At 52.2% G+C, this 57,671-nt stretch carries 52 protein-coding genes, 4 tRNA genes and 1 pseudogene (1 of these 57 running past the window's edge); 11 read left to right on the top strand and 46 right to left on the bottom strand.

Annotated elements, in window-relative coordinates; translation table 11 throughout:
* The 23 genes and pseudogenes from Q3O12_RS06140 to Q3O12_RS06030 all read right to left on the bottom strand — a co-directional run.
* A protein-coding gene (locus Q3O12_RS06140) for a GTPase (RefSeq protein ID WP_238137534.1) crosses the window boundary here: on the bottom strand, positions 1–167 show its 5' portion. The gene continues 13 nt to the left of window position 1, outside the view; 167 of the gene's 180 nt are visible here — the first part of the coding sequence; the start codon lies at positions 165–167; its stop codon lies beyond the left edge, outside the window.
* Between the two features lie 20 nt (positions 168–187).
* The gene (locus Q3O12_RS06135) at positions 188–1,228 is read right to left on the bottom strand and encodes a GTPase family protein (protein ID WP_301669770.1); all 1,041 of its coding nucleotides are present in this window, start codon (positions 1,226–1,228) and stop codon (positions 188–190) included.
* 287 nt (positions 1,229–1,515) lie between these two features.
* Complete coding sequence (rpsJ, locus tag Q3O12_RS06130) at positions 1,516–1,827, bottom strand: 30S ribosomal protein S10 (RefSeq protein WP_002215394.1); 312 nt, start codon at positions 1,825–1,827, stop codon at positions 1,516–1,518.
* A 17-nt stretch (positions 1,828–1,844) separates the two neighbouring features.
* On the bottom strand, positions 1,845–3,029 hold the full coding sequence (gene tuf / locus Q3O12_RS06125) for an elongation factor Tu (protein ID WP_003713286.1): 1,185 nt from the start codon (positions 3,027–3,029) through the stop codon (positions 1,845–1,847).
* A gap of 88 nt (positions 3,030–3,117) precedes the next feature.
* A complete protein-coding gene (gene fusA / locus Q3O12_RS06120) occupies positions 3,118–5,223 on the bottom strand; it encodes an elongation factor G (RefSeq protein WP_301669751.1) in 2,106 nt (701 codons plus the stop codon).
* Between the two features lie 18 nt (positions 5,224–5,241).
* A complete protein-coding gene (gene rpsG, locus Q3O12_RS06115) occupies positions 5,242–5,712 on the bottom strand; it encodes a 30S ribosomal protein S7 (RefSeq protein ID WP_003745196.1) in 471 nt (156 codons plus the stop codon).
* Between the two features lie 117 nt (positions 5,713–5,829).
* The gene (rpsL, locus tag Q3O12_RS06110; protein ID WP_002218431.1) at positions 5,830–6,201 is read right to left on the bottom strand and encodes a 30S ribosomal protein S12; all 372 of its coding nucleotides are present in this window, start codon (positions 6,199–6,201) and stop codon (positions 5,830–5,832) included.
* 351 nt (positions 6,202–6,552) lie between these two features.
* Positions 6,553–10,728, bottom strand: a complete 4,176-nt coding sequence (gene rpoC, locus Q3O12_RS06105) for a DNA-directed RNA polymerase subunit beta' (protein ID WP_301669750.1) — start codon at positions 10,726–10,728, stop codon at positions 6,553–6,555.
* Between the two features lie 162 nt (positions 10,729–10,890).
* Positions 10,891–15,069: a DNA-directed RNA polymerase subunit beta gene (gene rpoB / locus Q3O12_RS06100; protein ID WP_301669749.1), complete on the bottom strand. Its 4,179-nt coding sequence runs from the start codon at positions 15,067–15,069 to the stop codon at positions 10,891–10,893.
* Between the two features lie 190 nt (positions 15,070–15,259).
* On the bottom strand, positions 15,260–15,628 hold the full coding sequence (rplL, locus tag Q3O12_RS06095) for a 50S ribosomal protein L7/L12 (RefSeq protein WP_003711144.1): 369 nt from the start codon (positions 15,626–15,628) through the stop codon (positions 15,260–15,262).
* A gap of 58 nt (positions 15,629–15,686) precedes the next feature.
* Positions 15,687–16,187, bottom strand: a complete 501-nt coding sequence (gene rplJ / locus Q3O12_RS06090) for a 50S ribosomal protein L10 (RefSeq protein WP_003711143.1) — start codon at positions 16,185–16,187, stop codon at positions 15,687–15,689.
* Positions 16,188–16,410: 223 nt separating this feature from the next.
* On the bottom strand, positions 16,411–17,106 hold the full coding sequence (rplA, locus tag Q3O12_RS06085) for a 50S ribosomal protein L1 (RefSeq protein WP_003677918.1): 696 nt from the start codon (positions 17,104–17,106) through the stop codon (positions 16,411–16,413).
* Complete coding sequence (gene rplK / locus Q3O12_RS06080) at positions 17,106–17,540, bottom strand: 50S ribosomal protein L11 (protein WP_002220151.1); 435 nt, start codon at positions 17,538–17,540, stop codon at positions 17,106–17,108. Before rplK ends, rplA begins: the two co-directional genes overlap by 1 nt.
* 101 nt (positions 17,541–17,641) lie before the next feature.
* Positions 17,642–18,178 (bottom strand): transcription termination/antitermination protein NusG, encoded by a 537-nt coding sequence (gene nusG, locus Q3O12_RS06075; RefSeq protein WP_003711142.1) that lies wholly within the window; start codon positions 18,176–18,178, stop codon positions 17,642–17,644.
* Position 18,179: 1 nt separating this feature from the next.
* On the bottom strand, positions 18,180–18,458 hold the full coding sequence (secE, locus tag Q3O12_RS06070) for a preprotein translocase subunit SecE (RefSeq protein WP_003711141.1): 279 nt from the start codon (positions 18,456–18,458) through the stop codon (positions 18,180–18,182).
* Positions 18,459–18,572: 114 nt separating this feature from the next.
* Positions 18,573–18,648: transfer RNA gene (locus tag Q3O12_RS06065), tRNA-Trp, on the bottom strand.
* Positions 18,649–18,654: 6 nt separating this feature from the next.
* Positions 18,655–19,839, bottom strand: a complete 1,185-nt coding sequence (gene tuf / locus Q3O12_RS06060; RefSeq protein ID WP_013448204.1) for an elongation factor Tu — start codon at positions 19,837–19,839, stop codon at positions 18,655–18,657.
* A 43-nt stretch (positions 19,840–19,882) separates the two neighbouring features.
* Positions 19,883–19,957, bottom strand: a tRNA-Thr gene (locus Q3O12_RS06055).
* 9 nt (positions 19,958–19,966) lie between these two features.
* Positions 19,967–20,040 (bottom strand) — tRNA-Gly (locus Q3O12_RS06050).
* A 30-nt stretch (positions 20,041–20,070) separates the two neighbouring features.
* Positions 20,071–20,154: transfer RNA gene (locus Q3O12_RS06045), tRNA-Tyr, on the bottom strand.
* A 97-nt stretch (positions 20,155–20,251) separates the two neighbouring features.
* Entirely contained in the window at positions 20,252–20,503 is a 252-nt protein-coding gene (locus Q3O12_RS06040) for a YfhL family 4Fe-4S dicluster ferredoxin (protein ID WP_002215364.1), read from the bottom strand.
* A gap of 122 nt (positions 20,504–20,625) precedes the next feature.
* Entirely contained in the window at positions 20,626–21,195 is a 570-nt protein-coding gene (gene rsmD, locus Q3O12_RS06035; protein WP_301669748.1) for a 16S rRNA (guanine(966)-N(2))-methyltransferase RsmD, read from the bottom strand.
* 88 nt (positions 21,196–21,283) lie between these two features.
* Positions 21,284–21,664: pseudogene (locus tag Q3O12_RS06030) on the bottom strand (helix-turn-helix domain-containing protein).
* Positions 21,665–21,782: 118 nt separating this feature from the next.
* Between Q3O12_RS06030 and Q3O12_RS06025 the strand changes: the two are divergent.
* Both Q3O12_RS06025 and Q3O12_RS06020 read left to right on the top strand, forming a co-directional pair.
* The gene (locus tag Q3O12_RS06025; RefSeq protein ID WP_002215355.1) at positions 21,783–22,334 is read left to right on the top strand and encodes a hypothetical protein; all 552 of its coding nucleotides are present in this window, start codon (positions 21,783–21,785) and stop codon (positions 22,332–22,334) included.
* Between the two features lie 19 nt (positions 22,335–22,353).
* A complete protein-coding gene (locus tag Q3O12_RS06020; protein ID WP_002216227.1) occupies positions 22,354–23,049 on the top strand; it encodes a hypothetical protein in 696 nt (231 codons plus the stop codon).
* A 72-nt stretch (positions 23,050–23,121) separates the two neighbouring features.
* On the opposite strand, the gene topA is transcribed toward Q3O12_RS06020, so the two are convergent.
* The 9 genes from topA to def form a co-directional block, all read right to left on the bottom strand.
* Positions 23,122–25,428 carry a type I DNA topoisomerase gene (topA, locus tag Q3O12_RS06015; protein WP_301669747.1) on the bottom strand — a complete coding sequence of 769 codons (2,307 nt, stop codon included), beginning with the start codon at positions 25,426–25,428 and terminating at the stop codon, positions 23,122–23,124.
* Positions 25,429–25,498: 70 nt separating this feature from the next.
* Positions 25,499–25,960 (bottom strand): Smg family protein, encoded by a 462-nt coding sequence (locus Q3O12_RS06010; RefSeq protein ID WP_002215351.1) that lies wholly within the window; start codon positions 25,958–25,960, stop codon positions 25,499–25,501.
* Positions 25,961–25,985: 25 nt separating this feature from the next.
* Positions 25,986–27,161 carry a DNA-processing protein DprA gene (gene dprA / locus Q3O12_RS06005; RefSeq protein ID WP_301669746.1) on the bottom strand — a complete coding sequence of 392 codons (1,176 nt, stop codon included), beginning with the start codon at positions 27,159–27,161 and terminating at the stop codon, positions 25,986–25,988.
* A gap of 90 nt (positions 27,162–27,251) precedes the next feature.
* The gene (locus Q3O12_RS06000; RefSeq protein ID WP_301669745.1) at positions 27,252–28,529 is read right to left on the bottom strand and encodes a sigma-54-dependent transcriptional regulator; all 1,278 of its coding nucleotides are present in this window, start codon (positions 28,527–28,529) and stop codon (positions 27,252–27,254) included.
* Positions 28,522–30,639, bottom strand: coding sequence for a sensor histidine kinase (locus tag Q3O12_RS05995; protein ID WP_301669744.1), 2,118 nt, complete (start codon positions 30,637–30,639; stop codon positions 28,522–28,524). The genes Q3O12_RS06000 and Q3O12_RS05995 overlap by 8 nt, the downstream gene beginning before the upstream one ends.
* The gene (locus Q3O12_RS05990; protein WP_003707105.1) at positions 30,639–31,238 is read right to left on the bottom strand and encodes a DUF4390 domain-containing protein; all 600 of its coding nucleotides are present in this window, start codon (positions 31,236–31,238) and stop codon (positions 30,639–30,641) included. The genes Q3O12_RS05995 and Q3O12_RS05990 overlap by 1 nt, the downstream gene beginning before the upstream one ends.
* Positions 31,204–32,463, bottom strand: coding sequence for a 16S rRNA (cytosine(967)-C(5))-methyltransferase RsmB (gene rsmB, locus Q3O12_RS05985; RefSeq protein ID WP_301669769.1), 1,260 nt, complete (start codon positions 32,461–32,463; stop codon positions 31,204–31,206). The genes Q3O12_RS05990 and rsmB overlap by 35 nt, the downstream gene beginning before the upstream one ends.
* 78 nt (positions 32,464–32,541) lie before the next feature.
* Positions 32,542–33,468, bottom strand: a complete 927-nt coding sequence (fmt, locus tag Q3O12_RS05980; RefSeq protein ID WP_301669768.1) for a methionyl-tRNA formyltransferase — start codon at positions 33,466–33,468, stop codon at positions 32,542–32,544.
* Positions 33,469–33,554: 86 nt separating this feature from the next.
* Positions 33,555–34,058 carry a peptide deformylase gene (gene def, locus Q3O12_RS05975; RefSeq protein WP_301669743.1) on the bottom strand — a complete coding sequence of 168 codons (504 nt, stop codon included), beginning with the start codon at positions 34,056–34,058 and terminating at the stop codon, positions 33,555–33,557.
* Positions 34,059–34,242: 184 nt separating this feature from the next.
* On the opposite strand from def, the gene Q3O12_RS05970 reads away from it, so the two are divergent.
* On the top strand, positions 34,243–35,472 hold the full coding sequence (locus tag Q3O12_RS05970) for a LysM peptidoglycan-binding domain-containing protein (protein ID WP_301669742.1): 1,230 nt from the start codon (positions 34,243–34,245) through the stop codon (positions 35,470–35,472).
* A gap of 330 nt (positions 35,473–35,802) precedes the next feature.
* Here Q3O12_RS05970 and Q3O12_RS05965 read toward each other — a convergent pair whose 3' ends face one another.
* The 3 genes from Q3O12_RS05965 to pyrB form a co-directional block, all read right to left on the bottom strand.
* The gene (locus tag Q3O12_RS05965; RefSeq protein WP_301669767.1) at positions 35,803–36,462 is read right to left on the bottom strand and encodes a DUF8453 domain-containing protein; all 660 of its coding nucleotides are present in this window, start codon (positions 36,460–36,462) and stop codon (positions 35,803–35,805) included.
* A 67-nt stretch (positions 36,463–36,529) separates the two neighbouring features.
* Positions 36,530–36,988 carry an aspartate carbamoyltransferase regulatory subunit gene (pyrI, locus tag Q3O12_RS05960; protein WP_301669741.1) on the bottom strand — a complete coding sequence of 153 codons (459 nt, stop codon included), beginning with the start codon at positions 36,986–36,988 and terminating at the stop codon, positions 36,530–36,532.
* Between the two features lie 9 nt (positions 36,989–36,997).
* On the bottom strand, positions 36,998–37,918 hold the full coding sequence (gene pyrB / locus Q3O12_RS05955) for an aspartate carbamoyltransferase (RefSeq protein ID WP_301669740.1): 921 nt from the start codon (positions 37,916–37,918) through the stop codon (positions 36,998–37,000).
* A gap of 234 nt (positions 37,919–38,152) precedes the next feature.
* On the opposite strand from pyrB, the gene Q3O12_RS05950 reads away from it, so the two are divergent.
* The gene (locus Q3O12_RS05950) at positions 38,153–38,995 is read left to right on the top strand and encodes a GNAT family N-acetyltransferase (protein ID WP_301669739.1); all 843 of its coding nucleotides are present in this window, start codon (positions 38,153–38,155) and stop codon (positions 38,993–38,995) included.
* Positions 38,992–39,117 carry a hypothetical protein gene (locus Q3O12_RS05945; protein ID WP_301669738.1) on the top strand — a complete coding sequence of 42 codons (126 nt, stop codon included), beginning with the start codon at positions 38,992–38,994 and terminating at the stop codon, positions 39,115–39,117. Before Q3O12_RS05950 ends, Q3O12_RS05945 begins: the two co-directional genes overlap by 4 nt.
* 48 nt (positions 39,118–39,165) lie before the next feature.
* Here Q3O12_RS05945 and Q3O12_RS05940 read toward each other — a convergent pair whose 3' ends face one another.
* Positions 39,166–39,717, bottom strand: coding sequence for a hypothetical protein (locus Q3O12_RS05940; protein ID WP_301669737.1), 552 nt, complete (start codon positions 39,715–39,717; stop codon positions 39,166–39,168).
* Between the two features lie 341 nt (positions 39,718–40,058).
* On the opposite strand from Q3O12_RS05940, the gene pyk reads away from it, so the two are divergent.
* Positions 40,059–41,531 (top strand): pyruvate kinase, encoded by a 1,473-nt coding sequence (pyk, locus tag Q3O12_RS05930; RefSeq protein WP_301669736.1) that lies wholly within the window; start codon positions 40,059–40,061, stop codon positions 41,529–41,531.
* 209 nt (positions 41,532–41,740) lie between these two features.
* A complete protein-coding gene (locus tag Q3O12_RS05925) occupies positions 41,741–43,132 on the top strand; it encodes an OmpP1/FadL family transporter (protein WP_301669735.1) in 1,392 nt (463 codons plus the stop codon).
* Between the two features lie 157 nt (positions 43,133–43,289).
* On the opposite strand, the gene Q3O12_RS05920 is transcribed toward Q3O12_RS05925, so the two are convergent.
* The 7 genes from Q3O12_RS05920 to Q3O12_RS05885 all read right to left on the bottom strand — a co-directional run bounded on the left by Q3O12_RS05920 (position 43,290) and on the right by Q3O12_RS05885 (position 49,847).
* Positions 43,290–43,712 carry a hypothetical protein gene (locus Q3O12_RS05920; RefSeq protein WP_081462477.1) on the bottom strand — a complete coding sequence of 141 codons (423 nt, stop codon included), beginning with the start codon at positions 43,710–43,712 and terminating at the stop codon, positions 43,290–43,292.
* A gap of 226 nt (positions 43,713–43,938) precedes the next feature.
* Positions 43,939–44,088, bottom strand: coding sequence for a hypothetical protein (locus tag Q3O12_RS05915; protein WP_301669734.1), 150 nt, complete (start codon positions 44,086–44,088; stop codon positions 43,939–43,941).
* Between the two features lie 17 nt (positions 44,089–44,105).
* Positions 44,106–44,303, bottom strand: a complete 198-nt coding sequence (locus tag Q3O12_RS05910) for a hypothetical protein (RefSeq protein WP_301669733.1) — start codon at positions 44,301–44,303, stop codon at positions 44,106–44,108.
* Between the two features lie 10 nt (positions 44,304–44,313).
* The gene (locus tag Q3O12_RS05905) at positions 44,314–45,330 is read right to left on the bottom strand and encodes a lysozyme inhibitor LprI family protein (RefSeq protein ID WP_301669732.1); all 1,017 of its coding nucleotides are present in this window, start codon (positions 45,328–45,330) and stop codon (positions 44,314–44,316) included.
* Positions 45,331–45,428: 98 nt separating this feature from the next.
* Positions 45,429–46,643 (bottom strand): sodium/glutamate symporter, encoded by a 1,215-nt coding sequence (gene gltS, locus Q3O12_RS05900; protein ID WP_003714171.1) that lies wholly within the window; start codon positions 46,641–46,643, stop codon positions 45,429–45,431.
* 402 nt (positions 46,644–47,045) lie between these two features.
* Positions 47,046–47,387 (bottom strand): hypothetical protein, encoded by a 342-nt coding sequence (locus Q3O12_RS05890; RefSeq protein ID WP_118787398.1) that lies wholly within the window; start codon positions 47,385–47,387, stop codon positions 47,046–47,048.
* A 186-nt stretch (positions 47,388–47,573) separates the two neighbouring features.
* Complete coding sequence (locus tag Q3O12_RS05885) at positions 47,574–49,847, bottom strand: Tex family protein (RefSeq protein ID WP_301669731.1); 2,274 nt, start codon at positions 49,845–49,847, stop codon at positions 47,574–47,576.
* Positions 49,848–50,096: 249 nt separating this feature from the next.
* Here Q3O12_RS05885 and galE point away from each other — a divergent pair, with 249 nt between their 5' ends.
* From galE to rfbC, 4 genes are all read left to right on the top strand, one after another.
* Complete coding sequence (galE, locus tag Q3O12_RS05880; protein WP_301669730.1) at positions 50,097–51,113, top strand: UDP-glucose 4-epimerase GalE; 1,017 nt, start codon at positions 50,097–50,099, stop codon at positions 51,111–51,113.
* Positions 51,114–52,154: a dTDP-glucose 4,6-dehydratase gene (gene rfbB, locus Q3O12_RS05875; RefSeq protein WP_301669729.1), complete on the top strand. Its 1,041-nt coding sequence runs from the start codon at positions 51,114–51,116 to the stop codon at positions 52,152–52,154. It abuts the gene before it with no gap.
* 390 nt (positions 52,155–52,544) lie between these two features.
* On the top strand, positions 52,545–53,411 hold the full coding sequence (gene rfbA, locus Q3O12_RS05870) for a glucose-1-phosphate thymidylyltransferase RfbA (protein WP_301669728.1): 867 nt from the start codon (positions 52,545–52,547) through the stop codon (positions 53,409–53,411).
* A gap of 44 nt (positions 53,412–53,455) precedes the next feature.
* Positions 53,456–54,013 carry a dTDP-4-dehydrorhamnose 3,5-epimerase gene (gene rfbC / locus Q3O12_RS05865; RefSeq protein WP_301669727.1) on the top strand — a complete coding sequence of 186 codons (558 nt, stop codon included), beginning with the start codon at positions 53,456–53,458 and terminating at the stop codon, positions 54,011–54,013.
* Positions 54,014–54,056: 43 nt separating this feature from the next.
* Here the strand turns inward: rfbC and Q3O12_RS05860 are convergent, their stop codons facing one another.
* The 3 genes from Q3O12_RS05860 to Q3O12_RS05850 form a co-directional block, all read right to left on the bottom strand.
* On the bottom strand, positions 54,057–56,075 hold the full coding sequence (locus Q3O12_RS05860; protein ID WP_301669726.1) for an OPT family oligopeptide transporter: 2,019 nt from the start codon (positions 56,073–56,075) through the stop codon (positions 54,057–54,059).
* 195 nt (positions 56,076–56,270) lie between these two features.
* Positions 56,271–57,392, bottom strand: a complete 1,122-nt coding sequence (gene dnaJ / locus Q3O12_RS05855) for a molecular chaperone DnaJ (protein WP_101088183.1) — start codon at positions 57,390–57,392, stop codon at positions 56,271–56,273.
* A gap of 81 nt (positions 57,393–57,473) precedes the next feature.
* A complete protein-coding gene (locus Q3O12_RS05850; RefSeq protein ID WP_199904216.1) occupies positions 57,474–57,632 on the bottom strand; it encodes a hypothetical protein in 159 nt (52 codons plus the stop codon).
* Positions 57,633–57,671 lie beyond the last annotated feature (39 nt).

Raw genomic sequence — 57,671 nt, 5'->3', positions numbered from 1 at the left:
GTTTCGGGATCCACGCCTGTACCTACCTTGGCTTTTTGTTCGCCAAACAAGGCATTTAAGGTTGGGGACTTGCCGACACCTGTCGCACCGACAAGCAAGACATCCAAAGGACGGAAATCGGCTGCTGTGACCTTTTGCCCGATTTCGGAAATACGGTAACGATGCATATGTGCTCCTACCAGCCAAACTAAGAGGCAAACGTGCTAATCATCCCTCCAATCGCTTTTGCAGCACCACCGATCAGCGTCCCGACGCCGCTCGCTATCGTTGAAACAACTTCTTTAACCGCGCCTCCCGCAGCCCCCAATATTTTCTCCAGCGCACTGCCGATACTGCTGTCGATTTCTTGCCGCTCCTCCTGTTTGCGGCGGCTGGTATCTCGTTCGATTTCTTCTACATTAATCTTCTCTGCCACAATTACCCGTTTTTCAGACGGCATAGCCGTAATGATGTAACGCAACAGGCGGGTTATGTTATAGGGACGCTGCTCCTCATCCTCACTCTTAAAGCCTGCTGAAAAATAAATCGGATTGACCGTAACGCCGGTAGCTTCCTGAATGCGCTTGCGTGTCGAACACACTTTCTCCTCCAAAAAGTTTTCCAAAGCGGCGTTCGGACGGCCGGCTTCCGCATCCCAATTCCGCCCTTTCATCGCCATATCGCACTGATTAATCGCAACCAGCAACCGGTCTGTACGGCCTTCCCCGCTCTTCTTCAATGTATTGATGATTACATTGTTAATCAGTTCGTACGATGTCCCCAAGTCCCTGGAACCGCCGTCAAGCAGCACCAAAACCAAGTCGATGACGGCTTTGCCGTTACTGTCTTTCTCCAGCAGCTTATTGATGATATTGCGCCGGTGCCGTTGGTCTGCCTTCTCTCCGTCACCCAAGCTCGGACTATCCCAAATCGTCATATTTTCCAATTCATATTTGGCAATATCCATAGTTTCAGGATCTACACCCACGCCTACTTTTGCGACTTCCTTTACCGCCCCATCACTCTTTCCCGTTGCCTGATCTATGCTGAACAAGGCATTGATGGTGGATGATTTGCCGCAACCGGTGGCTCCGGTAATCAAAATATTGACGTGCGTGTCCTGCAAGATCTTAACCGCCCGCTCCAAATCATGCCGTTCTTCCGAATTCAATTCTTTGTTGTTTAAAATATCTTTAAAGACATTAAGTAAGCTCATCATCTTTCCTTTATTTACTTGAGAATAAAACATCATCCATCCTTAGAATCAGATGGATGCTTCTGCCCAAACCAAGCCCGATTCTACCTTTCTTCGGGGGGCAAGCCTTCGGAAGGCTATGGATAAAAAATATCCTGTTTTGTTCACTAAAAAATGCCGTCTGAAGATTCTTGAGGCACAAAATAAGCCGATTTCACCGACCGCACTGTTTTTTGATTTTGTTGTTTTATCTTGAATCTGTTTGCCGCCGCATATTTTCAGACGGCATAACATAAAAAATCCCCAAGCATTGATTGCTTGGGGATTTTCAATAGTCCGAATTATTGGACTTTGATTTCTACATCAACACCGGCCGGCAAATCCAGCTTCATCAGCGCATCGGTAGTTTTATCGGTCCAATCCACGATGTCCATCAGGCGCAAGTGGGTACGGATTTCCAATTGTTCACGGGAAGTTTTGTTCACGTGCGGAGAACGCAAAATATTGAAACGCTCGATTTTGGTCGGCAAAGGAATCGGGCCTTTTACAACGGCACCGGTACGTTTTGCAGTTTCAACGATTTCTTGTGCAGAACGGTCAATCAGGGCGTAATCATAAGCTTTCAGGCGGATACGGATTTTTTGGTTTGCCATTTATCAATATCCTTCAATTAAGCGATAACAGAAGAAACCACGCCGGCACCCACGGTACGGCCGCCTTCGCGAATCGCAAAGCGCAGGCCTTCTTCCATAGCGATAGGCGCAATCAGTTCTACGGTGATGGTTACGTTCTCACCCGGCATTACCATTTCCACACCTTCTTCCAAAGTAACCGCGCCGGTTACGTCGGTGGTACGGAAGTAGAATTGGGGACGGTAGTTGGCGAAGAACGGGGTATGGCGGCCGCCCTCTTCTTTGCTCAATACGTACACTTCTGCTTTGAACTTGGTGTGCGGAGTGATGGTGCCGGGTTTGGCCAATACCTGACCGCGTTCCACATCTTCACGTTTGGTACCGCGCAGCAATACGCCTACGTTGTCGCCAGCCTGACCTTCATCCAGCAGTTTGCGGAACATTTCAACGCCGGTACAAGTGGTTTTTTGGGTTTCTTTCAGACCGACGATTTCAATCTCGTCGCCAACGTGGATGACACCGCGCTCTACACGGCCGGTTACTACGGTACCGCGGCCGGAGATAGAGAACACGTCTTCGATAGGCAGCAGGAACGGTTTGTCCACGGCACGCTCGGGAGTCGGGATGTAGCTGTCCAATGCGGCAGCCAGTTCGAAGATTTTTTCTTCGTAAGCGGCATCGCCTTCCAAGGCTTTCAGTGCGGAACCTTGTACGATCGGGCAGTCGTCGCCCGGGAAATCGTAGCTGGACAGCAGGTCGCGGATTTCCATTTCAACCAGTTCCAACAGTTCGGCATCGTCAACCATGTCGCATTTGTTCATGAACACGATGATGTAAGGTACGCCTACTTGGCGGGCCAGCAGGATGTGTTCGCGGGTTTGCGGCATAGGGCCGTCGGCAGCGGAACATACCAGGATTGCGCCGTCCATTTGTGCGGCACCGGTAATCATGTTTTTAACGTAGTCGGCGTGGCCCGGGCAGTCTACGTGTGCGTAGTGGCGGGTTTCGGTTTCGTATTCTACGTGTGAGGTATTGATGGTAATACCGCGGGCTTTTTCTTCGGGGGCGTTGTCGATTTGGTCGTAAGCTTTTGCAGCACCGCCGAATTTTTTAGCCAAAATAGTAGTCAAAGCAGCAGTCAGAGTGGTTTTACCATGGTCAACGTGACCGATGGTGCCAACGTTTACGTGCGGTTTGCTACGTTCAAATTTTTCCTTAGCCATGAGCTAATTCCTTTACATTAAAGATCGATTAAAGAACAGAGGTCGTCTGAAAAATCATTTCAGCCTTTCAGACGGCCTATTTGCCTGATTAGCCTTTACGGGCTTCAGTTACAGCAGCAGCTATGTGGGCAGGAGCTTCAGAATATTTCTTGAACTCCATAGAGTAAGTAGCGCGGCCTTGGGTTGCAGAACGCAGGTCGGTCGAGTAACCGAACATTTCTGCCAGAGGTACTTCGGCACGGACTTTCTTACCGCCGATACCGTCATCATCCATACCCAATACAACACCGCGACGGCGGTTCAAGTCGCCCATTACGTCGCCCATGTATTCTTCCGGGGTTTCCACTTCAACTGCCATAATCGGCTCAAGCAGGGCAGGATTGGCTTTACGCATACCTTCTTTGAAGGCTTGGGAAGCAGCCAATTCGAAGGCCAGTTGAGAAGAGTCGACATCGTGTGAAGAACCGAAAATCAAACGTACGCGCACGTCAACAACTGGGTAACCGGCAACGATACCATTAGGCAAAGTATCGCGGATACCTTTATCGACAGATGGAATGAATTCGCGAGGAATCACACCACCTTTAATTTCATCGATAAATTCGTAGCCTGCACCACCCGGTTCCATAGGTTCCATTTTAATCACAACGTGACCGTATTGACCTTTACCACCGGATTGTTTGGCGTGTTTGTATTCAGCTTCAACTTCTTTACGGATGGTTTCGCGGTAAGCCACTTGAGGCGCACCGATATTCGCTTCCACACCGAATTCACGTTTCATACGGTCTACAATAATTTCCAAGTGCAGCTCACCCATACCGGAAATAATGGTTTGACCGGACTCTTCGTCTGTACGGACACGGAAAGAAGGGTCTTCTTTAGCCAGACGGTTCAGGGCAATACCCATTTTCTCTTGGTCGGCTTTGGTTTTCGGCTCAACGGCAATATGGATTACCGGCTCAGGGAATTCCATGCGTTCCAAGATGATTGGTGCGCTTTCAGCACACAGGGTTTCACCGGTAGTAACGTCTTTCAGACCGATAGCAGCGGCGATGTCGCCAGCGCGTACTTCTTCGATTTCAGTACGGTCTGCAGCAGTCATTTGTACCAAACGGCCGATACGTTCACGAGTACCTTTTACTGGGTTCAATACGGTATCACCGGATTTCACAACGCCAGAGTAAACGCGGATAAAGGTCAATTGACCAACGTATTTGTCGTTCAACATTTTGAACGCCAATGCAGAGAATTTCTCTTCATCGCTGGCTTGACGGCTGTCGGCTTCTTCAGTGTTAGGATTAACACCTTGAACCGGAGGAATATCGGTAGGAGCAGGCAGCAATTCTACAACTGCGTCCAACATACGTTGAACACCTTTGTTTTTAAATGCAGAACCACACAACATCGGTTGGATTTCACCTGCCAGAGTACGTTGACGCAATGCACCTACGATTTCTTCCTCGGTCAGCTCATCGCCACCCAAGTATTTGTCCATCAATTCTTCGCTGGCTTCTGCTGCGGCTTCAATCATGTTTTGACGCCATTCCTCGGCAGTTTCAACCAATTCGGCGGGAATGTCGCCATAAGTAAAGGTCGTACCTTTATCGGCCTCATTCCAAATGATGGATTTCATTTTCAGCAGATCAACAACACCGGTGAAACTGTCTTCTGCACCAACTGGGATTACGATAGGTACAGGGTTTGCGCGCAAACGGGTTTTCATTTGCTCGACAACGCGGAAGAAGTTGGCACCTTGACGGTCCATCTTATTTACAAACGCCAAGCGCGGCACTTGGTATTTGTTGGCTTGCCGCCATACGGTTTCGGATTGAGGTTGAACACCACCCACCGCGCAGTAAACCATTACCGCACCATCCAATACACGCATAGAACGCTCTACCTCTACGGTAAAGTCAACGTGTCCCGGGGTGTCGATGATGTTGAAGCGGTGTTCAGGGAATTGTTTCGCCATACCAGACCAGTAGGAAGTTACGGCAGCAGAGGTAATGGTAATACCGCGCTCTTGCTCTTGTTCCATGTAGTCGGTAGTAGCCGCACCGTCATGCACTTCGCCTAATTTGTGGGTCAAACCGGTATAGAACAAAATACGTTCTGTGGTAGTGGTTTTACCCGCATCGATATGGGCGGAAATACCGATGTTGCGGTACAGGCTGATCGGGGTCTTACGAGCCATTTTATTAGCCTTTCAAAATTAGAAACGGAAGTGAGAGAATGCTTTGTTGGCTTCAGCCATGCGGTGTACTTCTTCACGTTTTTTCAACGCACCGCCGCGACCTTCGGACGCATCAATCAACTCGCCTGCCAAACGCAGGTCCATTGATTTCTCACCACGTTTACGGGCCGCATCGCGAACCCAGCGCATTGCAAGAGCCAGACGGCGTGAAGGACGAACCTCAACAGGAACTTGGTAGTTTGCACCACCTACACGGCGGCTTTTCACTTCCACGATAGGTTTGGCGTTTGCAATGGCTTCGTTGAATACTTCGATTGCTGCTTTGCCGGTTTTTTTCTCGATTTGCTCCAACGCACCGTAAACGATACGCTCGGCAACAGATTTTTTACCGTCAATCATCAATACGTTCATGAATTTAGTCAGCTCGACGCTGCCGAATTTAGGATCAGGCAACACATCGCGCTTGGGGACTTCTCTACGTCTTGGCATTTTAATTTCCTTTAATCTATTCAGTCGGGTCAATTCCCATGAATACCTAATAGAGTATTCACTTACTCGGCCGTTGTTCAGCTTAGGCGGCCGACGTGCCTATTTAAGTCCCTGTAATTATTTAGGACGCTTAGCACCGTATTTAGAACGGGCTTGTTTACGGTCTTTAACACCTGCAGTATCCAAGGAACCGCGTACAGTGTGGTAACGTACACCCGGCAAGTCTTTTACACGACCGCCGCGAATCAGTACGACGCTGTGCTCTTGCAGGTTGTGACCTTCACCGCCGATGTATGAAATCACTTCAAAACCGTTGGTCAGGCGAACTTTACATACTTTACGCAATGCAGAGTTAGGTTTTTTAGGGGTAGTCGTGTATACACGGGTGCATACGCCGCGTTTTTGCGGGCAGGCTTCCAGTGCAGGCACTTTGTTTACGTACACGGGCTTTTGACGGCCTTTGCGTACCAATTGGTTGATAGTTGGCATATTTTCTCGTCCTGTTGAGTTAAATACTTGCCGACACCATGTCGGCAAGAGTGGAATTATATTTTTATTGCAAGAGTTTAGTCAAGCAAACGGTAGAGAAAAGTTGGTATTTTGTATTTACTAAGAACTATTTAGCAACTAAGGTCGTCTGAAATGGATAAAGAGTTCTCAAACTCTGCGCTCCCTATTTCAAACGACCTTTATCAAAAATGAGTCGGTTCGCAACTCTTTGGAGCCACCCTTCCTACCGCACTTTTCACAACAACCCTGACAAGCCACACAGGTCGTCTGAAAAAGAAAACCGCAAGCTGTGTTGGCTTGCGGTTTTCTTTCAAACAAATATCCTACGGATTATTCATCTGCTGCTTCGATTTCGGAAGTTTCTTGCTCCGCTTCTTGCCATTGCTGGCGGCGGCTGCGGTGGTAGGTCAAACCGGTACCGGCAGGAATCAGACGACCTACAATTACGTTCTCTTTCAGGCCGCGCAACTCGTCTTGTTTGCCCATGATGGCGGCTTCAGTCAGAACGCGGGTCGTCTCTTGGAACGATGCGGCAGAAATGAAGCTGTCGGTTGACAAGGAGGCTTTGGTAATACCCAACAATACGTTTTCGTAACGTGCCGGTTCTTTGCCTTCTTCCAAAGCTTTTTCATTGGCTGTCATGACATCACCGCGTTCGACTTGCTCACCGGTAATGAATTCGGTTTCACCTGAATCGACAATATTCACACGACGCAGCATCTGACGGATGATGACTTCGATGTGTTTATCGGAAATCTTCACACCTTGCAGACGGTAAACCTCTTGCACTTCTTGAACGATATAACGCGCCAGTGCTTCGATACCTTGCAAACGCAGAATATCATGCGGATCAACAGCTCCGTCCACGATGGTTTCACCGCGGTTTACCACTTGACCGTCATGCACCAGAATTTGTTTCTCTTTAGAAATCAAAGTCTCGTATGCTACGCCGTCTACATCAGTGATAATCAGACGCTGTTTGCCTTTAGTCTCTTTACCGAATGAAACGGTACCGGTGATTTCTGCCAACATACCTGCATCTTTCGGCACGCGTGCTTCAAACAACTCGGCAACGCGTGGCAGACCACCGGTAATGTCGCGGGTTTTGGAAGAGGCTTGCGGGATACGCGCCAATACGTCGCCTTTACCGATTTCCTGACCTTCGCGTACGGTAATCACCGCACCAACGGGGAATGCCATCGAAACCGGAGTGGACGTACCGGGAATACAGATTTCCACGCCGTTTTCATCCAACAATTTTACAGTCGGACGCAGCAGTTTGGATGCGCTGCCGGAGCGGCGTTTACCGTCAATCACCACCAAAGTGGACAAACCGGTTACATCGTCAGTTTGTTTGGCAACGGTTACGCCCTCTTCCACGTTCTCGAATTTCACCATACCTGCGTGTTCGGTAATCATCGGACGGGTATGCGGATCCCAGGTTGCCAACGTTTGACCGGCTTTGATGGCTTCACCGTCTTGAACCATCAAGATAGCACCGTAAGGCACTTTGTGGCGCTCACGTTCACGGCCGATGTCATCATGGATAACGACTTCGCAAGAGCGACCGATGACAACCAATTCGCCTTTATTGTTGGCAACATAACGCATTTGGCTGCTGAATCGTGCCGTACCGTTGGATTTGGCTTCAACTTGGCTGGCTGCTGCCGCACGGGATGCCGCACCACCGATGTGGAACGTACGCATGGTCAACTGAGTACCCGGCTCACCGATAGACTGAGCGGCAATTACGCCGACTGCCTCACCGGCATTGACCAGTTTGCCGCGTGCCAAGTCGCGACCATAACAGTGCGCACACAAGCCATGGCGGGTTTTACAAGTAATCGGTGTACGGACTTTGACTTCATCGACACCGGATTGGTCAATCATATCCACCAGTTTTTCAGTCAACAACGTGCCTGCTTCAACCAATGTTTCGCCACTTGACGGATCAACAACGTCAGACGCGGTAACACGACCCAAAATACGATCGCGCAATGCTTCAATCACATCACCGCCTTGTACCACTGCCTTCATGACAAAGCCGTCTGAAGTACCGCAATCGTCTTCAACAACGACCAAATCTTGAGTTACGTCTACCAGACGACGGGTCAGGTAACCGGAGTTCGCGGTTTTCAATGCGGTATCCGCCAAACCCTTACGCGCACCGTGAGTCGCAATAAAGTATTGCAATACGGTCAAACCTTCGCGGAAGTTTGAGGTAATCGGCGTTTCAATAATCGAGCCGTCAGGTTTGGCCATCAAACCACGCATACCGGACAACTGTTTAATCTGAGCCGCAGAACCACGAGCACCAGAGTCAGCCATCATGTAAATAGAGTTGAAGGATTCTTGGTCAACTTCGTTGCCGTCACGGTCGACGACTTTTTGTTTGGACAAGTTATCCATCATCGCTTTAGCGATTTTATCGCCGGCACGACCCCAAATATCGACCACTTTGTTGTAACGTTCGCCGTTGGTTACCAAACCTTGACGGTATTGGTCTTCGATTTCTTTAACTTCGGCATTAGCTTCAGCCAGCAAGGCTGCTTTTTCTTTCGGAATTTCCATATCGTCAACCGCAATGGAAATACCGCCTTTTGCCGCAAAACCGAAACCGGTGTACATCAGGTGGTCAGCAAAGATAACCGTATCGCGCAAGCCGCACAGACGGAATGATGCGTTAATCAGTTTAGAAATTTCTTTTTTCTTCAGCGCTTTGTTGATGTACTCGAACGGCAGGCCTTTAGGCAAGATTTCGCTCAACAATGCACGGCCGACGGTTGTTTCATAACGGTTAACGACAGGCTCAAACTCACCTGCTTCGTTTTTCACCCATTCACGCAGACGTACGGTAATTTTCGTACCCAGTTCAACCTGTTTGGTATGGTATGCACGATGCACTTCTTTCACATCAGCAAACAGGCTGCCTTCGCCTTTGGCATTGATACGGTCGCGGGTCATGTAGTACAGACCCAATACGATATCTTGAGAAGGTACGATAATTGGTTCGCCGTTGGCTGGAGACAATACGTTGTTTGAAGCCAGCATCAGGGTGCGCGCTTCCATTTGCGCTTCCAAGCTCAATGGAACGTGTACCGCCATTTGGTCACCGTCAAAGTCGGCGTTAAATGCGGCACACACCAATGGGTGCAACTGAATGGCTTTACCTTCAATCAGGATAGGTTCAAACGCTTGAATACCCAAACGGTGCAGGGTCGGCGCACGGTTCAGCATAATCGGATGTTCGCGAATGACTTCTTCCAAGATGTCCCATACTTCAGGTACTTCTTGTTCTACCAATTTTTTCGCTGCTTTAACGGTGGAAGCCAGACCTTGTTTTTCCAGTTTATGGAAAATGAACGGTTTGAACAGTTCCAACGCCATTTTTTTCGGCAGACCGCATTGGTGCAGGCGCAGGTATGGGCCTACGGTAATCACGGAACGACCTGAATAGTCCACACGTTTACCCAGCAGGTTTTGACGGAAACGGCCGCCTTTACCTTTAATCATATCTGCCAATGATTTCAACGGACGTTTGTTGGCACCGGTCATGGCTTTACCGCGACGGCCGTTATCCAACAGAGAGTCAACTGCTTCTTGCAACATACGTTTTTCGTTGCGGACGATAATGTCGGGCGCATGCAGTTCCAACAGACGTTTCAGACGGTTGTTGCGGTTGATGACGCGGCGGTACAAATCGTTCAAATCGGAAGTGGCAAAACGACCGCCATCCAACGGAACCAACGGACGCAGATCAGGTGGCAATACTGGCAGCACATCCATAATCATCCATTCCAGTTTCATACCGGAACGGTGGAAGGCTTCCAATACTTTCAAACGTTTGGCGATTTTTTTAATTTTGGTATCAGAACCGGTCGACTCAAGCTCTTGGCGCAGGATTTCGATTTCGCCTGCCACATCCAAGGTGCGCAACAATTCGCGGATACCTTCCGCACCCATTTTGGCATCGAAATCGTCGCCGTATTCGTCCAGTTTGTTGTAGTAATCGTCTTCAGTCAGCAATTGACGACGTTGCAACGGAGTCATACCGGGATCGGTTACCACAAATGCTTCAAAGTACAATACGCGTTCGATGTCGCGCAAAGTCATGTCCAGTACCATACCCAAGCGGGAAGGCAAGGATTTTAAGAACCAAATGTGTGCGACGGGTGCTGCCAATTCAATGTGGCCCATGCGTTCGCGGCGCACTTTGGACAGAGTCACTTCTACGCCACATTTTTCACAGGTTACGCCTTTAAATTTCAAGCGTTTGTATTTACCGCACAAACATTCATAGTCTTTGACTGGGCCAAAGATTTTAGCGCAGAACAAACCGTCGCGCTCAGGTTTGAACGTACGGTAGTTGATGGTTTCAGGTTTTTTAACTTCGCCGTAAGACCATGAGCGGATGGTTTCGGGAGAGGCAATACCGATTTTGATGGCATCAAACTCTTCTTCCATGCCGGCAGTTTGCAACGGATTAAATAAGTTCAACAAATTCATTTTTGCTCCTTAAAGGAAGTATTTTTACCGCGTGGCGGATTTTCGATATTTGGAAACAGTACGTTGCGGTTTCAGACGACCTGATATGTTCAGATTCCGATTCATTCTTATTCTGCAACCGCTTTTTCAGACGACCTAAAGAGGTCGTCTGAAAACTTCTGTTTAGTAACGTTCCAAATCGATATCCAAGCCCAATGAGCGAATCTCTTTAACCAATACGTTGAAGGACTCAGGCATACCGGCATCGATTTTGTGTTCGCCTTTAACGATATTTTCGTACATTTTGGTACGGCCGTTCACATCGTCAGACTTCACAGTCAACATCTCTTGCAGCGTGTAGGCTGCGCCGTATGCTTCCAGTGCCCAAACCTCCATCTCGCCGAAACGTTGACCGCCGAATTGGGCTTTACCGCCCAGAGGCTGCTGGGTAACCAGACTGTATGGACCGGTAGAACGGGCATGCATTTTTTCGTCAACCAAGTGGTGCAGTTTCAGATAGTGCATCACACCGACTGTAACCTTGCGGTCAAATGCTTCGCCTGAACGGCCGTCATACAGCGTAATTTGGGTCTTGCTGTCGTTAAAGCCCAGTTTTTCAACCTCAGGATCGTCGCTCGGATAAGCCAAGTTCAACATTTCGCGGATTTCAGACTCTTTCGCACCGTCGAATACAGGAGAGGCGAAAGATGCACCTTTACGCAGATTGGAAGCCAATTCGATGATTTCTTCATCTGTCAGGCTGTCCAAATCTTCTTTCTTACCGCTGCCGTTGTAGAGTTTGTTCAAGAACTCGCGCAACTCGCCTGCTTTGCGTTGCTCTTTCAGCATACGGTCGATGCGTTCGCCGATACCTTTTGCCGCCCAACCCAAGTGAACTTCCAAAATCTGACCGATGTTCATACGGGAAGGTACGCCCAATGGGTTCAGTACGATGTCCACAGGACGACCGTCCGCCATGTACGGCATGTCTTCCACAGGCAGAATGCGCGATACCACACCTTTGTTACCGTGGCGACCCGCCATTTTGTCACCGGCTTGCAGACGGCGTTTGATGGCGATAAAGACTTTCACCATTTTTTGTACGCCAGGCTGCAATTCGTCGCCTTGGGTCAGTTTTTTCTTCTTAATTTCGTACAACTCGTCCGCTTCTTCGCGTTTTTGTTGCAGGCTCACTTTAATCAGTTCCAACTGCTTGGCCAAATCTTCATCGGTCAGACGGATATCGAACCAATCGTGTCTGCTCGGCAGACCCGCCAGATATTCGGTCGTGATTTCGCTGCCTTTGGCCAGCTTCATCGGACCGCCGTTGGCTTTCTGACCGACAATCATACGCTCGATACGGTCGAATGCGTCGTTGTCAAAAATACGCAATTGGTCGTTCAAATCCAAACGGTAGCGTTTCAATTCGGAATCGATAATGGATTGGGCGCGTTTGTCGCGTTGGATGCCTTCGCGGGTAAAGACTTGAACGTCGATAACCGTACCGCTCATACCGGTAGGCATACGCAGCGAAGTGTCTTTCACGTCGGATGCTTTTTCGCCGAAGATGGCGCGCAGCAGTTTTTCTTCCGGCGTCAGCTGGGTTTCGCCTTTAGGCGTTACTTTGCCTACCAACACATCGCCGGCTTCTACTTCCGCACCGATGTAAACGATACCGGATTCGTCCAAACGGTTTTGCATACGCTCGGACAAGTTCGGAATATCGCGGGTAATGTCTTCCGCACCCAGCTTGGTATCGCGGGCAACGACATTCAATTCCTCAATGTGAATCGAAGTATAGCGGTCGTCCGCAGCCACTTTTTCGGAAATCAGAATCGAGTCTTCGTAGTTGTAACCGTTCCACGGCATGAAGGCGATGGTCATATTCTGACCCAAAGCCAATTCACCCAAATCGGTGGACGCGCCGTCGGCCACCAAATCGCCGCGCTGCAACACATCTCCGGCTTTGACGGCCGGACGTTGGTTGATGTTGGTAGATTGGTTGGAACGGGTGAATTTGACCAAGTTGTAAATATCGACACCCACTTCGCCGGCAGTCGCTTCGTCGTCATGGACACGGATCACAACGCGGTTGGCATCGACATACTCGACCACGCCGCCTCGGCGGGCAACGATTGCAGTAGCAGAGTCAACGGCAACGGAACGCTCGATACCGGTACCGACCATCGGTTTTTCAGGACGCAGGCAAGGCACTGCCTGACGTTGCATATTCGCACCCATCAATGCGCGGTTCGCGTCATCGTGTTCCAAGAACGGAATCAGGGATGCCGCAACGGATACCACCTGGCCGGTTGCCACGTCCATATATTGAACGCGGTCAGGCGTTGCCATAATGGTTTCGCCTTTTTCACGACAAGTAACCAAGTCGCCAATCAGATTGCCGTCTTTGTCCAAATCGGCATTCGCCTGTGCAATCACATAGCGGCCTTCTTCGATGGCAGACAAGTAATCGATTTCCTCGGTTACTTTGCCGTCGATAACGCGACGGTAAGGCGTTTCCAAGAAACCGTAATCATTGGTACGCGCGTAAACGGACAATGAGTTGATCAAACCGATGTTCGGACCTTCAGGCGTTTCAATCGGACATACGCGGCCGTAGTGGGTCGGATGCACGTCCCGCACCTCGAAGCCTGCACGTTCGCGGGTCAAACCGCCCGGACCCAATGCGGATACACGGCGTTTATGGGTTACTTCAGACAAGGGATTGGTCTGATCCATAAACTGACTCAATTGGCTGGAGCCGAAGAATTCTTTGATGGCGGCAGAAACAGGTTTCGCATTAATCAAGTCGTGCGGCATCAAGTTTTCGGATTCCGCCTGATTCAAACGCTCTTTAACGGCACGTTCCACACGGGCCAAACCGCTGCGGAATTGGTTTTCAGTCAACTCACCCACAGAACGAACACGACGATTACCCAAGTGGTCAATATCGTCTACTTCGCCATGACCGTTACGCAGCTCGACCAAAGTCGCAATCGAGGCGACAATATCTTCGACGCTCAGGACATAGCCGCCTTTTTCGGCAGCACCGGCAAACGTTTCGTTCAACAGGCGGCCGTACCAAGAGTTTTGTTGCGCTTCGGACAGTTTTTGTTCGTATGTGCGCGTATTAAATTTCATACGGCCTACGCGGGACAAATCGTAGCTGTCTTCACTGAAGAACAAGCGGTTAAACAATTGCTCGACCGCCTCTTCGGTAGGCGGTTCGCCCGGACGCATCATACGGTAAATCGCGACACGCGCCGCCTGCCGGCCGGCAGTCTCATCCGTGCGCAAAGTGTTGGAGATATAAGCACCCTGATCCAGCTCATTGATATAAAGGGTCGTAATTTCTTTTACGCCGTTGATATCAAATTTGGCCAACAACTCTTCTGTAATTTCATCATTGGCAGAAGCCAATACCTCGCCGGTTTCCGAATCAATCAAATCGGCAGCCAATGCTTTGCCCAGCAGGCTTTCCGGTTCTACATCCAAACGGGTCAGGCCTGCATTGGCAATATCACGGATATTTTTCGCAGTAATGCGCTTACCTTTGGCAACCAATACGTTGCCTTCTTTATCCAAGATATCGACTTTGGCAGTTTCGCCTTTCAGACGGCCTGCGACCAAATCGGTTTGAACACCGTTTGAAGACAAATAGAACGTTTCTTTGTCGTAGAAAATATCCAAGATTTGCTCATTGCCGTAGCCCAAAGCCTTCAACAAAATCGTTACCGGCATTTTACGGCGGCGGTCGATACGGAAATACAGCAAATCTTTCGGGTCAAATTCAAAATCCAACCATGAACCGCGGTAGGGAATGATACGGGCTGAGAATAACAACTTGCCGGAAGAGTGCGTCTTACCTTTGTCATGCTCGAAAAACACGCCGGGCGAACGGTGCAACTGGGAAACAATCACACGCTCTGTGCCGTTAATCACAAAAGAACCGCTCGGGGTCATCAACGGAATTTCACCCATATACACTTCGTTTTCACGAACTTCTTTTACCGTCGGTTTAGATGCTTCCTTATCCAAAATCACCAAACGGATACGCGCGCGCAAGGGGGCTGCATAAGTGATTCCGCGCAACTGACATTCAGGAATATCGAACAAAGGCTCGCCCAATGTGTAATGCACAAACTCCAATCGCGCATAACCGTTATGGCTCACAATCGGGAAAATAGAATTAAATGCCGCCTGCAGACCGTCATCGGTACGTTTGTCAAAAGCATTTTCCAGTTGCAAAAATTTCGCATAAGAATCAATTTGGGTTGCCAGCAGGAAAGGAACTTCCAAAACATTTTCCCGCTTTGCAAAACTCTTACGGATACGTTTTTTCTCGGTAAACGAATAGCTCATATACACTCCGAAAAGCAATTTTCAATAATAGGCCGTCTGAAAACAACGGTACGCATCAATCTGATATTTACATTTATTTGCAATGATTTGATAAAGACTATGCAAATAAATGTAAACAATACTTAATGCTTATTTTAAGAAGCAAAATAAGGCTGGCAGAAAACTGCCAGCCTTCATAAGAAGCATCAAATTATTTGATTTCGACTTTAGCGCCAGCTTCTTCCAGTTGTTTTTGGATGTCTTCAGCTTCAGCTTTAGAAACACCCTCTTTAATGGTTTTAGGTGCGCCGTCAACGATGTCTTTAGCTTCTTTCAGACCCAAACCGGTAATTGCGCGGACTACTTTAATCACGCCGACTTTTTGATCGCCGGCAGAAGCCAATACTACGTCAAACTCAGTTTTTTCTTCAGCGGCAGCAGCAGGACCAGCAGAACTTGCAACAGCAACAGCAGCAGCAGAAACGCCGAATTTTTCTTCAAAAGCTTTAACCAAGTCGTTTAATTCCATTACGGTCAAAGAACCAACGGCTTCCAAAATGTCTTCTTTAGTAATAGCCATGCTATTTATACTCCAAATATTGTATTAAAAAATAATTGATTAAATGAAACAAAATCGATTAAGCGGCTTCTTCGCCGGCTTTTTTCTCTGCCAAAGCAGCCAAACCGCGCGCAAAGCCAGATACAGGGGCTTGCATAACGAACAACAGTTTGGACAACAGCTCTTCGCGACTTGGAATAGAAGCCAACTCAGCAACCTGAGCAGCGTTCATTACTTCGCCATTGTAAGAACCGGCTTTAACGACAATTTTGTCATCTTTTTTCGCGAATTGGTGCAGCACTTTAGCGGCAGCAACAGCATCTTCAGAAGCAGCGTAAACCAACGGACCGACCATTTGATCGGCCAATTCTGCGAATGAAGTACCTTTCACCGCGCGACGAGCCAGAGTATTTTTCAGAACGCGCAAGTAAACGCCTTCTTTACGCGCATTCGCACGAAGCTCAGTCATACTGGAAACACTGATACCGCGATATTCAGCGACTACGAGGGTTTGAGCGTTAGCAATTGCCGCGCTAATTTCCTCGACTGCCACTTTCTTGGTTTCAATATTGAGACTCAAGGTCTACCTCCCACTGTTTATAAACAGGATACCGAAACGATATCCCACCAGCGCGGTAACCTAAAAAGACATCTTACAAGCAATCTTGCAATGTGTTTCAGGACTACCGTCTGCGTAGGGCAGTTACGATTAAATCTTACGATCCCTACGGTCTTGGACATCTACTTAATTTTAAGTAGCCCAAATTCAGGTAATCCAAAAGACCGGATTACCTGAAAATTTCTTAGTTGTTCACGCTTGCAGTATCAACGCGAACACCCAAACCCATAGTGCTGGATACAGCAACTTTTTTCAGGTACTGACCTTTAGCAGCAGCAGGTTTGGCTTTAACGATAGCATCCAGCAACGCATTGAAGTTTTCTTTCAAGTCAGCTTCAGCGAAAGAAGCACGACCGATGGTTGCATGAACAATACCGGCTTTATCTGTACGGTATTGTACTTGACCTGCTTTTGCATTTTTAACTGCTTCAGCAACGTTAGGAGTAACCGTACCTACTTTAGGGTTCGGCATCAGACCACGAGGACCCAAAATAGTACCCAACTGACCAACAATACGCATTGCATCAGGAGAAGCAATAACAACGTCAAAGTTCAAGTTACCGGCTTTAATTTCAGCTGCCAGATCTTCAAAACCGACAATATCCGCACCAGCTTCTTTAGCAGCATCTGCATTTGCACCTTGAGTAAATACAGCCACACGGGTTGTTTTACCGGTACCTTTGGGCAGAACAACTGAACCACGGATAACTTGGTCAGATTTACGAGGATCAACACCCAAGTTGAAAGATACATCGACAGATTCGTCAAATTTAGCAGTAGCAGCTTTTTTAACCAAAGCAATTGCTTCGTCGATTGCGTACAGTTTGTTAGCTTCAACAGAAGAGCGCAGAGCTTTCAAGCGTTTAGATACTTTAGCCATTATACAACACCCTCCACATCCAAACCCATTGAGCGAGCAGAGCCGGCAATAGTACGGACAGCCGCATCCAAATCAGCAGCAGTCAAATCAGGCTCTTTAGTTTTAGCAATTTCTTCCAACTGGGCGCGGGTCAGTTTGCCCACTTTGTTAGTCAGAGGATTAGAACTACCTTTTTGCAAACCGGCAGCTTTTTTCAACAAAATAGAAGCCGGCGGGGTTTTCATCACAAAAGTGAATGATTTATCTGCAAATGCAGTAATAACAACCGGAATCGGCAAACCAGGTTCCATACCTTGGGTTGCAGCATTAAATGCCTTACAAAATTCCATAATATTCAGACCACGTTGACCCAAGGCAGGACCAACTGGGGGAGATGGATTGGCTTTACCTGCAGGAATTTGCAGTTTGATGTAGCCGATAATTTTCTTTGCCACTTTTATAGGACTCCTAGAAACGGGTATAACGCGGAACCATTTCCGCTCCCCAAATTAATTTTTAATTTTATCGTTTTAATACTTATTTTTCAAGTATAAAATTAGTTAATCTTCTCAACCTGCCCAAACTCCAGCTCGACAGGCGTTTCACGACCAAATATCTGAACAGATACACGCAACTTGTTCCGCTCATAATTAACTTCATCTACAACACCATTAAAATCAGCAAACGGCCCCTCATTCACACGTATCTGCTGACCGACTTCAAACTCAACTTTTGGTTTGGGTTTCTCAGATCCCGTTTGAACCTGTTGCAAAATAATTTCAGCTTCTCTTTGACTGATAGGCATGGGTTTATTGGCCGTTCCTCCGATAAACCCGGAAACACGGGGCGTACTCTTTACAAGATACCAAGAGTCATCTGTCATTTCCATTTCCACCAATACATACCCCGGATATGACTTCCTTTCACTAATAGTCTTACGACCATTGCGAATATCAACAACTTTCTCTACAGGTACCAAGATTTGTCCGAAATAATCTCCCATCTCTTCACGGGCAATTCGCTCTTCCAATGTTCGTTGGACATTCTTCTCAAACCCCGAATACGCCTGTACAACATACCATTTTTTCGACATCTCAACCTTCCCTTCTCAGCAATACATCAAAAAATAACCATGAAATTGCTGTATCTGCCGCATAGATGAATATGGAAAGCACAGCAACAAACACTATAACAAATACAGTCATTCTGACAGCATCTTCACGCTTAGGCCAAACCACCTTTTTGAATTCGGACCAAGAGTTTGAGAAATATGCAAAAAAACCCTCCTTACCGGGATTAGATGCAGATTCTTTACCTTGAACAACCGGCTGATCCACTTTAACGTTCTTTTTTTCAGGCGTATGCTCTGTCATATTATTTATCCATCATAGCATCTGTCTATTCTCAATCCATGCAAATGGCAAGAGAGTTTACTAAATAACAAATACAAAAAAATTAACCGACACAAGGCCGGTTAATTTTTTATTTGGCAGGCCAAGAGGGTCTCGAACCCCCAACCCTCGGTTTTGGAGACCGATACTCTACCAATTGAGCTATTGGCCTCTAAACTTAAGCAATTACAGAAGAAACCACGCCGGCACCCACGGTACGGCCGCCTTCGCGAATCGCAAAGCGCAAACCCTCTTCCATAGCGATAGGCGCAATCAGTTCTACGGTAATGGTTACGTTCTCACCGGGCATTACCATTTCCACGCCTTCTTCCAAAGTAACCGCACCGGTTACGTCGGTGGTACGGAAGTAGAATTGCGGACGGTAGTTGGCGAAGAACGGGGTATGGCGGCCGCCCTCTTCTTTGCTCAATACGTACACTTCTGCTTTGAACTTGGTGTGCGGAGTGATGGTACCCGGTTTGGCCAATACCTGACCGCGTTCCACTTCTTCACGTTTGGTACCGCGCAGCAATACGCCTACGTTGTCGCCTGCCTGACCTTCGTCCAGCAGTTTGCGGAACATCTCGACACCGGTACAGGTGGTTTTTTGGGTTTCTTTCAGACCGACGATTTCGATCTCGTCGCCAACGTGGATGACACCGCGCTCTACACGGCCGGTTACTACGGTACCGCGGCCGGAGATGGAGAATACGTCTTCGATAGGCAGCAGGAACGGTTTGTCCACGGCACGCTCGGGAGTCGGGATGTAGCTGTCCAATGCGGCAGCCAGTTCGAAGATTTTTTCTTCATAACCAGCGTCACCTTCCAAAGCTTTCAGTGCGGAACCTTGTACGATTGGGCAGTCGTCGCCTGGGAAGTCGTAGCTGGACAGCAGGTCGCGGATTTCCATTTCAACCAGTTCCAACAGCTCGGCATCGTCGACCATATCGCATTTGTTCATGAATACGATGATGTAAGGTACGCCTACTTGGCGGGCCAACAGGATGTGTTCGCGGGTTTGCGGCATAGGGCCGTCGGCGGCGGAACATACCAAAATCGCGCCGTCCATTTGTGCGGCACCGGTAATCATGTTTTTAACGTAGTCGGCGTGACCCGGGCAGTCTACGTGTGCGTAGTGGCGGGTTTCGGTTTCGTATTCTACGTGTGAGGTATTGATGGTAATACCGCGGGCTTTTTCTTCGGGGGCGTTGTCGATTTGGTCGTAAGCTTTTGCAGCACCGCCGAATTTTTTAGCCAAAATAGTAGTCAAAGCAGCAGTCAGGGTGGTTTTACCATGGTCAACGTGACCGATGGTGCCAACGTTTACGTGCGGTTTGCTACGTTCGAATTTTTCCTTAGCCATGGCAATTTCCTATAAGCTTTTAAAAAAGGATGGTTGAATCAGATGGTGCCCATGGGCAGATTTGAACTGCCGACCTCTCCCTTACCAAGGGAGTGCTCTACCCCTGAGCTACATGGGCCTAATTGTTTGGAGCGGGTGAAGGGAATCGAACCCTCACCGTAAGCTTGGAAGGCTTCTGCTCTACCATTGAGCTACACCCGCATTACTCGCTACTGCCCCAAGTAAGAATTTTGGTGGAGGGAGAAGGATTCGAACCTTCGAAGCTTTCGCAACAGATTTACAGTCTGCCCCCTTTGGCCGCTCGGGAATCCCTCCAAAAGAGAACGCTAGTTTATTAGCGGCTTGCTTTTCCGTCAAGTTTTTTTTTGATTTTATTTCAAAACAGACATAATTTGATGTTTTAAAGAAGAATTTATTTAAACTGGATAATCTTTTCGTATTTCGCCATCAACTCGTCATGCGTTTCGGGATGTTCTTCGTCAATCAGGATGCAGTCCACCGGGCAAACCTGCTGGCACTGCGGTTCATCGTAGTGTCCGACGCACTGCGTGCAGAGGTTGGGGTTGATTTCGTAAATTTCCTCGCCTTGCGAGATGGCATCATTGGGGCATTCGGGTTCGCATACGTCGCAGTTGATGCACTCGTCGGTAATAAAAAGCGACATTTCTTTTCCTTTTACACTAAATTATCAAAACCGGTCGGGCGCGGATTATAGCACAAGGTTTTTTTGAACCGGACGGTTGCAAACGAATGTTTACAACTCGGAAATGATTATCAAAGCGCATATTATTCAGCCACTTGGAAAACCCTTAATTCAAATGTACTCTGCCCCGATTTCCCCTCTCTATATTCCGTCAGCCAATCGGGAATATCCGGCAGCGTACCCGCCTCGAGATAGACGAATGCCTCGGAGTTCAGGCACGGCTTCAAGGCATCGAACAGGATTTGCCAGTCCTGCCATGCAAACGGCGGGTCGAGAAAGACGACATCAAACTGTTCGGATGCGGTCTTCAAATATGCGATGCCGTCTGAAAAGACGATTTGCACCTGCCTCAAACCCAGTTCGCGACTGTTTTTCTGCAAGGTCTGCACGGTTTGGCGGTTGTTATCCGAAATCAGCACGCGTTTGGCGTTGCGCGAAGCGGCTTCCATACCGAGTGCGCCGCTGCCTCCGAAGAGATCCAAAACCGTTTTACCCGTCAAATCCTGTCCCAGCCAGTTAAACAGCTTTTCACGCACGCTGTCGGGTGTCGGACGCAGACCGTCGGCGGATGCAAAACTCAATTTCCTGCCCCGACATTGCCCGCCGATAATGCGTACCCGGTTGCTGTGTTTGGTATGTTTACCTGCCGCCATAATCAAAAACCTGTAAGTTCAAACAGTATTATACAAGACCTGTCAAAGAATATGCCGTCTGAAAACTTTTTTCAGACGGCATATCTGTTTAAACGGTTTCGGTCAGCTTGCGGAGCAGCTCGATTTCTTTGTCTTTTTGTTCCAACATCTCTTTGTAGTGTTTCAATTCCATTTTTAACAAATCCAGCTTTACCGATGCATCCTGAGCGGTATAGATTGCAAATTCCCCACTGTTGGTATCCACATCGTTAATCTACAACACCATCCCGCCGCCGCCCGATTTGAGCAAGTCCCACATATCGATTTTGAAAATCTGAGCCAACTGCTCCAAACGCGGGATATTTAACTGCGTTTCGCCCCGTTCGATTTTGGCATACCCGCCTGCCGACATCGCCAGCTTTTCCGCCATATCCTCCTGGGACCATTTATTCAATTCGCGCATCAGGCGGATTTTTTCGTGGGTTTCCATAAGCTGAACTTTCTGTATAGATGGTTGAATTATTGGGATAGATTTTAAACTTCTTCTGGCTGGTTAGGCAATTAACTATTAGATAAGATTTTTTCCTTTTTACAAAAAAAGGGAAAACATGGAATTCCTATCTCTTCACCCTTGGTGGTCTTTTTTTATTATATTAACTATTATCCTTAGCTATATTGGATTCTGTGCACATCTCCACATTCAAAATAGGGCAGTTTTCTTTTATAGCTATCGGGATGTAACTATTATTTTCTTGACACCTGTCATCCTCATCGCTCTAAGTTATTTAATTAAAAATAAAGAAATCCTGTCAGCTTGTATCTTATGTATAACTCTTATTGCATTTTCATGGGCATGGATTATAACCTATCGATCTAATACTAAAAGGTTTTTTCTTTCCTTATTGATAGTATGGGGAAAATTGTTATTAAGTACTATTGTTTGGGCAATTCTCGCCATATCACTTGGCTTAGCTGTAATAACAGGGAACAGCAAGCGTAAAAAATATGAACGACGTGACCGTCATGCTGAACGTAATGAAAAAGCTTTTATAGGTGCGCTATTAGTAGGTTTCGAATTATCAAGAAATTTATTGAATTTATGTTGCCTACACAAGGATTTTTCCACCCCATCTAAAAACATTGAAGTCAATCGCTCTTAAATTTTAAAAGGAAGAGTTCATGATGAAGGATTTGAATTTGAGCAACAGTCTGTTCAAAGGCTACAATGACAAACATGGTTTAATGATTTGTGGGTATGAATGGGGTTGGAGTAAAGCCGATGAGGCTGCTTATGTAGCAGGTGAATACAAACTCCCTGAAAACAAAATCGACCATACATTTGCAAACAAATCCCTCTATTTCGGAGAGCAGGCAAAAAAGTGGCGTTACGACAATACGATAAAAAATTGGTTTGAAATGTGGGGACACCCCTTAGACGAAAATGGATTGGGCGGTGCATTTGAAAAATCCCTGGTTCAAACCAACTGGGCTGCTACACAGGGCAACACTATCGACAATCCAGACAAGTTCACACAACCCGAGCACATCGATAATTTTCTCTACCACATCGAAAAACTGCGTCCGAAAGTCATCCTCTTCATGGGCAGCAGGTTGGCGGATTTTCTGAACAACCAAAATGTACTGCCACGCTTCGAGCAGTTGGTCGGTAAGCAGACCAAACCGCTGGAGACGGTGCAAAAAGAATTTGACGGTACACGTTTCAATGTCAAATTCCAATCGTTTGAAGATTGCGAAGTCGTCTGCTTTCCCCATCCCAGTGCCAGTCGCGGTCTATCTTACGATTACATCGCCTTGTTTGCGCCTGAAATGAACCGGATTTTATCGGACTTTAAAACGACACGCGGATTCAAATAAACCAATCACAGAAAAGTAAAGGTCGTCTGAAAATTTTTCAGACGACCTTTTCTCTTTCAAACCAACCTAATCTCACTCTTTCGGTGCAGGCGGTTCGATTTGTTCTTTCCAGCCGCATTCTTTTTGCGGGCAGACTTTTTCCACTCCCCAGCGTTTGGTGGTTTTGATGGTCAAGACCGGCCAATGGCAGTTCGGGCATTCTTCGGCGACGGGCGGGTTCCAGGTGGCGTAGTTGCAGTCAGGATAGGTGCTGCAACTGTAAAACAGTTTGCCGTAGCGGGATTTGCGCTCGACGAGGTTGCCTTTTTTACATTGCGGGCATTGGACGCCGGTGTCTTTCGGTTTTTCCAGCGGCTCAACGTGTTTGCATTTAGGGTAGTTGGCGCAGCCAATGAATTTGCTGCCGGTACGGCTGTATTTGTACACCAGCCGTCCGCCGCATTTGGGGCATTCGCGCCCGTCGAGTTCGGCCTGTTCGGCTTCCGCTTTGGCGATGCGCTCGGCTGCTTCTTCGGCGGTTTCGTTGACGTTGCGCGTGTAGCTGCATTCAGGATAGCCGGCACACGCAACGAAACGGCCCATTTTGCCGAATTTGATTTGCAGTTTGTGTTCGCCGCATTTCGGGCAGGTTTCGTCGAGTTCCTGAGTGGTGAATTTGGCGCGTTCGATGCCTTCTTTTTCTTCCACTTGCTTGATGAACGGTTTCCAGAATTTGTCCATCACGGGAATCCAGCGGCGTTTGCCGTCGGCGATTTCGTCGAGCTGGTCTTCGAGTTTGGCGGTGAAGTGGTAGTCGACGTATTGGGCGAAGTGTTCGGTCAAGAATTTGTTGACGATGTCGCCTGTGTCGGTGGGCATGAAGCGTTTTTGCTCAAGGGTAACGTATTCGCGGTCTTTGAGCGTGGAGATGATGCTGGCGTAGGTCGAGGGGCGGCCGATGCCGTATTCTTCGAGGGCTTTAACCAATGTAGCTTCGTTGTAGCGCGGCGGCGGGGTGGTGAAGTGTTGCTCGCCGTAGAGTTTGTCTACGGGCAATTTATCGCCTTCGCTCATTTCGGGCAGTTTTTTGCTGTCTTCGCTCTCTTCGTCGTCGCTGCTTTCTTCATAAACGCTCAAAAAGCCTGCGAAAGTTTGCACTTGTCCGGTTACGCGGAACACGCCTTTGCCGACGGTAATATCGACGGTGGTTTGGTCAAATTTGGCGGGCGTCATCTGACAGGCGACGGTGCGCTGCCAAATCATTTGATACAGTTTGAACTGGTCTGCGCTCAGGAAGGGTTTGACGCTTTCAGGCGTGCGGTACACGGAAGTCGGACGGATGGCTTCGTGCGCTTCTTGGGCGTTTTTGGATTTGGTTTTGTATTGTTTGGCGGCACTCGGCAGATATTCTTTGCCGATTTTGTTTTCGATGTAATGGCGGATTTCGGTTAAGGCTTCATCCGCCAAGTTCACGCTGTCGGTACGCATATAGGTAATCAGACCGATCGCGCCCTGCCCTACGTCTATACCTTCGTAAAGCTGCTGGGCGGTACGCATCGTGCGGTCGGTGGTGAAGCCGAGTTTGCGCACGGCATCCTGCTGCATGGTAGAAGTGGTGAACGGCGCGGCGGGATTGCGGCTGCGCTTTTTCTTTTCGATGGCGGTAACGACTGCCTCTTTGCCTTCGAGTTCTTTCAATACATCGGCTTGCGCGGCTTCGTTCGACAGGTCGAATTGTTCGAGTTTCGCGCCGTTGTATTGGGCGAGTTTGGCGGTGAACTTGCTGCGGCCTTTGTGGCTGTCGAGATGTACCGTCCAATACTCCTGCGCTTCAAACGCGCGGATTTCGTTTTCGCGTTCGCAAATCAGGCGCAAAGCGGGACTTTGCACACGGCCCGCGCTCAAACCGCGCCGGATTTTTTTCCACAGCAACGGCGAGAGGTTGAAACCGACCAGATAGTCCAAAGCGCGGCGGGCTTGTTGCGCATCGACCAAGTCCATTTCGATTTCGCGCGGATGGGCGACGGCATCGAGGACGGCGTTTTTGGTGATTTCGTGGAACACGACACGCTGCGGCTTGATGTTTTTCAAGCCGCGTTTGGATTTGAGGATTTCCAAAAGATGCCAGGAAATGGCTTCGCCTTCCCTATCCGGGTCGGTGGCGAGGTAGATGTTTTCAGCTTCTTTGGCACCGGCGACGATGGCATCGACGTGTTTGCCGTTGCGGCTGATGAGTTGGTATTTCATCGCAAAGCCGTTGTCGGGATTGACCGCGCCGCTTTTGGGGACGAGGTCGCGGACATGTCCGTAGGACGCGAGGATTTCAAAATCGCCGCCCAAATATTTTTTCAGGGTTTTGGCTTTGGACGGGGATTCGACGATTAAGAGGTTTTTCGCCATTGTTGTTCTCTGGATGGTGGTTTTGATGCCGGCGTTTCAGACGGCCCCGGACGGGCCGTCTGAAGCCGCTTCAGTTCATCGTAGGTTTGTTGTCGAGTAAAAGCGCGCTCATCAGCTCGTCGCCGACCAACACGGGCAGCTCGCTCTTGTTTGCCCATAAAAGCAGCAGGGTCAGCACTTTGGCGGTATCTACGGTAATTTCGTCGCCGGGGATGTGCATCAGCGCGTGGATGATGATTTCCCGCTGTTCGCAGCTTACGGCTTTTTCTTCAATCAGATACTGCATCAGCCCCATCACTTCCTGCGGCAGGTTGTCGGTTTCTTCTTTGCTGTACACGCGCAATGCGCCGCTGTCGGCGGGTTCGGCGGAAAATTCCGAGCTGTTGAGCAATACTTCCATCATCATCAGGGTGTTGCCGATTTCCATGGTATCGAAACCCGCTTCTTCGAGCAGCATACCCAAATCTTCGGGCGGCGGACAGGTATCGAAATCTTGGAAATGTTCGATGAGGTAGGCGATGACTTCGGTCATTCGTGTTCCTTAATATAAAGTGCGTTCAAGTTCGGATACGCTGGTATCTGCCGCCGGGCATGGCGGCAATGCTGCCGTCCAGTTCCAATTCCAACAGTTCGGCGTATAAGTCTGCGGCAGACATACCCAACTGCTCGGCAAGCACATCGGGATGAACCGGGTCGAAACCCATTTTATCCAGTATGCCGCCGCCGGCCGCCCCTTCAGACGGCATTTTTGCGGCTGGCGGCGGGGCGTATGCCGTCTGAACGGCGCGGCGGCCCGTGTCGGGCGTATCCTTATTTATAGAATATGATGAAGCACCCGTATTTTGCAATAGCCCCGGGCATTCGTTCAGGATGTCGTCCAAACATTCCGTCAGTTTCGCACCATCTTTAATCAGTTTGTGGCAGCCTTTGCTGTGGGGGTTGTCTATCGAACCGGGTACCGCCATGACTTCGCGCCCCATTTCTGCCGCCAAACCGGCGGTAATCAGCGAACCGGATTCCAAGGCGGCCTCAACCACCAGAGTAACCTGCGACAGCGCGGCAATCAGGCGGTTGCGGCGCGGAAAGTTGCCGGCATACGGGCGCGTGCCGATGGGGAACTCGCTGACAATCAGTCCTTTTTCGGCGATTTCATAGGCAAGGTTTTTATTGGACGGCGGATAAATGCGGTCTATGCCCGTCCCCCACACGGCGATGGTGCCGCCTTCTGCCTCCAGTGCGCCCTGATGGGCGGCGGTATCGATGCCCGAAGCCATACCCGACACAACGGGAATACCTTTCCCAGCCAACGCCCTGCCGAAATCTTTGGCAATCCGCATGGCCTGCGGCGTGGCATAGCGGCTGCCGACGATGGCGGCGGAAGGCTTGTGCAGCAGCCGCACGTTGCCGCGCAAAAACAAAACCGGCGGCGCGGTCAGCCCCTGCGTCAGCATTTCGGGGAAATCTTCATCCTGAAGCAGCATCAGGCGGCATCCGTCCCGCATTTCCCATTCCAACGCCGCTTCTGCCGCCTGGCGCGCCAAAGCGCGTTTTTCCGCATTGCGCCAAGCCTCAAGCGCGTGCTTATGCCGCACCGCCGGGGCAACCTGTTCCGCCGGTGCGGACAAGGCATTTTGCGCGCTGCCGAAACGGCGCATCAGCAGCAGGAAACTTTCCGCGCCGATATAGGGCGTAAACGCCAATTGCAGCCACGCGAAACGTTCGTCCTCTGTCATAAAATCCGTCCCCTTACGATTTCAGACGGCATTTGCACCAAATGCCGTCTGAAAACAGAAGCCCGCAACCGGAAAACCGGCCGTCCGGGCTTATTCTTCGGTTTTTTCCCCCGCCCGGCGCGAAACACCGATGCCGAGCTGTTTGAGTTTGCGGTAAAGGTGCGTGCGTTCCAAACCGACCTTCTGCGCCACTTTGCTCATATTCTGACCTTCTTGGGCGATGTGGTACTCGAAATAACGCCGCTCCACCTCCTCCCTCAATTCGCGCAGGGGCAGATTGAAGTTGAAGCCGCCCGCCATATCTTCCGCCCCCTCGGCAGGCACATTCTGCCCCAAAAGGGAAGAAACCGCCCCTGCACCGATTTCCTGCCCGTCCGCCTCCAACAACAGCGTTGCAACGACACTGCTCAACTGGTCAAAATTTCCCGGCCATTCATAACGGGTCAATGCGGCAAGCGCATCTTCACTGAATGAGGCAGGCGCAATCTTTTGGCTTTCCGCCACATTGCAGGTAATCCCCTGTATCAGGAAGGGAATGTCTTCATGCTGCATACGCAGGGGCGGAATACGGACGACCGATTCCGACAGCAGTTCCGCCAGCTTTTCCTCGCAGGCAATGCCGTCTGAACCTGCCGCGTGGCTGCACGAAGCAATCACCCTGACGCGGCGGTGTTCCGCCTTGCCGACAATAAAGGCAATGCCGGTTTGGATATTGCGGCTGTATTGGGCGATGTCGCCGACATACAAAACGCCGCCCTCCGCCTTCTGCAACAGTTCCATCGGCATATCGATCAGATATTCGACCCTTGCCGGACTGACCCACGGCGTACCGTTTTTATGGAAATAACGCGCCACGGTTTCAAACGGCGAACCCGCCTCGCCCGTCAAAAATACAGGGGACGTGCGTTTTGCCGCCGCTTCGACTTCGCGGTTCATCTCCTGAATCGCGGCACTGTTGCCCAGCTTGTCGAACACCGGTCCCGTTTCGATTTGCGCCGCACCATGTTTCAACGCGTTTTCGACGGCAGACAGCAGCTTTTGCAGGGAAATCGGTTTTTCCAAAAAATCGATCGCGCCGATTTTGGTCGCTTCTACGGCGGTATCGATGCTGGCATGCCCGCTCATCATCACCACCGGCATATTGAGCTGCCCGTTTTTCGCCCACTCCTTCAAAAGCGTGATGCCGTCGCAATCGGGCATCCAAATATCCAGCAGCACCATCGCGGGACGCGCCTGATGGCGCAGCTTGCGCGCCTCTTCGGCATTTTCCGCCAATGCGACCGAATAGCCTTCGTCCTGCAGGATTTCCGACAGCAGGTCGCGGATGCCGACTTCGTCGTCTACAATTAAAATATCGCTGCTACGCATAAGTTTCTACCGTTTTTGGCAAGATGATTCTGACACACGCCCCACCCGCATCCTGATTGCTCAGGCTGATGCGTCCGCCGTGTTCTTCAATGATTTTTTTCACCACGGGCAGTCCCAATCCCGTTCCCGCCGGTTTGTCCGTTACATACGGCTCGAAGGCGTTGTGCAGCATTTCCCTGCCGAACCCTTTGCCGTTGTCGCAAACCGTCAGGACAATCCGTCCGTCCTGCCCCGCTTCCGATTTTACCCTGACTTCGGGCATATCGGCTTCTTCCGCCGCTTCGGCGGCATTTTTGAAAATATTGTGCAGCACCTGCCGCATGGCGGTCGTATCCGCCGCCATCATCAGCGGTTCGTCGGCAAGTTCCGCCTCAAACCGGCACGGGCCGGCTTCGTACAGAGCCAAAACATCGCCGATTAAGGCGTTCAAATCCTGATTTTCCAATTTGAGCGACGGCGCGCGCGCGTAATTGCGGAATGCTTCGACCATTTCTTTTAACGCCGCCACCTGTTTGATGATGGTGTCGATCGAACGCGTCAGGATTTGCGCGTCCTGCTCGTCCAGCTTCCCGCCCAATTTCCACGCCAGCCGTTCGGCGGAAAGCTGGATGGGCGTGAGCGGATTGCGGATTTCGTGTGCCAGACGTTTGGCCACTTCGCCCCACGCCGCTTCTTTTTGCGCGTGTATCAATACGGTGATGTCGTCAATCACCATCACCACGCCGTTGCCGTTGTCTTCGGGCAATACCGTCGCCTTGCCCAGCAGGATTTTGGCATCGTCCGGCGCGGCATATTCCACTTGGACCGGTTTGTCCGTACCTGCCGCCGCGCCGATGGCGGCAAACACTTCGGCAAGCAGGGACTGCTGCGCCGAAACGCCGTGCCAACCGTGCCGGCTGCTGCCCCACAACGGCACGAGCGACATACCCAAAATCTGTTCCGCCGCTTTGTTAAAGGTTTTCAGACGGCCTTGTTCGTCAAACACCACCACGCCCGTGGTCAGCCCCTCCAACACGCATTCGAGATAATGTCTGGCGGCTTCCTCGCGCCTCCTGTTGCGCTCGTCCGCTTCTTTGGCGATGGACAACTGCTCGGTCATATGGTTGAACAGTTTGGTCAAACGCCCGAACTCATCATTGCGTAAAACAGGACGGGTTTGGCTGAAATCGCCTTGCGCCACCGCCTTCGCCCCCTCGGCAAGCGATAGGACGGGTTCGACGAAACGGCGGGCAAAATACAATGCCATGACTAGTGCAAGAAAAATCGACAGCAGCGAGGCAATCAGCAGGGTTGCCAGAAAAAAGGTCTGCAAACCTTTTTTGCTGTAACTCAACTCGGCATATTTCTCCCGCGCCTTTTCAATCAGGACGGCATCCTCTGCCACGTCTTTGGGAATCGGCTGGCGGAAAAACAAGGCGTAATCGCGCCCGTTGTGCGTACCCGCCGACAGCCAGCCCTGCGCGTACAATACGCCGCCTATGCTTTCCAAATCCCTGACCGAACCCGCCTGTTGGATTTTTTCCCAACGCGCCTTATCCGGAAACGGCTGATCGAGCTTGTGCGGGTTGATGCTTTTTTCGATTTTGCCGCTTGCGGCATTGTAAAGGGACAACTGGGTAAAGCTGCCGGCATAATGTTCCAGCACCCTGCCCATATCCCCGGGCAGGGAAGCCGCACCGATGAGGTCTATCTGCACGGGGACGGCGTTGCCGAGGGCGTTGTCTGCCGCCAGATTCAATGCGGACTTGCTCAAATTGAGGCTGCGTTCGAGGGCTTCGTGGGTATCGTTGCCGAACCACGAATTAATCGTGCCGTTGATAAACTGTGCGGAAACGCCGAACAGAAACACGCCGGGCAGTACGGCGACCAGCGTGAACATCCCGGAAAGGCGTTTGGCAATCTGCGAACCGAATACGCCGTCGCGCCTGTCTTTCAACAGCAATAGGACATAACGCGTCAAAACGGCGGACAACACCAGCAGCAGCATTGCGCTGAACGCGACAATCCACCAGAAATAATCCGCCAGCGAACTGGTGCTGCCGGTTGCCGCCGTCAATCCGTACAACAGGACGACGGCGCATATGGCTGCGATCAGTAGAAAACGGCGCATTATTTGTTCCCGATGATGTTTAGAGGTTTCCAACCCGAATCCAAATGCCAGTTTTGAGAAGTCAATGCGTTGATTTGGAAAGGCTTGGGCAGTTTTGAAGTGGACAGCAGCAGGCGGATTTCCGCCTTGGTTTCCCCTGCTTCCGCACCGGACAGCGCGCCTTTGTTCAGGACTTTCCAGTTGGCAACCGCGCCGGTCGCGCGCAATGCCGCACCCAAAGTGTCGTAGTCTGTCGAAAACGCGCCGACGGTAACGCGGTAGCGGTTGGTCAGCGGATGGAAACTCAGTTTGTAGTCAATATTGTCATCATCGCCGATTAATTGCCCCAATTTAAACCGATAAGAAGCGATTGTCGGGGCAGAAAGCTGCCAGCTTAAGGTAAAGTTGAGCGGCACGCCCCGGCGCAACGCCTGTTGGAGCTGGTCGGGCAGCTCGGTTTGGAAACGGCTGCTGATGGAAAGCCGCCCGCCGTCGGTTATCCTCGCTTCGGCGCGGGTCGCGGCAATGCCCTCCGCCGCCGCGTCCGGCAAAACGGAAAGCAGCGGCAGCAGCACAAGCCATTGTTTAATGCTTTTGAATAAGCGCGTAATAAAAGCCATCTTGGTGTTTGTTCGGTAAAAGCACCCGCGATTCGATCGGTTCGGCATCGGCATGGCGGCTGAGGAATTTTTGCAATTGCCCGTCGTTTTCTTCGACGAACACGGAACAGGTGGCAAGCAGCATTCTGCCGCCCTGTTTCAGCACCTGCCAAAGTGCATCCAGCAGGGCTTCCTGCTGACGGGCGGTTTTGAACGCGTCGGTCGGTCGGCGCAGCCATTTCACGTCGGGATTGCGCCGCGCCACGCCGGACGCGGTGCACGGCACGTCGGCAAGGATTGCGTCGAAAGGCTTTCCATCATACCACGCCGCCAAATCCCGCGCATCGGCACACGCCGCCGATGCCGTCTGAAAGCCCAGGCGCGCGATATTGTCCTCCACACGCTTCAGACGGCCTGCATCGATGTCCAAGGCGGTAACGCGGCAATCCGCCAGTTCCAAGATATGCCCCGTCTTGCCGCCCGGCGCGGCGCACGCGTCCAAAATCCGTTCGCCGTCTTTCGGGTTAAGAAGATAAGCCGCCTGCTGCGCGCCGAAGTCCTGTACCGAAACGATGCCGTCTGAAAAGCCGGGCAGGCGGTTTACCGGCACGGCTTCTTCCAACGTAACCGCATATTCGTCCAACGCCTTAGCCGCGATACCTTCCGCCACCAGTTTTTCCAAATAGCTTTCAGCATTGCCGTGCCGGCGGTTGACACGCAAAGTCATCGGCGGATGGGATTGCAGCGCGGCGGCGATGTTGTGCCAGTGTTTCGGATAATGGTTTTTCAAGTAAGCCACCCACCACAGCGGCAGGTTGTGTTTCGCCACATCGTCTTTTTTGCAGGAAGCCGCAAGCTTGTCGCGTTCGCGCAAAAAACGGCGCAAAACCGCGTTGGCAAACGAACGGTACTGCCCGCGTCCGATTTTGGCTATGCTCTCCACCGCCTCATTGACCACGGCGTGCGGCGCGTTGCGCGTGTAATGCAGTTGGTACAACGCCGCCAAAAGCAGGCTTTCGAGCTGCGGATTGTCGATGGGCTTTTTCAGCATCTGCGCGAGCATATGTTTCAAACTGCCCAAATAACGCTGGCAGCCATAGGCAATATCCTGCAACGCGCCGTTTTCCTGCGCCGTAAGGTCGGGATGCGCGGTGCGGATTTGCGCCAACACGTCCTGAAGGTTGCGCCCTTCGGAAACCGCCGCAATGCTGTCGGCGGCAAGTTTTTGGGCAAGTGCCATACTCATATTATGTGATTCGCTTTCTTCAACTGATGGTTTCAGACGGCATTCCCGTTTGCAGTTCAAATGCCGTCTGAAAAAGGTTTACAGCTTCGTCCCTGCTTCGATATGCCGTCCCGCCGCAAACGCCGCGATATTCATACGCCTGCCGCCGGCAGGCTGCAATTCGGTAATCTTCAGCGCGTTTTCGCCGCAGGCAACGACCAAACCGTCCGCCGAACAGGACAACACTTCGCCTGCCGTGCCTTGTTGCGCCACCACTTCCGCCCGCCGGATTTTCATCGGCTTGCCCTGATATTCGACCCACGCGGCAGGCACGGGGTTGAAGGCACGGATTTTGCGTTCGATAACCGCCGCGCTTTCGCTCCAATCGATACGCGCTTCTTCTTTGCTCAATTTTTGCGCGTAAGTAACACCTTCTTCGGGCTGTTTGACCGCGTTCAGACGGCCTTTGCTTTGAAGCTGTTGCAAATCGGCAACAACCGCCGCCGCACCGATTTCCATCAGCGCGTCGTGGACTTCGTTGGCGGTATCGGTAGGTTGGATGGCGTAGCGGTGTTCGCTGACCACGCCGCCGGTGTCCAAACCTGCATCCATCCGCATGATGCACACGCCGGTTTCGGCATCACCGGCCTCAATCGCGCGCTGAATCGGCGCCGCGCCGCGCCAACGGGGCAGCAGCGAGGCGTGGATGTTGAGGCAGCCGTGTTTCGGCGTATCCAACACGTCTTGCGGCAGAATCAAACCGTAGGCGGCAACCACCATTACGTCTGCCTCGACCTCTTTGAGCATTTGCAGGGCTTCGGCGTTGTTACGCAGTTTTTCAGGCTGTTCGACGCGCAAACCGAGTTCCAGCGCGGCTTGTTTGACAGGTGGGGCAGTCAGTTGCATACCGCGCCCTTTCGGACGGTCGGGCTGGGTCAGCACCAGCGGGATTTCAAAACCGGCGGCGGCAACGGCTTTTAAGGCGGCGGCGGCAAAATCGGGCGTGCCGGCAAAGATGACTTTCATAGCGTGTTCCTGCGTGTGCGTAAAGTTGTCGGATAAGGGCGTGCCGTCTGAAAACCTTGCAGCGTTCAGACGGCACGGCAAAAGGGTCAAATCGTATGTTTCTGACGTTTTTTCAGCTTGGTCTTAATCCGCCCCTGCTTGAGTTGGGAAAGGCGTTCGACAAACACGATGCCCATCAGGTGATCCAACTCGTGCTGCACGCAAATCGCCAGCAGACCGTCCGCCTCCAGCGTGAACTTTTCGCCTTTTTCATTCAAAGCCTCGACCTTGACGCGTTCGGCGCGGGTAACGGTGTCGTAAATGCCCGGTACGGACAGGCAGCCCTCTTCGTATGTGGTTTCGCCGTCTTTCTCAACAATGACGGGGTTGATGAACACGCGCGGTTCGCTGCGGTCTTCGGTCAAATCCATCACGACGATGCGCTCGTGCACATCGACCTGCGTCGCTGCCAGCCCGATGCCGCGCGCCTCGTACATCGTTTCAAACATATCGGCAACCAGCTTTTGGATGCGCTCGTCAACTTGTCCGACAGGCTTCGCCACCGTGTGCAGACGCTCGTCGGGATATTGGAGGATATTCAGTAAAGCCATAATTTTCTCTTTCCTTCGGCGGATACGCCGCCTGTTTTTCACAATTACCGTGATGGTGCGGATAATTCGATGTTAAAATGCGGGACATTTATTGTCATGCGGCACGTCCCGAAAAGACCGTCGCCGCTTTTTCCAACCCAATCAGGCAAGACAAACCGAAATTCATCAGATAAGGGGAACGGTTATGCAACGTCGTATTATAACCCTGCTCTGCGCGGCAGGTATGGCATTCTCAACACAAACTTTGGCGGCAAATCTGAAGGTGCGCCCGAACGCGCCGCAACGCTACACGGTCAAACAGGGCGATACCCTGTGGGGCATTTCGGGCAAATACCTGTACAGCCCGTGGCAATGGGGCCGCCTGTGGGGCGCGAACCGGGGCCAAATCCGCAATCCCGACCTGATTTATCCGGGCCAGGTTTTGGTGTTGCGCTACGTTAACGGCGAACCGCGCCTCGGCTTGGAACAGACAGACGGCATCCCCGTCGTCAAAATGAGTCCGGATAAGGAAGTGTCCGGATACGGTATCCCTGCCGTCAATGTCAACTTCTACCGCATCTTTATGCAGCATCCGCAAATCGTTTCCCGCAAAGAAACCGCCGTCGCGCCGCGCCTGCTTTCGGGCCCCGAAGGCAGGCTGCTGTACACCAAAGGCACCAGGGTTTACACCAAAGGCCTGAAAGAGCCGGGCCGCTACCTGACCTACCGCATCAATAAAAACATCACCGATCCGGATACGGGCAGATTCCTCGGGCAGGAAGTCGCATTCAGCGGCATCGTGCGCTCCCTCGACTATACCGACTCCGCCCTCGAACAACGCTCGAAACAGGCTGAAGAACGGCTGAAAGACAACGAATACTATACCCGCACCCATCCTTTGATTACCCCGCTGCGTACCCATTCGATACAGCCGCTGGTGGTCGAAACCGCCATTTCCGAAATACAGCAGGGCGACTACCTGATGAAAATGCCGGAAGACACCGACCGCTTCAATATGATGCCGCACGAGCCCTCCCAACCGGTTCAGGCGAAAATCGTTTCCGTGTTTGAAGGCGCGGGGGTCGGCGGACAGTTCAAAACCATTACGATAGACAAAGGCGGGGACGACGGATTGGACAAAGGCGCGGTTTTAAGCCTCTACAAACGCAAGAAAACGATGCAGGTCAACCTCTCCAACAATTTGGCCGAAGAACCTAAAAGCAGGGATACCGTCGAGCTGATTTCGACACCTGCCGAAGAAGTGGGCTTGGCAATGGTTTACCACACTACGCCGAGACTGGCTTACGCCATTATTTTGGAAAACATCTCCGATATTTCCGAAGGCGACACCGCCGCCAATCCGGGACGGGATTTGGACAATATGCCGGATCGTGGACGCAGCCGCGTCCGCGTCGATTCCGACCCTTTCCAATAACCCCTCGGCAACAATGCCGTCTGAAGCCTTCAGACGGCATTTTTATTGAGGCTGTGTTTTCATATCCCGTTGATACAGAACCCTGATTCGGCCGGACAAAATGCCCTTTATCCAACAGGGCCGGTTTCCGCCCGAACGGAAACCGGCAGCATTCCCTTTGCAAACAAATGAAATCGACCCGATATTCAAATCCACCCTGCCGCTTTGCCGCCGCCCCCGAAACAATGCCGTCTGAAGCCTTCAGACGGCATTGTTGCCGGAAAAAGCCGCCGGCACGGAACACGGCGCGCCGGACAATCCCGGCATACCGCCCCGCATATCGGGACACCTTCAATAAAATATCCGCTTGGGCTTTTCCGGCGTTTTCGAAATTTCCCTCAACGCCTGATTGAGCGCGCCCAAATCCAACGCCGTTTCCGAACGGCAGGCATCGCCGAAGATGTTTTTATATTCCGCCGTCAGTTTCAGCATTCCTTTGAACGCGCGCCCTTCCAAAGCCGCCGACAACTCGAAAATATCGGCGAACACGCGCCCGTAGGTTTCGCCCGAGGCGACCGCGTCCGTCCCCGATGCGAACATATCCATTTTTGCCAATTCCGCTTCAATTACACGCGCGTCTTCATCGTCGGGTAGGACTTCCGCCTTGAACCTGACCTGTTCCGCCATCCCTTTGCCGTGGTTTTTGACCAGCAGGGCGAGCATTTGCGGCTTGTGTTCCAAGTGTTGCAAAGAGGCGTGCAGGACGGGGTGTATGCTTTCGTTCTGTATCATTTTTTCGCGGTAGAACTTTTCCGCCTTAGCCTTTGAACGCGCCGACACGAACGCCCACGCCAGCCACACCAACGCGACGGCGGACAATGCGGACAGAAGCGGGGGCAGCTCTTCAGTATAGGCTTTCTGATTGAACCAGATTTGCGCGGTCAAAAAACCGGCAAAGAAAATCAAAACATAAAGTATCGGTGCGAAACGGCTTTGGACAGAAGCGTGCATCATTATTCCATTTCAAGTTGGCAAAATGGCGGCAGGCAAAATTCCGCCGCCGGGCTGCGGGAATCCGTCAGGCTTCCGCCACCGAATCCCGGCTGTAGGTTTTTTCGCAGTAGTGGCATTTCAGCCGCGTCTGCCCGTTGTGTTTTTTAACATAAAACCGGCTTTTGACCGGCTCGCTGTGGCTGGCGCAATTCGGGTTCGGGCAGCGGAACACTTCGGCGATTTCGTCGGGCAGGTTCAAATGCCGCTTCTGCACGACCTTGAAATTGTCGATAGTATTGACCACCGCTTCGGGGGCGAACAGGGCGAGGCGGTCGGCGGCTTTGTCGTCCAAGCACACGCCTTTGATTTTGATGATGTCTTTGCTGCCTTGGGTTTTGCTGGGCAGGTTGAAGCCCACGGTTACCGCGTTGCCGTAGTGCAAAAGTTTGAACTGGCGCAGGATGGTCAGCCCCCTGCCGGCGGGAATATGGTCGATAACCGTACCTTTTTCAATGGCTTCGACACTGAGTTTCGGGGTTTCCATATCGGTTCCTCACACTTCTTCGTTCAACACCAGCGACAATATCGCCATACGCGCATAAACGCCGTTGGTCGCCTGCTCGAAATAATAGGCATGCGGCGTAGCATCGACATCGGGATGGATTTCGTCCACGCGCGGCAGGGGGTGCAGCACGCGCAGGTTCGGTTTGGCGCGGGCAAGCATGGATGCGTCGAGATTGAATTTGCCTTGGATTTTGGCAAATTCCTGTTCGTCGAAACGCTCGCGCTGAACACGGGTCATATACAGGATGTCTGCCCATTCCGCCGCCTCTTCCAAACTGCCGAGGGCGCGGTATCGGCAGCCGGCTTCTTCCAACTCTTCGGTAATATAGTCGGGCATCGCCAGGCTGGGCGGCGAGACGAAGGCAAATTCACAGCCCCAGCGTTTCAACGCCTGACAAAGCGAATGTACGGTGCGCCCATATTTCAAGTCGCCCGCCATGGCGATTTTGAGCTTGTCCAAACGCCCCTGCGTTTCATAAATTGTTACCAGGTCGAGCAGCGTCTGGCTGGGGTGCTGGTTCGTGCCGTCGCCGGCGTTGATAACGGGGACGCGCGAAAACTCCGCCGCCACACGCGCCGCGCCGTCTTTAGGGTGGCGTTGGATGATTGCGTCGGTATAGCCGGAAATGATGCGGGCGGTATCGGCAAGCGTTTCGCCTTTTTTGGCACTGGTATTCGCGCCGTCCGAAAAGCCGATGACCTTGCCGCCCAAACGCTGCACCGCCGTTTCAAACGACAGGCGTGTACGCGTGGACGGCTCGAAAAAGCACGAACCGATGAGTTTGCCTTCCAACAAATCGCCGCGCGGATGCGCCTTCAGCTTCAATGCCGTCTGAAGCAGGCATTCCAACTGTTCGCGCGACAAATCCGAAATGGAGATGATATGCTGTCTGTAAAGCGGATTAGGCATTTTGCCCCCCTTCCGTAAAAAACCCGCGTCAGGCGGGCATCCGGTTATACGTCCACGCCGCCCGTATGTTTGCGGAACAGCTTCGCAAAAGCGGCAATACGCCGCGTATTATCGCACATTTGCCGCCGCAAAGTTTTACCGCACGAATCCCGTACTTTTCAGACGGCATATCCAAACACGCCCGCATAAGCATAAGGTATAATCGCGCCAGACATTTCTTTTCAGGAAGCCGCCATGTTAGTCTGCAACCCCTACGAAGTCGTCATCCACGGCACAACGAGTTCCGGCAAGATTTTCCGCCCCAGCGACTGGGCGGAACGCCTGTGCGGCATCCTGTCCTCGTTCACCAAAGACAACCGCCTTTCCTACTCGAAATGGGTACGCCCCATGCTGGTGGACAACATCCGCTGCGTCGCCGTCGATAAAAAACTGGAAACCGACAATCCCCAAATGTTCCGCTTCCTGATGGACTTTGCCGCCGACAACGACCTGCGCGTCATCGACTGCAAAGCCCTGCTCGAAGAACGCGAACAGGGCGGACAAAACGACCCTACCGACGAGCGCGTCCTGCTGGCACAGGCAATCGAAGAAAAACACGCCGCCGAGAAAGCACAGGAACAGACCGTCTCGGGCGCATCCTACGTTTTACGCGAAATCGGCGCGGACGACACCGCCACCGCCTTTGCAGCCTTGAGCGTTTTGCGTTCCGCCCTGACCGACATCAACCGCTTTACCGAACAGATCAACAAAACCCAACGCCCCCAAGGCTACCGCCTGCTGGGTATTTTTGAAGAAGGCAAACACAACGCCGTCGCCGTCTGCGGCTTCCGCGAAGCCTGCAACCTCGCCAGCGGCCGACATATCCATATCGACGACATCGTTACCCTGCCGCAAAGCCGCCGCAAAGGCTACGCTTCGCGCCTGCTGGAAGAAGTCCGCAAAATCGGCGCGGAAACAGGGGTAACCAAAATCCACCTCAACGTCCACGTCAACCACGACCGCGCCGACGCGCACCGCCTGTATTTCAAAAACGGTTTTGAAATCTGCGCCTACCACTTCCGTTGCGACCCAAAATGAAAACACTCCTCCTCATCTGCACCCTGTCGGCACTCGCCGCCTGCGCCACCCCGTCCGAACAAGGCGACAGCAGGGTTTACGGCGAAATCAAAGCCGGTATCGAAACCCGTTACAGCCGCTGAGAAAATGCCGTCTGAAGCCCTTTCAGACGGCATTTTAAAATATGCGTCCTATCCGTCCGCCTTGCCCGCACCCCCTGCCTTTGCCGCCCTGCCCGATGCCGTCTGAAGCCTGAACCGCCCCACCAGCCCGATGACGCACGACATCGCCGGAAAGGGCATACACAAAGCCGTCAGCACATAACGCGCATTGCCCGTATTGACCACGTCCGCGCCCTTCAGCAGCAGCGGCAGCGCGTTCGCCCACTCCCACAGCGAAGGCGCGCTGAACGCCAACACCGCCACCAGCCCCAACATCCGGAACACCCCGATTTCCAATACCTGCCGCCGCCGCACCGAACGGTTGAGCAGAAACACAACCGCCAACCCGAAACAGACCACCGTCGCCATCCCCCCGTTGGCGACAATCTGCAAACTGTTGAACGCAATATCGGGCGTAACCGCCAACACGCCTTCCGAATCCGGCACGGCACGCTGCAAATCCAAACCCTGCAACACGTTCAACACAAAACCGTAGATCAAATCAAAAAACACCACGCCTATCGGCAAAGCACTCAAAACCCGCCACATCTTCCTATCCGACCAACCGTTCAAAACCTTCATTTTATAGTGGATTAAATTTAAACCAGTACGGCGTTGCCTCGCCTTGCCGTACTATTTGTACTGTCTGCGGCTTCGTCGCCTTGTCCTGATTTAAATTTAATCCACTATACCCGACCGCGCAAGCCGCCGAACAAAAAATAAATTTAGCCTAAGTCATAAAACCGTGTAATTTTGCACCAAAAAAGGCGGTTTGCAGGTAAAATATCAAACCATTAATTTAAATCATATTTTTACAGAATATTCCGCCGCGTTCATCAAATGGCATCAAACCGGTTCCAAATTTCTGTAATTTTGCAACAAAATACCGCAAAACACCCGATTGAGACCGAAAGGACTTTCATATGAACCAGACAAGCCGCGATCTGACCCGCATCAGCCACAACACCAAAATCGTCGCCACCCTCGGGCCGGGCAGCAACAACGTCGAACTGTTGGAGGATATGATCCGCGTCGGCGGCCTGAACGTCGTCCGCTTCAACTTCAGCCACGGTACGCCCGAATTCCATCAGGAAAACGCCCGCATCGTGCGCGAGGCGGCAAAACGCGCCGGACAGGAAATCGCCATCATTGCCGACCTGCAGGGCCCGAAAATCCGTGTGGGCAAAATCGCCGGCGGCAGCATCGAATTGAACAAAGGCGAAACACTGGTACTGGATGCCGCGCTCGAAGGCGAAGGCACGCACGAGGCGGTCGGTTTGGACTACCGCGACCTGCCCGACGACGTTGCCGCAGGCGATGTTTTGTGGCTGGACGACGGCCTGCTGACCCTGACCGTGGAATCCGTCGAAGGCAGCAGGATTATCACAAGGGTGGAAAACAGCCACGTCCTGAAAAGCAACAAAGGCATCAACAAACGCGGCGGCGGTTTGTCCGCAGGCGCGTTGACCGAAAAAGACTTCCGCGACCTGAAAACCGCGATTGCCATCGGTTGCGACTATCTCGCCATCAGCTTTGTGAAGTCCGCCGAAGATTTGCACATCGCGCGCGCCAAAGTCGAAGAGGAAATGAAAGGCAGCACTGCCGTGCGCCCCGGTTTGGTTTCCAAAATCGAACGTGTGGAAGCGATTGAAAACTTGGATGAAATCATCCTCGCCGGCGACGGCATTATGGTTGCGCGCGGCGACTTGGCGGTCGAAGTCGGACACGCCGCCGTCCCCGCCCTGCAAAAACGGATGATCCGCCGCGCCCGCGAGTTGCGCCGCTTCAGCATTACGGCGACGCAAATGATGGAATCGATGATTACCAACCCCGTGCCGACCCGCGCGGAAGTCAGCGATGTGGCAAACGCGGTATTGGACGGCACCGATGCGGTGATGTGTTCCGCCGAAACCGCCGTCGGCGCGTATCCGTTTGAAACCGTCAGCCAAATGGCGATTATCTGCGCGGCTGCCGAAAAAGAACAGGATTCGCTCAACGGCGTTGCCGAACAAGTTGAGTATCCCGAAGCCGTCAGCACCAACCTGGCGGTTGCCGGCGGCGCGGTCAGCGTGGCGCGCGCGGTTCACGCCAAAGCCATCGTCGCCCTGACCGAAAGCGGTTCGACCGCCTTTGAAATCAGCCGCCACAACATCACCCTACCGATTTTCGCGCTGACCCCGAGCGTTTCCGCCCAACGCCGTATGGCGATGTACCGGGGCGTTCGTCCGCTGATTTTGGCAACCAGCACCGACCACGACACGGCGTTGAACGAAGTCGAAACGATGCTGGTGGAACACAACATCCTGCATTCCGGCGACCAGTACATCATCACCAGCGGCTCGCAAATGCGCGAATCCGGCTCGACCAATACGCTGGAAGTGCTGCGCGTCAAATAATCCGCCCTGAGTGGAAAATGCCGTCTGAAGCCGATGTCCGGGGCTTCAGACGGCATTTTTTGCGGCGGCGCGGCGGTTCGGGCAAACTCTGAAAAAATTGTGCAAATCCGGCAACATCGGATAAAATCGAGTACCTATACTAAAGCAAAAAAGGCAATTCCGACTGCCTTTTTTATTTGTCCTCCATCCGCCTTTTTACGGAAACTGAAATGATCCCTTCCTCACTGAAAAAAACCGTCCTGCTGCTCGGCACTGCCTTTGCCGCCGCATCCGTCCACGCATCCGGCTATCACTTCGGCACACAGTCGGTCAACGCGCAAAGCACGGCAAATGCCGCCGCCGCAGAAGCCGCCGACGCATCGACCATCTTCTACAACCCCGCCGGCCTGACCAAACTCGACAGCAGCCAGATTTCCGTCAACGCCAACATCGTGCTGCCCAGCATTCATTATGAGGCGGATTCCGCCACCGACTTTACCGGGCTTCCCGTCCAAGGTTCTAAAAACGGCAAAATCACCAAAACCACGGTTGCGCCCCACATCTACGGCGCATACAAAGTCAACGACGACCTGACCGTGGGCTTGGGCGTGTACGTCCCCTTCGGCTCTGCCACCGAATACGAAAAAGATTCCGTGTTGCGCCACAACATCAACAAACTCGGTCTGACCAGCATCGCCGTCGAACCCGTCGCCGCGTGGAAACTCAACGAACGCCATTCCTTCGGCGCAGGCATCATCGCCCAACATACTTCCGCCGAACTGCGCAAATATGCCGACTGGGGTATCCCGCAAAAAGCAGGAATACTGAAAGCAACACCGTCCAATCTCGCCGGTGCAGCCGCCATTCAGGCCGACGGACACGCCGATGTCAAAGGCAGCGATTGGGGCTTCGGCTACCAACTGGCGTGGATGTGGGACATCAACGACCGCGCGCGCGTGGGCGTGAACTACCGTTCCAAAGTCTCACACACGCTCAAAGGCGATGCCGAATGGGCGGCAGACGGCGCGGCGGCGAAAGCAATGTGGAATACGATGCTCGCAAAAATCGGTTATACGGCGAATGAAAAAGCCCGCGTCAAAATCGTAACGCCTGAGTCTTTGTCCGTACACGGTATGTACAAAGTGTCCGACAAAGCCGACCTGTTCGGTGACGTAACTTGGACGCGCCACAGCCGCTTCAATAAGGCGGAACTGGTTTTTGAAAAAGAAAAAAACATCGTCAACGGCAAATCCGACCGCACCACCATCACCCCCAACTGGCGCAACACCTACAAAATCGGCTTGGGCGGTTCTTATCAAATCAGCGAACCGCTGCAACTGCGCGCCGGCATCGCTTTTGACAAATCGCCCGTCCGCAACGCCGACTACCGCATGAACAGCCTGCCCGACGGCAACCGCATTTGGTTCTCCGCCGGTATGAAATACAATATCGGCAAAAACCACGTCGTCGATGCCGCCTACACCCACATCCACATCAACGACACCAGCTACCGCACGGCGAAGGCAAGCGGCAACGATGTGGACAGCAAAGGCGCGTCTTCCGCACGTTTCAAAAACCACGCCGACATCATCGGCCTGCAATACACCTACAAATTCAAATAAACGGCTCGCTGTTTGAATGTAGAAATGCCGTCTGAAACAGTTTTCCGTTTCAGACGGCATTGTTTTAGGCTCGATTGAAAACGAAGCAGGAAACACTGCCGCCATCCCCGTACAGACAGGAATGACGGGGTGCATTTTTATCCGGCAGCCGATACGCCTACCTCGGTATCCGGGAGAATATATGCAGAACCTCCTTCATATCAAAATGGTAGGGACGCTCGGGCAACAGGACGGCGGCGGGCAGCTTGGTGATGCCATTCAAGCCGCGCGGGAACAGCGCAATCCGCTCTTTGCCCTTTTCCGCATAATCTGCTTTGCGGTTGTGGACGGAAACCACTTCGCGATGGCGGTAAAGCAGCGTGTTCATTTCGATATAGGCTTCGTTGTGGATGGCTGCCGACTGTTTCTGCAACACGTCAATCTGCCTGTTGAGCTTGTCGTTGGTTTTCATCAGCCTGTTGAAGAACGACGGTTGCTCCTGCAGTTTGGCGGTACAGGCTTCGATGCTTTCCGATACCGGCCCGAACTGTTCGAGGTATTTTTCCAAACAGTTTTCCAAGTCGGTCAAGCAGCCGGCCATCTTGCGGGAAAATTCTTCTTCAGGCTTTCCCTGCCGAATGGACAATATAGTGAATTAACAAAAATCAGGACAAGGCGGCGAGCCGCAGACAGTACAAACAGTACGGAACCGATTCACTTGGTGCTTGAGCACCTTAGAGAATCGTTCTCTTTGAGCTAAGGCGAGGCAACGCCGTACCGGTTTTTGTTAATCCACTATATTTGGGAGGGGCGTAACCCCTTCCGAATCAGGACGGCACATAGGGCGACGTTTTTTGTATCGTCCTGTGTGTTGAAACATCAGCATAGGAAACGCAGGAAAAGACGGTTGTTTTGCGCCTGCGTACCGTATTGGTCAAAATGCCGTCTGAAACCGACAACAGGGTTTCAGACGGCATTTCCGTCAATTTTCTCTTTATCTGCCGAACAGGTTGGCGATATTTTCCATCTGTTCTTCGGTAAAACTGTTCTCGCCCAATCTGGCGGCAACTGCCCATTCGCCCGACAAACCGTGTTCCGCACCGAGCTGCCGCCATTTTTCGACTTTGGCTTCGTCTGTGGTTTTTTCGGGCAGCGGTTTGACGGGAATCCTGCTTTTGGGGACGGTATTCATCGGTTTGCCCCTAATCGATGGAATAGCCGCGAAGATACTGTATCCGTTCGCGCGTCATCCGCGTGTCGCATTGGAGCTTGAGGTATTCGGCGTATTCTTTCCCGTCTGCCTGCGCAGCGGCTTGTCGGCAGTTGCTGATTTTTTCCTGCGCCCACTTGCGCTGTTCGCCGACCAACTCTTTTTGCACATCGGTATCGAGTCCTCCCCAAAGTTTGGTAATTTCGGATTCCGCACGCTGGTTTTGTACGCGCGCCTCTTCCACTTCGCCCTGTGATACGGTAACGGTATTGGCACGCTCGCCGTCGTCGGGATGCAGGATTTCCGGTTCGGGCGCGCCTTCTGCGGCTTGGGGTACGCCCGCATCGCTGGCGGCGGCATTGTGTTCCAAAATGTCTTCGGGCGTGGGTTTGGACGGTTCTTCTTCACGGGCTTTGCCGCTCAAAACCCTGACCGCGTCTTCTTTTTTCACCGCCTTGCCGTCTATCATCACGATGCTCTTCACGCCGTAAGGCAGCAACGCGGCAGACAGCGTTTGCGCCGCCATACCGACCGTGTTGTCGATAAATGCCGTCTGACCGTCTTTGGCGGGCAGGAAGCGGACGGCTGCCGTCAATACGCCGTCTTTAAATTCGACATTGCCGCCCGTCTTCTGCCGCACGATGTCTGCCAAAGACGTTTCCCCATACAACAGGGGGCTGTTTGCCTCAGCATCGGCAAGCGTTTCAGACGGCACGGTAATGTTCAAATCGGCGATACAGAACGTGCGCCCGCCTTCCTGCGTTTCCGAAGCGTGTTCCAAAGAAAACGCCAAACCGTAGGCAGCAGCGATAATTTTGTCGGCATCGACAAACTGCCTGCCGTCTTCGCGCGCGAAAGAACGCGCTTCCTGCGTGAGCGTTTCCTGAATATTGCCGCGTATGTCCTGCAACACGGCGGGGTTGGCGCATTCCAATGCCTTGGGCGGTTCTTCCCTGCCGCACGCGGCAAGCAGCAGGGCAAACGGCAGCGCAATGAGTTTCCGATACATGATGTTCCTTCCAAACGGTGCAGACCGATGGCGGCTATCATAGCAAAAGCACCTGCAGGCGGTAAACCTTGCAGGTGCTTTGTCGGAAAGGCGGAAAATCAGCCTTTAAAGAAATTCACAAAGCCGGTGAGAATCGCGGCATTAATCAAATCGACGAAGAACGCGCCGACCATAGGCACAATCAAAAACGCCTTATGCGATGCGCCGAAAGTATGCGTGATGGACTGCATATTTGCCACCGCCGTCGGCGTTGCGCCCAAGCCGAAACCGCAATGCCCGGCAGCCAGCACCGCCGCATCATAGTCGCGCCCCATAAAGACATAGGTAACAAAAGTCGCGTACAAAACCATCACCACGGTTTGTACGGCAAGGATGACGGTTACAGGTCCCGCCAAACCGGTCAGCTCCCACAGTTTCAAATTCAGCAACGCCATTGCCAAAAAAAGCGAAAGCGAAGCATTGCCGAACACATCGATGGCGCGGTCGAACATATTGACCTTGAATGCGGCGGTGAGGATGTTGCGGATGACCACGCCGCCAAACAGACACCACACGAATTTGGGCAGGTCGAACAGGTATTCTTTGTCGAAGCCGTCCATAATCTCGGCAAACGCCAGACACGCGGCAAACATAGCCAGCGTTTCAACGGCAGATTCCGCCGTAATCAGGCGGGTGCGTTTTGCCTGCTCGAACACGTCGTCCGCATTGTCGTCCTGAGCCTGTTTATTATTTTCAACCGGTTTGCGGCCCATTTTGTTGATCAGGCGGCGTGCAACCGGTCCGCCGATCAGACCGCCGAACACCAGCCCGAAAGTAGCCGAAGCCATACCCAAGCCGGTTGCGCCGACCAAGCCGTATTTGGTTTCAAAATCCGGCCCCCAGGCACCCGCCGTACCGTGTCCGCCCGTCAGCGTAACCGAACCGGTAATCAGACCGATGAGCGGATCCAAACCCAAAGCGGAAGCCAGTCCGACCCCGACAAAGTTTTGCACCAGGATAAATCCGCCCACAATCGCGGTAAACACCACCAGCGGCAAACCGCCCGCCTTCAAGCGGGAAAAATCCGCGCTCAAGCCGATGGACGTGAAGAAAATCAGCATAAACGCATCTTGCAGCGGTTTTTCAAATTTGAAGCTCACGCCGTACGCCTCGTGCAGCGCAAACAGGATAATCGCGGCAATCAGCCCGCCCGCCACGGGTTCGGGGATGTTGAAATCACGCAAAAATTTGATTTTCTTAACTAAAACCTTGCCGACCAGCAAAACCAAAGTGGCGGCAATCAAAGTGTAATAACTGTTAAACGCCCATTCCATATCGTTTGACCTCCTAAAATGTTTTTCTTTATGTCCGCCCGAAGGGGCGCAGGCGCAGGGATATTAGGGGAACAGTTAAGGCTTGTCAAAGAATCGCCGTTTTTCCAACCGTTTTTTACAAACAAAATGCCGTCTGAAACTCTGTTCAGACGGCATCGGGCATCCGCACCTGTTCAATATAGTGGATTAAATTTAAATCAGGACAAGGCGACGAAGCCGCAGACAGTACAAGCAGTACGGAACCGATTCACTTGGTGCTTCAGCACCTTAGAGAATCGTTCTCTTTGAGCTAAGGCGAGACAACGCCGTACCGGTTTTTGTTAATCCACTATACAACTATTTTTTACAAACAAAATGCCGTCTGAAACTCCGTTCAGACGGCATCGGGCATTTTGCACCTGTTCAATAATTGGTCGAACAGAACTGCTCGCGCTTGTCCGCATCGGCGGCATAACACGTCAAACCCATACCTGCCGCGTTGCTGTTGGCCGCTTTCGCTCCCGGTTTTTTGTTCACCGAAACCTTGCCGTCTTTGCCGATTTCAACGGTTACGCCTTTGCCGTTTTTCATCTTCCATTTCAACACTTGCGCATCGGCACTTTGGCACTTGCTGACCGTACAGCCGCCCTCTGCCGCGACGTTGCCGTTTTTATAAATCACGCACTGCTGCCGGCTGTCGGCACAGGCGGCAAACGCAGAAACCGAAAAACAGGACACCAGCGCGGCAAACAGAACTTTTTTCATGGTTCGGACTCCTTATTTAAACAGGTTGGCAATAATTTGAAACTATACGCCTGTCTGCATATCCATGCCACAACCCCGCAAGATGCCGTCTGAAAAGCGCAAATCGGAGCTTATGAGCTCCGCTTTTAAAATAGTCCTATTTCAAATCCGATATAAAAACGGCGGACCGGAAGCCCGCCTTACTTTTTACCGCTTCAGCTTCGCAAACGCATCCGCCATCGCCGAATTGGTCGGGGCGCGGTCGTTGCGTTGGGGTTTGCGGCCGGCTGTCCGTTCTCGGCTGCGGTTTTCAGACGGCATTTTATGTTTTGCGCCGCCCGGTTCATCATCCAAGCGCATCGTCAGCGCAATGCGTTTGCGTGCGGCATCGACTTCCAGCACTTTCACTTTCACCACGTCGCCGGCTTTCACCACTTCGCGCGGGTCTTGGACGAACTTATCGGACAGGGCGGAGATGTGCACCAAACCGTCCTGATGGACGCCGATGTCCACGAACGCGCCGAAGTTGGCGACGTTGGAAACTACGCCCTCTAAAATCATACCGATTTGCAAGTCGCTGATTTCGCGGATGCCTTCGGCAAACGATGCCGTCTGAAACTCGCCGCGCGGGTCGCGGCCGGGTTTTTCCAGCTCGGACAGGATGTCCAGAATGGTCGGCAGGCCGAAGCGTTCGTCGGTGAAGTCGGATGCTTTGATTTGCTTCACACGCTCGCGGTTGCCGATGAGTTCGGCGGCGGTAATGCCCTGTTGCGCCAGCATTTTGGCGACGACGGGATAGGCTTCGGGGTGGACGGCGCTCGCGTCCAGCGGCTCTTTGCCGCCGTTAATCCGCAAAAAGCCCGCCGCCTGCTCGAAGGTTTTTTCGCCCAAACGCGGTACTTTCAGCAATTTTTTGCGGCTGTCGAACGCGCCGTTTTCATCGCGGTAGGCGACGATGTTTTGGGCAAGGGTTTGATTCAAACCGGAAATCCGCGCCAAGAGCGGGGCGGAGGCGGTGTTCACGTCCACGCCGACGGCGTTCACACAGTCTTCGACCACCGCGTCCAGCGATTTGGCGAGCCGGCTTTGGTTCACGTCGTGCTGATACTGGCCCACGCCGATGGATTTGGGGTCGATTTTGACCAACTCGGCGAGCGGGTCTTGCAGCCTGCGGGCGATGGACACCGCGCCGCGCAGGGAAACGTCCAAGTCGGGGAACTCGCGCGCCGCCAGTTCGGACGCGGAATAAATCGACGCGCCGGCTTCGGAAACGACGATTTTGTGCAGCCCCATTTCCGGCATTCCGCGCACCAGTTCGCCCGCGATTTTGTCGGTTTCGCGGCTGGCGGTGCCGTTGCCGATGGCGATGAGCTTCACGCCGTGTTGTTTAATCAGGCGCGCCAGTGTTGCCAACATATTGTTTTCTTGATGCAAATAGACGATGACGGTATCCAACAGCTTGCCCGTGTCGTCCACTACGGCGCATTTCACGCCGTTGCGGTAGCCGGGGTCAAGACCCAAAGTGGTCAGCCGTCCGGCGGGCGCGGCGAGCAGCAAGTCTTTGAGATTGCGGGCAAACACGGTAATCGCGTCGGTGTCGGCGGCTTCTTTCAAGCGGTTCAACGCTTCAAGTTCCAACGACAAAAAGATTTTCGCGCGCCAAGTCAGGCGCACGGTATCGCGCAACCATTTGCAGCCGTCTGAAACCTTGAAACGGCGGGCGATGAGTTGCTCGTATTCGCTTTGCTGCGTAATCGGCGTGTCGTCGGGCTGATATTTGAGCGCGATGTTCAACACGCCTTCGTTGCGGCCGCGCAAAACCGCCAGAGCACGATGGCCGGGCATAGTGCGGACGGGTTCGCGGTGGTCGAAATAATCGCTGAATTTTTCGCCTTCGGTTTCTTTGCCTTCAACGACTTGTGCGTGGATTTCGGCTTCGTTCCACAGCTTGTCGCGCAGCGTGCCGATGAGTTCCGCGTCTTCGGCAAACTGCTCCATCAGAATCGCGCACGCGCCGTCCAGCGCGGCTTTGGTGTCGGGGACGTTTTCGTTCAGGTAGCCCTGTGCGGCGGCTTCAACGTCCTGCGGCTGCTCGGCAAGCAACGCGTCCGCCAGCGGCTGCAAACCGTGTTCGCACGCGATTTGCGCCTTGGTGCGGCGTTTGGGCTTGTAGGGCAGATACAGGTCTTCCAGCGCGGTTTTGTTGTCGGCTGCTTCGATTTGCGCCCTGAGGTCGTCTGAAAGTTTTCCTTGCTCTTCAATGCTTTTTAAAACAACGGCTTTGCGCTCCTCCAACTCGCGCAGGTATTGCAGCCGCTCGGCAAGCTGTCGCAACTGCGTATCGTCCAGCCCGCCCGTGGCTTCTTTACGGTAACGCGCGATAAAAGGGACGGTCGCGCCGTCGTCCAAAAGCTCAATAGCGGCATTGATTTGCGCGGCAGTGGCGGAGAGTTCTTGGGAGAGGATTCGGGTGATTTTCATAAATTGCCTCCGTGATGCCGTCTGAACAGCCGACGGCGCAATGTGGGTAATCGTTTGGAAAAGATGTTTCAACACACAGAACGACACATAAAGCACCACCCTATGTGTTGCCCTGATTTAGAAGGGGTTACGTCCCTCCCAAATAAAGTCTGATCCTACCGCCCTAAAGGGCGGGGTTTCAACCGAAAAGGAAATACGATGAAGATAATACTGATATACTTTGCCCGATACAATCTGAAAGGAATGTTTATGACCGTCCTGATTACCGGCGGCACCGGCTTTATCGGTTCGCACACCGCCGTCTCACTCGTCCAATCCGGTTACGATGCCGTGATTCTGGATAATCTGTGCAACTCGTCTGCCGCCGTCCTCCCGCGCCTTCGGCAAATTACCGGCAGAAACATACCGTTTTATCAGGGTGACATCCGCGACCGTCAGATTTTGAGGCAGATTTTTTCGGAACACGAAATCGAATCCGTCATCCATTTTGCCGGTTTGAAGGCAGTGGGGGAAAGCGTTGCCGAGCCGATAAAATATTACGGCAACAATGTTTACGGCAGCCTGGTGCTGGCGGAAGAAATGGCGCGCGCGGGCGTGTTCAAAATCGTATTCAGCTCGTCGGCAACCGTTTACGGCAATGCGAAAAAAGTCCCCTATACGGAAGATATGCGCCCGGGCGATACCGCTAATCCTTACGGTGCGTCCAAAGCGATGGTGGAACGGATGTTAACCGACATCCAAAAGGCCGATCCGCGTTGGAGCGTGATTTTGTTGCGCTATTTCAACCCGATCGGCGCGCACGAAAGCGGCTTGATCGGCGAACAACCCAACGGTATTCCCAACAACCTTTTGCCCTATATCTGCCAAGTGGCTTCGGGCAGGCTGCCGCAACTGTCGGTATTCGGCGGCGATTATCCGACCCCCGACGGTACGGGAATGCGCGACTATATTCATGTGATGGATTTGGCAGAAGGGCATATCGCGGCAATGAAGGCGAAAGGCGGTGTTGCCGGCGTACATTTGTTCAACTTGGGTTCGGGGCGCGCCTATTCCGTTTTGGAAATCATCCGTGCCTTTGAGGTCGCATCCGGCTTAAATATTCCCTATCAAATCCAACCCCGACGCGCCGGAGACTTGGCGTGTTCCTTTGCCGACCCGTCCCATACCAAACAAGAGACGGGCTGGGAAACCAAACGCAGCCTTGCGCAAATGATGGAGGATTCGTGGCGTTGGGTCAGCCGCAACCCCGACGGATATGGGGATTAAATGCAAACCGCAAACAAAAAAACCATCCTCGTTACCGGCGGCGCGGGCTTTATCGGTTCTGCCGTTGTCCGCCATATTATCCGAAACACCCGGGACGCTGTCGTCAATGTCGATAAGCTGACTTATGCCGGCAATTTGGAATCTCTGACCGAGGTAGCCGACAGTCCACGCTACGCTTTTGAGCAAGTGGATATTTGCGACCGCGCCGAACTTGACCGCGTGTTCGCGCAATACCGGCCAGATGCCGTGATGCACTTGGCAGCGGAAAGCCATGTCGACCGCTCTATCGATTCGGCAGGCGAGTTTATCCAAACCAATATCGTCGGCACGTTCAATCTGCTGGAAGCTGCGCGTGCCTACCGGCAGCAAATGCCGTCTGAAAAGCACGAAGCCTTCCGTTTCCACCATATTTCTACCGATGAAGTTTATGGCGATTTAAGCGGCACAGACGATTTGTTTACCGAAACCGCGCCCTACGCGCCGTCCAATCCTTATGCCGCATCTAAAGCATCTTCCGATCATCTTGTCCGCGCGTGGTTGCGTACTTACGGCTTGCCGACCATTGTAACCAACTGCTCCAACAACTACGGTCCTTACCATTTTCCGGAAAAACTCATTCCTTTGATGATTCTGAACGCGCTTGATGGCAAACCGCTGCCTGTGTACGGCGACGGTATGCAAATCCGCGACTGGCTGTTTGTCGAAGATCATGCCCGCGCGCTGTATCAGGTTGTAACCGAAGGTGTTGTCGGCGAAACCTACAATATCGGCGGCCACAATGAAAAAGCCAATATTGAAGTAATCAAAACCATCTGCGCCCTCTTGGAAGAACTCGCTCCCGAAAAACCGGCCGGCGTGGCGCGTTATGAAGATTTAATTACTTTCGTACAAGACCGCCCCGGCCATGACGTGCGCTACGCCATTGACGCTGCCAAAATCGGCAGGGAGCTGGGCTGGGAACCGCAGGAAACATTCGAATCCGGCATCCGCAAAACCGTGCAATGGTATTTGGACAACAAAACCCGGCGGCAAAACGCATAAAACGGCAAAACCGCACGAAACGTTTAGGTACGGGCAAATATAGTGGATTAACAAAAATCAGGACAAGGCGACGAAGCCGCAGACAGTACAAATAGTACGGAACCGATTCACTTGGTGCTTCAGCACCTTAGAGAATCGTTCTCTTTGAGCTAAGGCGAGGCAACGCCGTACTGGTTTTTGTTAATCCACTATGGTTTTCAGACGACATCCCGACGCAATACCGTCTGAAAACCCATCGCAAAGGAAGAAAGAAAAGATGTTTCAACACACAGGACGGCACATAAAGCGTCGCCCTATGTGCCGTCCTGATTTAGAAGGGGTTACCCCCTCCCAAATAAAGTCTGATTCTACCGCCCTAAAGGGTGGGATTTCAACCGAAAAGGAAATACGATGAAAGGCATCATACTGGCAGGCGGCAGCGGCACGCGCCTCTACCCCGTCACGCGCGGCGTATCCAAACAGCTGCTGCCCGTGTACGACAAGCCCATGATTTACTATCCCTTGTCCGTATTGATGTTGGCAGGAATCCGCGATATTTTGGTGATTACCGCGCCCGAAGACAACGCCTCTTTCAAACGCCTGCTCGGCGACGGCAGCGATTTCGGCATTTCCATCAGTTATGCCGTGCAACCCAGTCCGGACGGCTTGGCACAGGCATTTATCATCGGCGAAGAATTTATCGGCAACGACAACGTCTGCTTGGTTTTGGGCGACAATATTTTTTACGGTCAGTCGTTTACGCAAACATTGCGGCAGGCGGCGGCAAAAAAACACGGCGCAACCGTGTTTGCTTATCAGGTCAAAAATCCCGAACGTTTCGGCGTGGTCGAATTTGACGAAAACTTCAACGCCCTGTCTATCGAAGAGAAACCGCAACAGCCCAAATCCGATTGGGCGGTAACCGGTTTGTACTTCTACGACAACCGCGCCGTCGAGTTCGCCAAACAGCTCAAACCGTCCGCACGCAGTGAATTGGAAATTTCCGACCTCAACCAAATGTATTTGGAAGACGGTTCATTGTCCGTCCAAATATTAGGACGCGGTTTCGCATGGTTGGACACCGGCACGCACGAAAGCCTGCACGAGGCGGCTTCCTTCGTCCAAACCGTGCAAAATATCCAAAACCTGCACATCGCCTGCCTCGAAGAAATCGCCTGGCGCAACGGCTGGCTGACGAAAAAAGATGTGGAAACACAGGCAAAGCCTTTGGAAAAAACCGCCTACGGGCAATACCTGCTGCGCCTGATCGGCAAATAAATGCCGTCTGAACCACTTTCTTCAGACGGCATACAGAGAAAATCATGAACATCATCGACACCGCCCTCCCCAACGTAAAACTTTTAAAACCGCAAGTCTTCCAAGACGGGCGCGGCTTTTTTATGGAAACCTTCCGCGACGGGTGGTTCAAAGAAAATATTGCCGACCGAACCTTTGTTCAGGAAAACCATTCCCAATCACGCAAAGGCGTATTGCGCGGCCTGCACTACCAAACCGAAAACACACAAGGCAAACTCGTGCGCGCAATTGCCGGAGAAGTGTTCGACGTGGCCGTCGATATGCGAGAAGGTTCGCCGACTTTCGGCAAATGGGCAGGCGCAACCCTGTCGGCGCAAAACCAATACCAGCTTTGGATACCCGAAGGCTTCGCACACGGGTTCTACGTTTTGGGCGACACGGCGGAAGTCGTGTACAAATGCACGGACTATTACAAGCCGGAAGCCGAACGGGTTTTAATATGGAACGACCCGGCAATCGGCATAGGCTGGCCGCTTCAAACCGCGCCGCTGCTGTCGCCCAAAGACCTTGCCGGCAAAACGTGGGCACAAGCCGAAAAGCTCCGCCTTCCGCTTTCCCGATAAAAAATGCCGTCTGAACGTTTCAGACGGCATTTTTTCCGACAGCCTACCTACCCGCCTTCAGTACGCGCCGTGCAAAAATAATCATTCCGGTAACGAAGAACGCCAAGCCCAGCCAAGAAGCGGCGGCATCCCAGTTTTGCAGATTCAATGCAAGCGGCGCATCCGAGCCGCCGTTGGTCACGGAAAAGGCAATAATAAACGCCATAATCACACCGATCAGGCTTTCACCGACAATCAGGCCGGCCGCGAAAAGCGTACCGATACGGTCGGCGTTTTTCAGACGGCCTTCACGGTTTTCCGCTTTTTTGCCGATGATGTGTTTCAACACCGCCGCCAACACCGCGCCTGCCACGATGGGCATATTGACGGACGGCGGCAGATAAATGCCCATACCGACCGCAAGGACGGGCAGGGCAAGTTTGCCGCCTGATGATTTTTTCAACACCAAATCGGCGGCAATCAACACCGCACCAATCGCGATGCCGGTAAAGATATAGACCCATTCAAGGTTGTGGGCGAAAATGCCCGACGCGATGGTCGTCATCAAAGTCGCTTGAGGGGCTGCCAAAGCCTGCGCCGCGTCCATACCTTCGCGCGGCATTGCGCCGGTAAAGCCGTAGGCTTCGTAAAGCAGTTCCAACACGGGTGAAATCACCAGCGCACCGACGATACAGCCGATAATCAGGGCAACTTGCTGCCGCCAAGGCGTGGCTTTGAGCAGGTAGCCGGTTTTCAGGTCTTGCAGGTTGTCATTGGAGATCGAAGCCACGCAGATTACTGCCGAGCCGCAAAATAAAGTCAGTGCCAGCAAAAATTTGCGGTTTGCCTCATCCGCCATCAAACCGCCGGATTCGCCCACCAGCAGCAAAACCAGCGAAATCACGACGATGGAAACGATGCCAACGCCGGAAATCGGGCTGGAAGACGAGCCGACCAAACCCGCCATATAACCGCAGGCGGCTGCGACCAAAAAGCCGATGACGGAAGCCAAAAGCGTGCAAACGACCACTAAAAGCCAAGCCATGCCGCCCGTAATGTGCGAATCGCCGATAAAGTGGTAAAACGACACGCCTAGAATAAACATCATAGACAATACCCAGAAAATCATGGCTTTAGGCGACAAATCCTGTTCAGCGCGTTCTGTAGCGGGCGCACCGCCGCCAAAACTCTTGAACGACATCTTCATGCCTTCCACCATTGGCTTGAGCAGCATCAAAAGCGTCCAAACCGCCGCGATACCTATGGTTCCCGCGCCGATGAAGCGTACTTTTTCCTTCCACAGATTCATCGCAAACGCCGCCATTTCTATATCAGAAGGCTGCGGGATGTGCGATGAAAAATACGGCACGGCAATGCCCCAAGCAATCGAAATGCCCAACAGAATGGCGATACCGCCCGTCAGTCCGACCAAATAGCCCGCGCCCAACAATGCCAGTGAAAAGCCCATCGGCAATTGGAAAATTGCCGTACCGCTTTTAAACCAATAACTCGCGCTATCGGCAATCACACGCAGACCACCGGCGCAAAAACTCATCAATCCCGCCAACGCGCCGCCGGCCGCCAGCTCTTTGATACCGCTGCCGCCCTGACGGTTATCCCCTTCTTCATGACCGCCCACTTTCAAAATTTCAGCAGCCGCCACACCTTCCGGATAAGGCAAATCGCTTTTCACCACCATCGCGTAACGCAGCGGAATGGTAAAAATTACCCCCAAAATCCCGCCGGCAACACATAAAAGCGTCGTCTGCCAGAACGGAAAACCGCTCCAGTAGCCCGCCATCAACAAACCGGGTAGGACAAAAATAATGGTCGAAAGCGTACCCGCCGCCGAGGCTTGGGTCTGCACCATATTGTTTTCCAAAATATTGCTGCCTTTGAAAAACTTTAAAACCGCCATCGAAATCACCGCCGCCGGAATCGACGAGGCAAAGGTCAGTCCGACTTTCAAACCGAGGTAAACATTGGACGCAGTAAAAATTACAGTAATCAATGCACCGAGTATCATGCCTCGGAGCGTCAGTTCGCGGTATTCTTCTACCGAACCGGATAAAGATTTATTCATTATTCTTCCTTTGACAACAGATTCCCGCATATTGTTGGCAATATGTCATAATGTCAAGTTTTAAAAAGAACAGTTAAAAACAGTTATCCAATCCTATCTCTTACTCCCTTGAAAATAAAAACTATTTTCAAGCAAACAAAAACAGCCGTATCAGGGAGATTCCCCGATACGGCCGCCTGTTTACAAGCCTCAAAATCAATCAAACAAATCGCGCAGCTTGTCTAAAAACGATTTCTTACGCGGTGTTTGATTTTCCAACCCGGTAGAAATCCGTTCAAACTCTTCCAAAAGCTCTTTTTGACGGTCGGTCAAATTGACAGGCGTTTCAACAACAATATGGCAGTACAAATCGCCGGTCGCGCTGCTGCGCAACGATTTGACACCCTTACCCTTCACGCGCATCCTCCTGCCGGTTTGTGTTTCTTTAGGGACGGTGAGCTTGACTTTGCCGTCCAAGGTCGGCACTTCCAACTCCCCGCCCAAAGCAGCCGTGGCAAAACTGATCGGCAGTTCGCAATGCAAATCCAAACCATCGCGTTGGAAAATCTTATGCGCCCGAATGCGGACGGTTACATACAGGTCGCCGGCAGGCGCGCCGTGCATACCCGGCCCGCCTTCGCCGCTCAAACGGATACGCTGCCCGTCATCGATACCGGCGGGAATATTGACTTCCACCGTCTTGACGGCCTTATTCCGCCCCGCGCCACGGCATTTGACGCAAGGTTCTTTAATGTGTTTGCCGGCACCGTGGCAGGTCGGGCAAGTCTGCTGCATACGAAAAATCGCCTGCTGGATGTGCACCGTACCCGAACCTTTGCAAGTCGGGCAGGTTTCCGGGGATGTCCCCGGTTTCGCGCCGCTGCCGTTGCAGACATCGCACGATTCATAAGTCGGAATATTGATGCGTTTCTTCACACCTTTTGCGGCTTCTTCAAGCGTAATTTCGATACCGACTTGAACGTCCTCGCCCTGATAATCAGGCTGGGCGCGCCCCGAACCGCCTCCAAACATTTGGCTGAAAATATCCCCAAAGTCAAAACCTTGAGCACCGCCGAATCCTCCAAACCCTCCGAAGCCCCCCTGTCCGCCGCCTTCAAACGCCGCATGACCATATTGATCATACATAGCACGCTTTTCTTTATCGGACAAAGTTTCATACGCCTTTTGTACTTCTTTAAACTTCTCTTCCGCCTCTTTATTGTCAGGATTGCGGTCGGGATGGTATTTCATCGCCAATTTACGGTAAGCTTTTTTAATCTCATCATCGGTAGCTGTTCTTGCCACACCCAGCGTCGCATAAAAATCTTGATTACTCATTTTTTCATCTAATTCAAAATAAAATCACGGCTTAAAATAAGGGCAATTGCGCAAAACACAAGACAAACAGACTGCCATAGCTTACAAACTGAAACAGAATACACTTTTCAGACAGCATAAACCGATGCCGTCTGAAATCTTCAGGTATGCGCGACACAAAAACTTAGACAGGTATAAAACCAACCGCCATGAAGTGTTTTTGTTATAAAAACGCCGCCCGAACGCATGTTCAGACGGCATTTCCTTTGCGTCGATTCATTCCCCGATATAGCGCAGGTC

Origin of the sequence: Neisseria benedictiae (assembly GCF_958267435.1) — a bacterium.
Classification (GTDB): Bacteria; Pseudomonadota; Gammaproteobacteria; order Burkholderiales; family Neisseriaceae; genus Neisseria; species Neisseria bergeri.
The sequence above is the reverse complement of the archived record's forward strand: the minus strand, read 5'-3'. Positions and strand labels throughout refer to the sequence as shown.

Bases quoted from the DNA above. Each gene is read 5' to 3' on its own strand.
- Q3O12_RS06135 (WP_301669770.1), bottom strand. From the start codon at position 1,228: ATGTTTTATTCTCAAGTAAATAAAGGAAAGATGATGAGCTTACTTAAT.
- rpsJ (WP_002215394.1), bottom strand. From the start codon at position 1,827: ATGGCAAACCAAAAAATCCGTATCCGCCTGAAAGCTTATGATTACGCC.
- tuf (WP_003713286.1), bottom strand. From the start codon at position 3,029: ATGGCTAAGGAAAAATTTGAACGTAGCAAACCGCACGTAAACGTTGGC.
- fusA (WP_301669751.1), bottom strand. From the start codon at position 5,223: ATGGCTCGTAAGACCCCGATCAGCCTGTACCGCAACATCGGTATTTCC.
- rpsG (WP_003745196.1), bottom strand. From the start codon at position 5,712: ATGCCAAGACGTAGAGAAGTCCCCAAGCGCGATGTGTTGCCTGATCCT.
- rpsL (WP_002218431.1), bottom strand. From the start codon at position 6,201: ATGCCAACTATCAACCAATTGGTACGCAAAGGCCGTCAAAAGCCCGTG.
- rpoC (WP_301669750.1), bottom strand. From the start codon at position 10,728: ATGAATTTGTTGAACTTATTTAATCCGTTGCAAACTGCCGGCATGGAA.
- rpoB (WP_301669749.1), bottom strand. From the start codon at position 15,069: ATGAGCTATTCGTTTACCGAGAAAAAACGTATCCGTAAGAGTTTTGCA.
- rplL (WP_003711144.1), bottom strand. From the start codon at position 15,628: ATGGCTATTACTAAAGAAGACATTTTGGAAGCCGTTGGTTCTTTGACC.
- rplA (WP_003677918.1), bottom strand. From the start codon at position 17,106: ATGGCTAAAGTATCTAAACGCTTGAAAGCTCTGCGCTCTTCTGTTGAA.
- nusG (WP_003711142.1), bottom strand. From the start codon at position 18,178: ATGTCGAAAAAATGGTATGTTGTACAGGCGTATTCGGGGTTTGAGAAG.
- secE (WP_003711141.1), bottom strand. From the start codon at position 18,458: ATGACAGAGCATACGCCTGAAAAAAAGAACGTTAAAGTGGATCAGCCG.
- tuf (WP_013448204.1), bottom strand. From the start codon at position 19,839: ATGGCTAAGGAAAAATTCGAACGTAGCAAACCGCACGTAAACGTTGGC.
- Q3O12_RS06040 (WP_002215364.1), bottom strand. From the start codon at position 20,503: ATGTCGCTTTTTATTACCGACGAGTGCATCAACTGCGACGTATGCGAA.
- rsmD (WP_301669748.1), bottom strand. From the start codon at position 21,195: ATGGCGGCAGGTAAACATACCAAACACAGCAACCGGGTACGCATTATC.
- Q3O12_RS06025 (WP_002215355.1), top strand. From the start codon at position 21,783: ATGGAATTCCTATCTCTTCACCCTTGGTGGTCTTTTTTTATTATATTA.
- Q3O12_RS06020 (WP_002216227.1), top strand. From the start codon at position 22,354: ATGATGAAGGATTTGAATTTGAGCAACAGTCTGTTCAAAGGCTACAAT.
- topA (WP_301669747.1), bottom strand. From the start codon at position 25,428: ATGGCGAAAAACCTCTTAATCGTCGAATCCCCGTCCAAAGCCAAAACC.
- Q3O12_RS06010 (WP_002215351.1), bottom strand. From the start codon at position 25,960: ATGACCGAAGTCATCGCCTACCTCATCGAACATTTCCAAGATTTCGAT.
- dprA (WP_301669746.1), bottom strand. From the start codon at position 27,161: ATGACAGAGGACGAACGTTTCGCGTGGCTGCAATTGGCGTTTACGCCC.
- Q3O12_RS06000 (WP_301669745.1), bottom strand. From the start codon at position 28,529: ATGCGTAGCAGCGATATTTTAATTGTAGACGACGAAGTCGGCATCCGC.
- Q3O12_RS05995 (WP_301669744.1), bottom strand. From the start codon at position 30,639: ATGCGCCGTTTTCTACTGATCGCAGCCATATGCGCCGTCGTCCTGTTG.
- Q3O12_RS05990 (WP_003707105.1), bottom strand. From the start codon at position 31,238: ATGGCTTTTATTACGCGCTTATTCAAAAGCATTAAACAATGGCTTGTG.
- rsmB (WP_301669769.1), bottom strand. From the start codon at position 32,463: ATGAGTATGGCACTTGCCCAAAAACTTGCCGCCGACAGCATTGCGGCG.
- fmt (WP_301669768.1), bottom strand. From the start codon at position 33,468: ATGAAAGTCATCTTTGCCGGCACGCCCGATTTTGCCGCCGCCGCCTTA.
- def (WP_301669743.1), bottom strand. From the start codon at position 34,058: ATGGCTTTACTGAATATCCTCCAATATCCCGACGAGCGTCTGCACACG.
- Q3O12_RS05970 (WP_301669742.1), top strand. From the start codon at position 34,243: ATGCAACGTCGTATTATAACCCTGCTCTGCGCGGCAGGTATGGCATTC.
- Q3O12_RS05965 (WP_301669767.1), bottom strand. From the start codon at position 36,462: ATGCACGCTTCTGTCCAAAGCCGTTTCGCACCGATACTTTATGTTTTG.
- pyrI (WP_301669741.1), bottom strand. From the start codon at position 36,988: ATGGAAACCCCGAAACTCAGTGTCGAAGCCATTGAAAAAGGTACGGTT.
- pyrB (WP_301669740.1), bottom strand. From the start codon at position 37,918: ATGCCTAATCCGCTTTACAGACAGCATATCATCTCCATTTCGGATTTG.
- Q3O12_RS05950 (WP_301669739.1), top strand. From the start codon at position 38,153: ATGTTAGTCTGCAACCCCTACGAAGTCGTCATCCACGGCACAACGAGT.
- Q3O12_RS05945 (WP_301669738.1), top strand. From the start codon at position 38,992: ATGAAAACACTCCTCCTCATCTGCACCCTGTCGGCACTCGCCGCCTGC.
- Q3O12_RS05940 (WP_301669737.1), bottom strand. From the start codon at position 39,717: ATGAAGGTTTTGAACGGTTGGTCGGATAGGAAGATGTGGCGGGTTTTG.
- pyk (WP_301669736.1), top strand. From the start codon at position 40,059: ATGAACCAGACAAGCCGCGATCTGACCCGCATCAGCCACAACACCAAA.
- Q3O12_RS05925 (WP_301669735.1), top strand. From the start codon at position 41,741: ATGATCCCTTCCTCACTGAAAAAAACCGTCCTGCTGCTCGGCACTGCC.
- Q3O12_RS05920 (WP_081462477.1), bottom strand. From the start codon at position 43,712: ATGGCCGGCTGCTTGACCGACTTGGAAAACTGTTTGGAAAAATACCTC.
- Q3O12_RS05915 (WP_301669734.1), bottom strand. From the start codon at position 44,088: ATGCCGTCTGAAACCCTGTTGTCGGTTTCAGACGGCATTTTGACCAAT.
- Q3O12_RS05910 (WP_301669733.1), bottom strand. From the start codon at position 44,303: ATGAATACCGTCCCCAAAAGCAGGATTCCCGTCAAACCGCTGCCCGAA.
- Q3O12_RS05905 (WP_301669732.1), bottom strand. From the start codon at position 45,330: ATGTATCGGAAACTCATTGCGCTGCCGTTTGCCCTGCTGCTTGCCGCG.
- gltS (WP_003714171.1), bottom strand. From the start codon at position 46,643: ATGGAATGGGCGTTTAACAGTTATTACACTTTGATTGCCGCCACTTTG.
- Q3O12_RS05890 (WP_118787398.1), bottom strand. From the start codon at position 47,387: ATGAAAAAAGTTCTGTTTGCCGCGCTGGTGTCCTGTTTTTCGGTTTCT.
- Q3O12_RS05885 (WP_301669731.1), bottom strand. From the start codon at position 49,847: ATGAAAATCACCCGAATCCTCTCCCAAGAACTCTCCGCCACTGCCGCG.
- galE (WP_301669730.1), top strand. From the start codon at position 50,097: ATGACCGTCCTGATTACCGGCGGCACCGGCTTTATCGGTTCGCACACC.
- rfbB (WP_301669729.1), top strand. From the start codon at position 51,114: ATGCAAACCGCAAACAAAAAAACCATCCTCGTTACCGGCGGCGCGGGC.
- rfbA (WP_301669728.1), top strand. From the start codon at position 52,545: ATGAAAGGCATCATACTGGCAGGCGGCAGCGGCACGCGCCTCTACCCC.
- rfbC (WP_301669727.1), top strand. From the start codon at position 53,456: ATGAACATCATCGACACCGCCCTCCCCAACGTAAAACTTTTAAAACCG.
- Q3O12_RS05860 (WP_301669726.1), bottom strand. From the start codon at position 56,075: ATGAATAAATCTTTATCCGGTTCGGTAGAAGAATACCGCGAACTGACG.
- dnaJ (WP_101088183.1), bottom strand. From the start codon at position 57,392: ATGAGTAATCAAGATTTTTATGCGACGCTGGGTGTGGCAAGAACAGCT.
- Q3O12_RS05850 (WP_199904216.1), bottom strand. From the start codon at position 57,632: ATGCCGTCTGAACATGCGTTCGGGCGGCGTTTTTATAACAAAAACACT.